Source organism: Streptomyces sp. NPDC051684, assembly GCF_044453445.1.
Classification (GTDB): domain Bacteria; phylum Actinomycetota; class Actinomycetes; order Streptomycetales; family Streptomycetaceae; genus Streptomyces.
In genome coordinates, this window is the sequence record NZ_JBITCS010000020.1 from 1 (window position 1) to 47,084 (window position 47,084).

Annotated in this window: 35 protein-coding genes; 16 read left to right on the forward strand and 19 right to left on the reverse strand. The window is 72.1% G+C overall.

Annotation, left to right across the window (positions count from 1 at the left end; all coding sequences use genetic code 11):
* Window positions 1-526: 526 nt before the first annotated feature.
* Together ACIA8D_RS23780 and ptsP are read left to right on the forward strand one after the other, a co-directional pair.
* Window positions 527-976 carry a PTS glucose transporter subunit IIA gene (locus ACIA8D_RS23780; RefSeq protein WP_266722024.1) on the forward strand — a complete coding sequence of 150 codons (450 nt, stop codon included), beginning with the start codon at window positions 527-529 and terminating at the stop codon, window positions 974-976.
* A 74-nt stretch (window positions 977-1,050) separates the two neighbouring features.
* Window positions 1,051-2,721 carry a phosphoenolpyruvate--protein phosphotransferase gene (gene ptsP / locus ACIA8D_RS23785; RefSeq protein ID WP_399235199.1) on the forward strand — a complete coding sequence of 557 codons (1,671 nt, stop codon included), beginning with the start codon at window positions 1,051-1,053 and terminating at the stop codon, window positions 2,719-2,721.
* 90 nt (window positions 2,722-2,811) lie between these two features.
* On the opposite strand, the gene ACIA8D_RS23790 is transcribed toward ptsP, so the two are convergent.
* A complete protein-coding gene (locus tag ACIA8D_RS23790; protein WP_399235200.1) occupies window positions 2,812-3,714 on the reverse strand; it encodes a hypothetical protein in 903 nt (300 codons plus the stop codon).
* Between the two features lie 100 nt (window positions 3,715-3,814).
* Complete coding sequence (locus tag ACIA8D_RS23795; RefSeq protein WP_399235202.1) at window positions 3,815-5,788, reverse strand: acetoacetate--CoA ligase; 1,974 nt, start codon at window positions 5,786-5,788, stop codon at window positions 3,815-3,817.
* 214 nt (window positions 5,789-6,002) lie between these two features.
* Between ACIA8D_RS23795 and ACIA8D_RS23800 the strand changes: the two genes are divergently transcribed.
* A complete protein-coding gene (locus ACIA8D_RS23800) occupies window positions 6,003-8,360 on the forward strand; it encodes a glycoside hydrolase family 31 protein (protein WP_399235204.1) in 2,358 nt (785 codons plus the stop codon).
* A gap of 46 nt (window positions 8,361-8,406) precedes the next feature.
* Here ACIA8D_RS23800 and ACIA8D_RS23805 read toward each other — a convergent pair whose 3' ends face one another.
* Window positions 8,407-8,943 (reverse strand): NUDIX domain-containing protein, encoded by a 537-nt coding sequence (locus tag ACIA8D_RS23805; protein WP_399235206.1) that lies wholly within the window; start codon window positions 8,941-8,943, stop codon window positions 8,407-8,409.
* 71 nt (window positions 8,944-9,014) lie between these two features.
* Between ACIA8D_RS23805 and ACIA8D_RS23810 the strand changes: the two genes are divergently transcribed.
* The 6 genes from ACIA8D_RS23810 to glpK all read left to right on the forward strand — a co-directional run bounded on the left by ACIA8D_RS23810 (window position 9,015) and on the right by glpK (window position 16,001).
* Window positions 9,015-9,824: a M15 family metallopeptidase gene (locus ACIA8D_RS23810; RefSeq protein ID WP_399235207.1), complete on the forward strand. Its 810-nt coding sequence runs from the start codon at window positions 9,015-9,017 to the stop codon at window positions 9,822-9,824.
* Window positions 9,825-9,985: 161 nt separating this feature from the next.
* The gene (locus tag ACIA8D_RS23815; protein ID WP_399235208.1) at window positions 9,986-10,444 is read left to right on the forward strand and encodes a Zn-ribbon domain-containing OB-fold protein; all 459 of its coding nucleotides are present in this window, start codon (window positions 9,986-9,988) and stop codon (window positions 10,442-10,444) included.
* Complete coding sequence (locus tag ACIA8D_RS23820) at window positions 10,441-11,631, forward strand: lipid-transfer protein (RefSeq protein ID WP_399235437.1); 1,191 nt, start codon at window positions 10,441-10,443, stop codon at window positions 11,629-11,631. The genes ACIA8D_RS23815 and ACIA8D_RS23820 overlap by 4 nt, the downstream gene beginning before the upstream one ends.
* A gap of 96 nt (window positions 11,632-11,727) precedes the next feature.
* On the forward strand, window positions 11,728-13,377 hold the full coding sequence (locus tag ACIA8D_RS23825) for an EAL domain-containing protein (RefSeq protein ID WP_399235211.1): 1,650 nt from the start codon (window positions 11,728-11,730) through the stop codon (window positions 13,375-13,377).
* Between the two features lie 313 nt (window positions 13,378-13,690).
* Entirely contained in the window at window positions 13,691-14,434 is a 744-nt protein-coding gene (locus tag ACIA8D_RS23830; protein WP_399235213.1) for an MIP/aquaporin family protein, read from the forward strand.
* A 43-nt stretch (window positions 14,435-14,477) separates the two neighbouring features.
* The gene (gene glpK, locus ACIA8D_RS23835) at window positions 14,478-16,001 is read left to right on the forward strand and encodes a glycerol kinase GlpK (protein WP_399235216.1); all 1,524 of its coding nucleotides are present in this window, start codon (window positions 14,478-14,480) and stop codon (window positions 15,999-16,001) included.
* A 119-nt stretch (window positions 16,002-16,120) separates the two neighbouring features.
* Here the strand turns inward: glpK and ACIA8D_RS23840 are convergent, their stop codons facing one another.
* Genes ACIA8D_RS23840 through ACIA8D_RS23860 form a run of 5 tightly spaced genes read right to left on the reverse strand, consistent with a single transcriptional unit; the run spans window position 16,121 to window position 24,215 of the window.
* Window positions 16,121-16,723 (reverse strand): GTP-binding protein, encoded by a 603-nt coding sequence (locus ACIA8D_RS23840; RefSeq protein ID WP_399235218.1) that lies wholly within the window; start codon window positions 16,721-16,723, stop codon window positions 16,121-16,123.
* The gene (locus ACIA8D_RS23845) at window positions 16,720-20,451 is read right to left on the reverse strand and encodes a hydantoinase B/oxoprolinase family protein (protein ID WP_399235220.1); all 3,732 of its coding nucleotides are present in this window, start codon (window positions 20,449-20,451) and stop codon (window positions 16,720-16,722) included. The genes ACIA8D_RS23840 and ACIA8D_RS23845 overlap by 4 nt, the downstream gene beginning before the upstream one ends.
* A gap of 54 nt (window positions 20,452-20,505) precedes the next feature.
* The gene (locus ACIA8D_RS23850; protein WP_399235222.1) at window positions 20,506-20,901 is read right to left on the reverse strand and encodes a DUF742 domain-containing protein; all 396 of its coding nucleotides are present in this window, start codon (window positions 20,899-20,901) and stop codon (window positions 20,506-20,508) included.
* A gap of 9 nt (window positions 20,902-20,910) precedes the next feature.
* Complete coding sequence (locus ACIA8D_RS23855; protein WP_399235223.1) at window positions 20,911-21,348, reverse strand: roadblock/LC7 domain-containing protein; 438 nt, start codon at window positions 21,346-21,348, stop codon at window positions 20,911-20,913.
* The gene (locus ACIA8D_RS23860) at window positions 21,345-24,215 is read right to left on the reverse strand and encodes a nitrate- and nitrite sensing domain-containing protein (RefSeq protein WP_399235225.1); all 2,871 of its coding nucleotides are present in this window, start codon (window positions 24,213-24,215) and stop codon (window positions 21,345-21,347) included. The genes ACIA8D_RS23855 and ACIA8D_RS23860 overlap by 4 nt, the downstream gene beginning before the upstream one ends.
* A gap of 388 nt (window positions 24,216-24,603) precedes the next feature.
* Here ACIA8D_RS23860 and ACIA8D_RS23865 point away from each other — a divergent pair, with 388 nt between their 5' ends.
* The gene (locus ACIA8D_RS23865; RefSeq protein WP_399235438.1) at window positions 24,604-25,056 is read left to right on the forward strand and encodes a hypothetical protein; all 453 of its coding nucleotides are present in this window, start codon (window positions 24,604-24,606) and stop codon (window positions 25,054-25,056) included.
* Between the two features lie 39 nt (window positions 25,057-25,095).
* On the opposite strand, the gene ACIA8D_RS23870 is transcribed toward ACIA8D_RS23865, so the two are convergent.
* From ACIA8D_RS23870 to ACIA8D_RS23915, 10 genes are all read right to left on the reverse strand, one after another.
* Window positions 25,096-29,706 (reverse strand): hypothetical protein, encoded by a 4,611-nt coding sequence (locus ACIA8D_RS23870; RefSeq protein ID WP_399235227.1) that lies wholly within the window; start codon window positions 29,704-29,706, stop codon window positions 25,096-25,098.
* A gap of 36 nt (window positions 29,707-29,742) precedes the next feature.
* Window positions 29,743-30,636, reverse strand: coding sequence for a hypothetical protein (locus ACIA8D_RS23875; RefSeq protein WP_399235228.1), 894 nt, complete (start codon window positions 30,634-30,636; stop codon window positions 29,743-29,745).
* Between the two features lie 61 nt (window positions 30,637-30,697).
* A complete protein-coding gene (locus tag ACIA8D_RS23880) occupies window positions 30,698-32,224 on the reverse strand; it encodes a hypothetical protein (protein ID WP_399235230.1) in 1,527 nt (508 codons plus the stop codon).
* Window positions 32,225-32,316: 92 nt separating this feature from the next.
* Window positions 32,317-33,009: a GntR family transcriptional regulator gene (locus ACIA8D_RS23885; protein WP_399235439.1), complete on the reverse strand. Its 693-nt coding sequence runs from the start codon at window positions 33,007-33,009 to the stop codon at window positions 32,317-32,319.
* An 81-nt stretch (window positions 33,010-33,090) separates the two neighbouring features.
* Entirely contained in the window at window positions 33,091-34,293 is a 1,203-nt protein-coding gene (locus ACIA8D_RS23890; protein ID WP_399235232.1) for a cysteine desulfurase-like protein, read from the reverse strand.
* Window positions 34,294-34,338: 45 nt separating this feature from the next.
* Window positions 34,339-35,259 carry an SGNH/GDSL hydrolase family protein gene (locus tag ACIA8D_RS23895; protein WP_399235234.1) on the reverse strand — a complete coding sequence of 307 codons (921 nt, stop codon included), beginning with the start codon at window positions 35,257-35,259 and terminating at the stop codon, window positions 34,339-34,341.
* A complete protein-coding gene (locus ACIA8D_RS23900) occupies window positions 35,256-36,407 on the reverse strand; it encodes a glycosyltransferase (protein ID WP_399235236.1) in 1,152 nt (383 codons plus the stop codon). The genes ACIA8D_RS23895 and ACIA8D_RS23900 overlap by 4 nt, the downstream gene beginning before the upstream one ends.
* The gene (locus ACIA8D_RS23905; protein WP_399235239.1) at window positions 36,404-37,540 is read right to left on the reverse strand and encodes a glycosyltransferase family 4 protein; all 1,137 of its coding nucleotides are present in this window, start codon (window positions 37,538-37,540) and stop codon (window positions 36,404-36,406) included. Before ACIA8D_RS23905 ends, ACIA8D_RS23900 begins: the two co-directional genes overlap by 4 nt.
* Window positions 37,541-37,692: 152 nt before the next feature.
* The gene (locus ACIA8D_RS23910; protein WP_399235240.1) at window positions 37,693-39,105 is read right to left on the reverse strand and encodes a HEAT repeat domain-containing protein; all 1,413 of its coding nucleotides are present in this window, start codon (window positions 39,103-39,105) and stop codon (window positions 37,693-37,695) included.
* 279 nt (window positions 39,106-39,384) lie between these two features.
* Window positions 39,385-39,777 (reverse strand): ankyrin repeat domain-containing protein, encoded by a 393-nt coding sequence (locus ACIA8D_RS23915; protein WP_399235241.1) that lies wholly within the window; start codon window positions 39,775-39,777, stop codon window positions 39,385-39,387.
* 280 nt (window positions 39,778-40,057) lie between these two features.
* Here ACIA8D_RS23915 and ACIA8D_RS23920 point away from each other — a divergent pair, with 280 nt between their 5' ends.
* A complete protein-coding gene (locus ACIA8D_RS23920) occupies window positions 40,058-40,252 on the forward strand; it encodes a hypothetical protein (RefSeq protein ID WP_266598445.1) in 195 nt (64 codons plus the stop codon).
* Between the two features lie 37 nt (window positions 40,253-40,289).
* On the forward strand, window positions 40,290-41,873 hold the full coding sequence (locus ACIA8D_RS23925) for a hypothetical protein (protein WP_399235243.1): 1,584 nt from the start codon (window positions 40,290-40,292) through the stop codon (window positions 41,871-41,873).
* A 31-nt stretch (window positions 41,874-41,904) separates the two neighbouring features.
* Here ACIA8D_RS23925 and ACIA8D_RS23930 read toward each other — a convergent pair whose 3' ends face one another.
* Window positions 41,905-43,404, reverse strand: coding sequence for a PLP-dependent aminotransferase family protein (locus ACIA8D_RS23930; RefSeq protein WP_399235245.1), 1,500 nt, complete (start codon window positions 43,402-43,404; stop codon window positions 41,905-41,907).
* Window positions 43,405-43,468: 64 nt separating this feature from the next.
* On the opposite strand from ACIA8D_RS23930, the gene ACIA8D_RS23935 reads away from it, so the two are divergent.
* The 4 genes from ACIA8D_RS23935 (at window position 43,469) to ACIA8D_RS23950 (ending at window position 46,982) form a co-directional block, all read left to right on the forward strand.
* The gene (locus tag ACIA8D_RS23935) at window positions 43,469-44,179 is read left to right on the forward strand and encodes a YitT family protein (protein WP_399235246.1); all 711 of its coding nucleotides are present in this window, start codon (window positions 43,469-43,471) and stop codon (window positions 44,177-44,179) included.
* Window positions 44,176-44,943, forward strand: a complete 768-nt coding sequence (locus ACIA8D_RS23940) for a glycerophosphodiester phosphodiesterase (RefSeq protein WP_399235248.1) — start codon at window positions 44,176-44,178, stop codon at window positions 44,941-44,943. The genes ACIA8D_RS23935 and ACIA8D_RS23940 overlap by 4 nt, the downstream gene beginning before the upstream one ends.
* A 46-nt stretch (window positions 44,944-44,989) precedes the next feature.
* Window positions 44,990-46,345: an MFS transporter gene (locus tag ACIA8D_RS23945; RefSeq protein ID WP_399235250.1), complete on the forward strand. Its 1,356-nt coding sequence runs from the start codon at window positions 44,990-44,992 to the stop codon at window positions 46,343-46,345.
* Window positions 46,346-46,601: 256 nt separating this feature from the next.
* Complete coding sequence (locus tag ACIA8D_RS23950; protein WP_266721963.1) at window positions 46,602-46,982, forward strand: RNA polymerase-binding protein RbpA; 381 nt, start codon at window positions 46,602-46,604, stop codon at window positions 46,980-46,982.
* The last annotated feature ends 102 nt before the right edge of the window (window positions 46,983-47,084 follow it).

The following is a 47,084-nucleotide window of genomic DNA, read 5'->3' on the forward strand; positions in this document are numbered from 1 at the left end:
TTTTGGCACGCTGTTGAGTTCTCAAGGAACGGACGCTTCCTTTGTACTCACCCGCAGAACATTCTCTGGGGCTTTCCTCCGGGCGCTTCCCTTCGATCTTGCTGTTTTGCGTTTCCGACTCTATCAGACCGTTTCACCGGCCGATTTCCCTCGGGTTTGACGCTTGCCTTCAGGATTTCCGCTTTTGCGGCCCTTTCGGCGAGGTCAAACACTATCAGTCTTTTTTCGGCCCGCTTGCCACACCCCTGCAGGCATGCAGAAATACGGTTCGCATCGCAACTTAGGACTTGATAGATACTGCCGGAGTGTTGGACGCTCAAAGGCGTCTGCTGTCCCCCTGGCAGGGGTACGACAGTACATCGGGCCCGAGCTTCGGCGCAAATCGATTGCCTGCGGCCCCTACGTCCGCCAACCGGGACCTCTCGTAGGGAACCGGGACTTTTTATGACTTACGCTTCTGAACAGTACGCCGTCCAGGACAGGCAGTGACGGCGACCCTGAATCTCCGCCCCCTGGGAGGCTTGCCATGACCAGTGTGACGTCCCCGCTCACCGGACGCGCCATCGGGCTCTCCGCCGTTCCTGACCCGGTGTTCTCCGGTGCGATGGTCGGCCCCGGCTCCGCCATTGACCCCGCGCGCGAGGCGTCCGACGCCGTGGCCCCGGTGGACGGCATTGTGGTGTCCCTTCATCCGCACGCGTTCGTCGTCGTGGATGAGGAAGGCCACGGTGTGCTGACGCACCTGGGCATCGACACTGTCCAGCTCAACGGCGAGGGCTTCGAGCTGCTCGTCAACAAGGGCGACACCGTGCAGCGCGGGCAGGCCGTGGTCCGTTGGGACCCGGCCGCCGTCGAGGCCGCCGGCAAGTCGCCGATCTGCCCGGTCGTCGCCCTCGAGGCCACGGCCGAGTCCCTTTCCGGTGTCGTCGAGGACGGCGACATCAAGGCCGGCGACGCGCTCTTCGGCTGGAAGTGACGCACTCCGTCACTGACGGTCAGCAGGAACTCAACGCGGCGGCAGCGCTCGCCGCACTATCGGAGACGGGTGAGATGGAGACAACGCTGCGAGGCGTCGGCGTGAGCCACGGTGTGGCTATCGGCGAGGTTCGGCACATGGGAACGGCGGTGCTGGAGCCGCCGGCCAAGCAGATTCCCGCCGAGGACGCGGAGCGCGAACAGGGGCGCGCCCGCCAGGCCGTCGAAGCTGTCGCGGCCGACCTGATGGCGCGCGGCAATCTGGCCGGTGGCGAGGCCCAGGCGGTGCTCGAGGCTCAGGCCATGATCGCCCAGGACCCCGAGCTGATGGCCGACGTCGACCGTCGAGTCGCGGTCGGGAGCACGGCCGAGCGCGGCATCTACGACGCGTTCTCGCACTACCGCGAGCTCCTCGCCGGCGCCGGTGAGTACATGGCGGGCCGTGTCGCCGACCTCGATGACGTACGCAACCGTATCGTTGCCCGGCTGCTCGGCGTGCCCATGCCCGGTGTTCCGGACAGCGACAAGCCCTACGTGCTCATCGCCCGTGACCTCGCGCCCGCGGACACCGCGCTTCTGGACCCCACGCTCGTGCTCGGTTTCATCACCGAAGAGGGCGGGCCGACCAGCCACAGCGCGATCCTGGCCCGGGCCCTTGGGGTACCGGCTGTGGTGGCGCTTCCCGGCGCGGGTGAACTCGCCGAGGGCACCGTGGTCGCCGTCGACGGCAGCACCGGTGAGATCTTCGTCGACCCCAGCGCGGACAAGCGTGCCGCGATGGAGGCCGCCGCCGCTGAGCGCAAGGCGGCGCTGGCCGCTTCGACCGGTCCCGGTGCCACCTCTGACGGCCACAAGGTTCCGCTGCTCGCCAACGTCGGCGGCCCGGCGGACGTGCCCGCTGCGGTGGAGGCGGGGGCCGAGGGTGTCGGTCTCTTCCGTACCGAGTTCCTCTTCCTGGACGACAGCAAGAACGCTCCTTCCGAGGAGAAGCAGGTCGAGGCGTACCGGCAGGTGCTCGAGGCGTTCCCCGAGGGCCGTGTCGTGGTGCGGGTGCTCGACGCCGGTGCCGACAAGCCGCTGGACTTCCTGACGCCCGGGGACGAGCCCAACCCGGCTCTGGGCGTGCGCGGTCTGCGGACGCTGCTCGACCACCCGGAGGTGCTGCGCTCGCAGCTGACCGCGCTGGCCAAGGCCTCCGAGGGGCTCCCGGTCTACCTCGAGGTCATGGCGCCGATGGTGGCCGATCGTGCCGACGCCAAGGCGTTCGCCGACGCCTGCCGTGAGGCCGGACTGCAGGCGAAGTTCGGTGCGATGGTGGAGATTCCGTCCGCCGCCCTGCGTGCCCGGTCGGTGTTGCAGGAGGTCGAGTTCCTGTCGCTCGGCACCAACGACCTGGCCCAGTACACGTTCGCCGCGGACCGCCAGGTCGGTGCCGTGTCGCGTCTGCAGGACCCGTGGCAGCCCGCGCTGCTCGACCTGGTCGCGCTGTCCGCGGACGCGGCGAAGGCCGAGGGCAAGAGCTGCGGTGTCTGCGGTGAGGCCGCGTCCGACCCGCTGCTGGCGTGTGTTCTGACCGGTCTGGGGGTCACCTCCCTTTCCATGGGCGCCGCTTCGATTCCGTACGTGCGAGCGACGCTCGGCAAGTACACGCTGGCCCAGTGCGAGCGCGCCGCCGCTGCCGCGCGTGCCGCGGAGTCGGCAGAGGAAGCGCGCAGCGCGGCTCAGGCCGTGCTGTCCGGCGAGTAACCGAGCACGATCGGTGCCTTTCGGAGGGCGCTCCGCCTTTGGGCGGGGCGCCCTCCGCGCTTGTTCGTGGGGTTCAGCCACGCGCAGGTGTCAGTGGAGATGCCTCCCTTCCGGCTTGGCGTCGTCGACTTCTGGTGCAGTGCAGTAGTTCACGCCGGGTTCGGGAGCGGAAAGGTCGCCGGAGTCCGCGTCGGTGCAGTAGGCGTCGAAGACCCGTCCCCCGGGGATCGGCCGGAGTCCCTCGTCCTTCAGGTGCCAGCCGTGGACGCGGGCTTCCTCGCCGGTGACCGAGCTGCGCACGATGACCGCGCTGGCGCGCCGGGTGACGATCGCCAGTGCCAGTACGGCCGTGACCTCCATGGCTGCGGACTCGTCGATCTTGACCGTGCCGGGTTCTGTGGCGTCCACGTGCAGAACGGCGTGTAGGGACTCCCCGTCAGTGAGCACGCTGCACACCCAGTGGTGGGCTCCTTCTCCGAGCGCTTCGATCACTCGCGAGACCAGGTAGGAGGCCCTGGCGAAGGCCATGCGTCCGACGTCCTGCCCGCACACGGCACAAGCGCCTGTCCGGGACAGGACGGATGTGGCGAACTCCCAGGTTGCCTGGCGGACAGCCTCTTCCACGAGTTCCGGGACGAGGTCGGCCATAGGCTGTCCCTGGTAGGAGACCAGGGGTCCTGAGGCCGCGAGTTCGGCGGTGAAGCGGGTACGGCTGGTCGCGTTGTCCGGGTCCAGGCCCTCGTCGCGGCAGAAGTCCGTGAATTCGGCAGGGTCGAAGAGCGTGACCGTCGTGTACCCGCCGGCCGCGGCCTGGGATTTGAGCAGGCCTTCCACCTGGCGCAGATAGACCGTGTGGTCGTCGAAGGCGAAGCTGCGGTAGAGCCGCATGGCCTCGAAGTCCTGCTCGTCGGCCAACAGGCCGATGGTTCCCGCCACTTCACGAAGCAGGACCCTGCGCATGCTGGTCGTCCGGCTGTGTTGCGTGTGCCCCATGATTCCCCCTGAGCGTGCTTGAACGATACTCACTCAGAGTAATCGGGGGCACTGACAACGCTACGTTCGGCGACGGCGCGCCATCGGTGTCGGGCTCCGGTCAGGCCCGCTTGCGGGCGATCTCCTCATAGAACTTGAGGAGATCGAGGTTGTCGATGGAGCCGGGGTTGACCGCCTTTTCCAGCGGGGTGCCCTGGAGCAGGCGCTTGACGGGGACCTCGATGCGCTTGCCGGTGAGGGTGTGCGGGACTCCGGGCGCTTCGATGATCTCGTCGGGCACGTGGCGCGGCGAGAGCTGTTCGCGGATGACCTGCTTGATGCGGCTGCGGAGCGTGTCGTCGAGGGTGGCGCCCTGCGCCAGGTGGACGAAGAGGGGCATCCAGTAACCGCCGTCGGGCTGTTCCAGGCCGATGACGAGTGATTCGCGGATCTCGGGGAGCCGCTCCACGGCCTCGTAGATGTCGGCCGATCCCATCCGGACGCCCTGGCGGTTGAGCGTGGAGTCGGAGCGGCCGTGGATGACCACGGAGCCGCGTTCGGTCAGCGTGATCCAGTCGCCGTGGCGCCAGACTCCGGGGTAGGTGTCGAAGTAGCTGTCGTGGTACCGGCTGCCGTCGGGATCGTTCCAGAAGCGGATCGGCATGGACGGCATCGGGTTGGTGACGACGAGTTCGCCGACCTCGTCGATCACGGGGGCGCCCGCGGGGTCCCAGGCCTGGAGGTCCGTACCGAGACCGGGGGCCTGGAGTTCGCCGATGTGGACGGGGAGCGTCGGTACGGCTCCGGCGAAGCAGGAGCAGACGTCGGTGCCGCCGCTGACGGAGGCGATCCACAGGTCTTCGCGCACCTCGTCGTGCAGCCAGCGGAAGCCGTCCGGCGGGAGCGGGGAGCCCGTGGTGGCGACGCACTTGACGCGGGAGAGGTCGTGGTCGCGCGCGGGGTGCACATCGGCCTTGCGGCAGGCCATGACGTATGCCGCGGAGGTGCCGAAGAGGGTCGCGCCCGTGCGTTCGGCGATCGCCCACTGGGCGCCGGTACCGGGGTATCCGGGGCTGCCGTCGTAGGTGACGATCGTGGTGCCGGTGAGCAGGCCGCCCACGAGGAAGTTCCACATCATCCAGCCGGTGGACGTGTACCAGAAGAAGCGGTCGTCGGGGCCGAGGTCGCAGTGCAGGCCGATCTGCTTGAGGTGCTCGACGAGAATGCCGCCCTGCGACTGCACGATGGCCTTGGGCAGGCCGGTAGTGCCGGAGGAGTAGAGCACCCATAGCGGGTGGTCGAACGGCACGTCTTCGTAGACGGGCGCGACGTCGGCCGAGGTGAGGGCCGACCACTCGAGGGCGCCTTCGGGTGCCTTGGTTCCCAGAAGCGGGATGTGCACCACCGCGCGCAGGGAGGGCAACTGGTCGCGGAGTTCCTGAACGGTCTCGCGGCGGTCGTGCTCCTTGCCGCCGTAGCGGTAGCCGTCGACCGTGAACAGGACGACGGGCTCCACCTGCTGGAAGCGGTCCAGGACGCTGCGTGCGCCGAAGTCGGGGGCGCAGGAGGTCCACACGGCTCCGACGGCCGCCGTGGCGAGCAGGGCGGTGGCGGCTTCGGGGATGTTGGGCAGGTAGCCACTGACCCGGTCACCGGGGCGCACTCCGAGGGCACGCAGTTCCGCGGCCAGCGAGCCGACCTGGCCGCGCAGCTCGGACCAGGTGACGGGGCGGGGTTCCTGGGTCTCGTCGACGTGCAGGATCGCGGGGGTGTCCGCGCGCGCGGGGTCGTCCGCCGTGCGCAGGGCGTGCGCCGCGTAGTTGAGCGTGGCCCCGGGGAACCACTCGGCGCCGGGCATGTCACGGTTGCCGAGCACGCGCGTGTACGGGTGCGTGAAGCGCACGTCGAACCACTCGGTGACGGCCTTCCAGAAGGTCTCGAGTTCGGTGACCGACCAGCGGTGCAGCGCCTCGTAGCCACTGTCGGCGGGCGCGCCGTGCTGCTCGGCCGCCCAGGCCTGGAACCGTGTGATCTGGGCATCGGCGATCTGCTGCTGATCGGGCTGCCAGAGCGGTGACGGGTTCACGGTGGACATGATGCGGCTCCAGGAAGTACGTGCTCGGCTGTGCGTCCTTGGCGCGCACCGCAGAGTGTGCGCCTGACGCGGCTCACAGGACGATGCCACGTGATCGACTTCGACACCAGGGCGTATCCCACATAGTCGGCCCCGTGAAGATGTGCTGGCACCACGGATGAACGGCAGTTGAACGCGGCACGCACGCGTGCGCGTCGGTGGCAGGGTGAGCAGCATGGATGGTCGTGACCTGGCGCGTTTGGCGAAGTCGGTCTCGTCCGTGGGACCGGCCCATGGGTTGCGCTCCCTTCGGGCGTCGTGGCGGCACCGTCGCGCGGACTCGGTGAGCCTCCCCCGGCGGGGCGTCGAGCGGGCCCGGGTGCCGGGTTCCGTGGTCGGTGCGACGCCGGAACCGGGCGGCGGCCTGGTGCGGTTCACGCGGTCCCGGCTGCGCATCGTCGTCACCGTGAGCGGCGCTCTCTTCTGGGGTTGGGACGGAGCCGAACCCGAGCCCTCGTACGCGCTGTCCGGGCTGTGTCCGGAGGCGGATTCGCGGGCGGTGCTCGAACCGGACAAGGACGGCGGCTGGCGGGTGGTCTCCGAGCGGGTGACCGTCGTGGTCTCGCGGCACGGCGCCCTGGAGGTGCGCACGCCGGGCGGGGTGTTGCTGCGCCGCGATCTGCCGCCCCGGTGGTGGGAGCCGGAGGGCGGCGGCGAGGCACGCTGGGCGCAGCGGAGCGAGGTCTCCGCCGACGCACGCTTCTTCGGTCTCGGGGGGCGCGCATCGGGCCCGCGGCTGCGGAACGCGACGTACCGGTTGTGGAACACGGATCCCGGGAGCTCGTTCGGGCGGCAGGACGATCCGTTGTCGCTCACGATGCCGGTGCAGGTGGTGGTCGCGGACGCGGGGACGCATCTGGTGTTCCACGACAACTCGTGGGACGGCGCCGTCAGCCTCCGTGAGGGCAGCGAGGGTGCCGGGTCCGGGCACGACTGTCCAGGGACATCCGAATTGCGCATGGAGGGCGGCCCGTTGCGCTGCTGGGTGGTGGTGGGCACCCCCGCGCGCGTGCTCCACGTCTGGTCGCGGCTGACCGGCGCTCCGGCGGTGCCGCCGGGCTGGGCGCTGGGACACCAGCACGCGCGTTGGGGGTTCGGGGGCGAGCACGAGGTGCGTCGCGTCGTCGCGGACTACCGGGAGCGCCGGCTGCCTCTGGAGGCCGTCCATCTGAACATCGGTCACTTCACGGCGCGTCAGGCATTCACCATCGATCGTGAGCGGTTTCCGTCGTTGCCCAGGCTGGCCGAAGAGTTGCGCGGTGAGGGCGTTCACCTGGTGTCGATCGTCGATCCGGCGGTGAAGGTGCAGCGCGGCAACGCGCTGTACGACGGCGGGCAGGCGATCGACGCCTTCGTGCGGGACGCGGCGGGCAGGCCCGTGCGTGGTGTCGTGTGGCCGGGTGAGTCGATGTATCCGGACTTCACGGCGGAGCGGGTGCGCAAGTGGTGGGGCGGTCTGTACGAGGAGCGGCTCGCGCAGGGCTTCTCGGGTTTCTGGCACGACATGAACGAGCCGGTGTCCTTCGCCGCCTTCGGTGAGCCCACGCTCCCCCGTTCGTCCCGGCACGCGGTCGAGGGGCGGGGCGGGGACCACCGGGAGGCGCACAACGTGTACGCCCTGTGCATGGCTCGGGCCGGCTACGAGGGGCTGCGCGAACTGCAGCCGCAGGAACGGCCCTTCCTGTTCTCCCGGTCCGGCTGGGTGGGGCTGCAGCGCTACGGAGGGACGTGGTCCGGTGACGTCGCCACCGGGTGGGAAGGGCTGCGTTCCTCCCTCTCGTTGGTGATGGGGCTCGGGTTGTGCGGGGTGCCGTATTCCGGGCCCGATGTGGGCGGATTCGACGGGAAGCCGTCACCGGAACTGTTCCTGCGCTGGTTCCAACTGGGTGCCCATATGCCGCTGTTCCGTACGCATTCGGCGCTGCGGGCGGGGCGGCGCGAGCCCTGGATGTTCGGCGAGGAGGTGCTCGACCACGCGCGCGTGGTGCTGGAGGAGCGGCGTCGCCTCTTTCCGTACCTGATGACCCTCGCGCATCTCGCCGGGCGCACCGGCGCCCCGTATGTGCGGCCGCTGTGGTGGGGCGCTCCGGAGGACCGGGCCCTGCGCGACTGTGAGGACGCCTTCTTGTTGGGTGACTCTCTGTTGGTCGCCCCTGTCCTGGAGCAGGGGGTCGAGCGCCGCACCGTGCAGCTGCCGCCCGGACGCTGGTACGACACGGTGACCGGCGCTGCCTTCGAGGGCCCCGGGCAGGTCACGGTGGACGCCCCCCTGTCGCGCATTCCGGTGCTCGCGCGCGGCGGGGCGGTGCTTCCTGTGCGCGATCCCGGCGGAGGCGTCGCCCTGGAGGCGTGGGCGCCGGCCCCGGGGCGTACGGGCGGCGGCCATGCGGCGCGGGACGTCGGGGACGGCTGGGAGGAGCCGGAGATCGAACGGTTCCGGGTGCGCTGGAGCAAGGGGCGTGTCGTCGTCGAGGCCGACCGGGAGAACAGGGAGGTCGAACCGCGGTACCCGGTGCGTGTGCGCGGCCTGTGAGTGGCTCTCGGCGCACGGCAGCGCCGACTGCCACGGGGATTCGTTCCTACAGGTAGCGGCCCTCGAACCAGGCCTTCACCGCAACCGTATGGAGCGGAAACGCCAGTTCGGTCGGTCGGCGCAGCAGGTGCCAGCCGTCCGTCTCGTCCGTGGGCGCGCTGGTGGGCAGGAAGCCCGCCGGGCGCTCGGGCAGGAGGCCGAAGAGCAGTAGGTGGCCGTCCGGGGCGCTCATGGCGTCCACGAGGCGTACGTCGCGCGCCGCGGCGACGATGCCCGTCTCCTCCTGGAGTTCGCGGACGACGGCTCGGCGCCAGTCCTCCCGGTCGTCGATGAAGCCGCCCGGCAGGGCGGGCTCCCCGCGCGCGGGGGCGATGGTTCGGGTGATCGCCACGAGCGCGGTGCCCACCGTGTCGTACACCGGTTGCAGGGCGATGGCCACGGGGAGCGGGTTGCGGTAGGCGACGGAGTCACAGGCCCGGCAGGTGCGGGGCCAGCCGTGCACCTCGGCCCCGTAGGCGGCCCCACAGCTCGAACAGTGGGAATCCGGAACGGGGTTGACCGTGGGGTGGGTTGATGCGGACACGGCGCGGACTGTATCCGATCACTCGGCCGCGGTCTTCCCCGGTGGGCCGGGCTCCTGATAGGAGCTGATCCATGACTCGAGCCTCCAACGCCCTGCGGAAACTCGCCGCCCTGGCCGCCGCCGCACTGCTCGGCGTGGCCGCCGCACCCGCGGCCGCCCATGCGACGCCCGCCCCCAAGGCGCCCAAGGACTTCGTGGCGCTCCATGACGTGGACCCCACGATCATCCAGGAAATGCGCTACTACACGCAGCACGACTTCATGGGTGAGCCGGTCGACGGCTACAAGAAGCCGATGTGCCTCCTCACGAGACCGGCCGCCCAGGCGCTGCACAAAGCGCAGCTCGGTCTCCTGAAGGGGGGCTACTCGCTGAAGGTGTACGACTGTTACCGCCCGCAGCGCGCGGTCGACCACTTCGTCCGCTGGGCGAAGGATCTGGACGACCAGAGGATGAAGGCGGAGTTCTATCCGCGGGTGGACAAGACTCGCCTGTTCGCGGACGGCTACATCGCGGAGAAGTCGGGCCACAGCCGTGGCTCCACCCTGGATCTGACCGTCGTGAAGCTGCCCGCCCTGCCCACGCGTCCCTACGTACCCGGGGAGAAGCTCACGCCCTGCTACGGGCCGAAGGCGGAGCGCTTCCCCGACAACTCGCTGGACATGGGCACCGGGTTCGACTGCTTCGACACGCTCGCCCACACGGACGATCCGCGCGTGCAGGGCGTGCAGCGGGCCAACCGGGACCTGCTGCGCAACGCCCTCGGCGCGCAGGGGTTCGTCAACCTGCCCGAGGAGTGGTGGCACTACACGTACAAGCCCGAGCGCTACCCGGACACGTACTTCGACTTCCCGGTCTCCAGGCGTTCGCTGACGGGGCGGTGACGCGGCGGGCGCGACCGGAAGCACCCCCGTGGATCCCGGTCGCGCCCTCACCGATCACGGACGCCGGTCGGGCGCGGGCGGTTCTGCGGGACCCCTGACGTCATCCGGTTCCCCGTGGCACACTTCTGACGTTCCGTCAGATTCATTGCCGGGGAGGAACTGTGGCGCGTACGCGAACGCCTGTCGTGGCCGACTGGTTCAGCGGAGAGGGGGACGACTTCCGCCTGCTGGGCACGCGCTGCTCCGCGTGCGCGTCGGTGTTCTTCCCGCGCGAGGACGGGGCGTGCCGCAATCCCGCTTGTGCGGGTGGCGAGCTGGTGGAACTGCCGTTGTCGCGCCGCGGACGCGTCTGGTCGTACACGGACGCCAGGTACCGACCACCGGAGCCGTATGTGTCGGATCGGGAACTTCCCTGGCAGCCCTACGCGTTGATCGCTGTGGAGCTTGCCGCAGAGCGACTGGTCGTGCTCGGTCAGGGGGCTCCGGGCGTCTCCGTGGCCGACCTCGCGGTCGGCATGGAGGTGGAGGTCGTACCGGGCGTGCTCAACGAGGAGGGGGACGACGAGACCGGGACGACGTGGACGATGTGGCACTGGCGGCCGACGGGGGTGACGGCATGACGGGGGACGTGGCGGTTCTCGGTGCGGGCATGCATCCCTGGGGCAAGTGGGGGCGCAGCTTCGTCGAGTACGGGGCTGCGGCGGCGCGGGCCGCGCTCGCCGACGCCGGGGTCGACTGGCGCGACGTGGGCTCGATCGTCGGCGCGGACACGGTGCGCGGCGGCTATCCCGGTTACGTGGCGGGAGCGACGTTCGCGAAGGCACTCGGGTGGCAGGGTGCCCGCGTGGCCAGCGTCTACGCGGCCTGCGCTTCGGGGGCCCAGGCGGTCAACACGGCGCGGGCGCAGATCCTTGCGGGGCTCGCGGACGTCGTGCTCGTGGTGGGGGCCGACGCCGCACCCAAGGGGTTCTTCAAGCCCGCAGGGGGCGACCGTCCGGACGATCCCGACTGGTTGCGCTTCCGTGCGCTCGGGGCGACCAACCCGACGTACTTCGGTCTGTACGCGCGCCGACGCATGGCCGTGCACGGGGACACACTCGAGGACTTCGCCCAGGTCAAGGTGAAGAACGCCGCCTCCGGCGCGCTGAACCCGAACGCGCGCTACCGCAAGACCGTGACGGCAGAGGACGTCGCCGCCTCCGCCGTGGTCGCCGACCCGCTGCGGCTGCTCGACATCTGTGCGACGTCGGACGGCGGTGCGGCGCTGGTGTTGTCCAGCATGGAGTTCGCGCGGCGGCACGGAGCGGCGGATCCGGTCCGCATCCGAGCCGTGTCGACAGTGACGCCGACGTATCCGAACACCGTGCTCGACCTCCCGGACATCGCCACGGACTCGGCCGCGGGAGTCGCCCCCGAAGGCCCGACGTTCCGCGCCTCGATCGCCCGCGCCGCCTACGAAGAGGCGGGGATCGGTCCCGAGGACCTGTCCCTGGCGGAGGTCTACGACCTGTCCACGGCCTTGGAACTGCAGTGGTACGAGGATCTCGGGCTGTGCGGCGAGGGTGAGGGCGCGAAGCTGCTGCGGGAGGGCGCGACCGCCCCCGGGGGCCGAATACCCGTGAACAGCAGCGGTGGACTCGCCTCCTTCGGGGAAGCGGTGCCGGCGCAGGCGATCGCCCAGGTCTGCGAGCTGACATGGCAGTTGCGGGGCGTGGCGGGCGACCGGCAGGTGGCCGGGGCCAGGGCCGGGATCACGGCCAACCAGGGCCTGTTCGGTCACGGTTCGTCGGTCGTGGCGGTGCGCTGACCACCATGTGCGTACGCTGCGTGGCCGTACGGGAATGGTGCGTGAACAGCGCGTGAACCGGCCCTGCCGGCGCCCGTGTGACGCCATCATGCTGCCGTGCACACCTGGCCGGACAGCCTCCGCTTCGCCTTCCAGCCCGTGGTCAATCTGGCCACGGGGTCGGCCGCGGCTCTGGAGATACTCGCCCGCCCCGAGTCGGGTGACGTGCTCGCGCGGGCGCATCGCGAGCCCGAACTGGACGGCGACCTCGCCGCGTTGGCGATCCGCGACGCCGCACGCAGGGAGACGCTGCTGCCGTTGCACGTGAACGTGTTCGCCGGCACGCTCGCCGACCTGGGCGGTCTTGATGCGCTGCGGCGCGCGGTGCAGGACTCGGGCCGGCTGCCGTGGGAGGTGACCGTCGATGTGGGGCCGCCATTCACGCACGTGCCGCACCGCGCCCTCCTGGAGGGCGTCGCGATGCTGCGCAAAGAGGGTTTCCGGGTCTGCGCCGACGGCGTGGGCGACGGCGACGTACCCCTGCGGCTGCTAGACGATCTCGCGCCCGACCTGATCAAACTCGACGCCTCGCTGCTGTCGCGTGGGGCGACGGTGCGGGCCATGCGGACGCTGTGCGAGGAGATCGGCGCGCTGCTCGCGGTCGAGGGGGTGGAGACCGAGACCCAGTGCATGGCGGCCCGCGACGCCGGGGCGCAGCTCGCGCAGGGCAATCTGTTCGCCCCTGCGGCCCGATTGCCGATCTCCGAGGTGTTCGTGCCCCAACTGTCCCCGGCCGTCGGCTCGGCGCGGCCGGCCGCGCCGCGGGTGCGGGACTTCGTGCGGCCCGCGGCGCTGCTGCCCGATTCGGCGTCCGCGGAACAGGTGCGGCGCCGGCTCACCGGGGCGGTCGAGGTGACCGGGGTGCTGCTGGTCGACGCCGCCGGGGTGCCGGTGCGATCGGTGCAGCGGGACCGCTTCCTGCTGTCGCTGTCCACGCGCTACGGGCACGCCCTGTACGCCGACCGGCCCGCCGCGCGGCTCGGCGACCGACCGCGGACGGTGGGCAGCACGGCGACCGCCTGGGAGGTGCTCGACGTGGTCGCGGACGGCGAGCACGCCCGCACCGCCGACGACGTCGCCGTGGTGGACGACGACGGGCGCTGTGTCGGCGTCGTACGCCTCACCGACCTCGTACGGGCGCTCGCCGAGAGCCGGGTCGAGGAGGCCGCCGGGCTCAATCCGCTGACGCGGTTGCCGGGTTCGGACGCCGTGACGGGCGAGCTGGACCACTGGGTGGCGCAGGGCCGCGGCTTCGCCCTGAGCTGGCTGGACATCGACGGGTTCAAGCAGGTCAACGACGGCGCCGGGTTCGCGGCGGGCGACGAGCTGATCCGTGCAGTGGGGCAGGCCCTCACGCGTACTCAGTCGGAGTCCGTGCGGGTGGGGCACATCGGGGGTGACGACTTCCTGGTCCTGGCCGATCCGGAGCGACTCGGTCCGCTGGCGGCCGCGGTTCTCGACGCCCCCTGGTCGGCGGGTGGCAGGGCGGTGACGCTGTCGCTGGCCACGGTGGTCTGCCCGCCCGGCGGCGTGGCCGACCATCGGCAGGCGGCCGCGCTCCTCGCCCCGCTCAAGAAGGCCGCGAAGGCGCTCACCGGGGCGAGTTGGGTATGCGGTCAGGCGGGGCGCGAAGGCTTCGACGTGCGCCGCGGCGCACGCTCCACGGCCGCAGCGTGCGATCCGAGGGGAGCGCCGACCGCCGGTTAACCGTTGCCGTCCACGACCTTGACGCTCCAGTACGGCCGGTGAACACTTCCGGGTGTCAGTCGGCATCGCCGCAAATCGGCCCACCGCTGCTCGGGGCCCCGCCTGCCCCAGGTGCGCTTTTCTGCCGGGATGTGGCAGGTCAGGGCCGCTCCCCCACGTGTGGTTCCGACTGTGCGGGCACGCTCGTCACGGACGCCGGGCGGGGCGCGGGGCATCCCTGCCCACGGCAGCCGTGGTTCAGAACCAGCCATGGAAACGCACCCTGCACGGAGGACCGGGGAGCACTGCCCCGGGCGAGGGCCTAGGAGCCGCCATGAGCAACGGAGACATCTTCGTCGGTGAGGTCATCGGCACCGGCATTCTGATCCTGTTCGGCGCGGGCGTCTGCGCCGCCGTCACCCTGAAACACTCCAAGGCGAAGGCCTCCGGGTGGGTCGTCATCGCGTTCGGCTGGGGCTTCGGCGTGCTGGCCGGCGCCTACACGGCCGCGCCCCTGTCGGGCGGTCACCTCAACCCCGCGGTCACCATCGGCATCGCGGTCGACACCGGCAAGTGGGACAAGGTCTGGGTCTATCTGCTCGGCCAGATGGTCGGCGCGATGCTCGGCGCGGTCCTCGCCTACCTGGTGTACCTCGCGCAGTTCAACGCGAACGTCGGTTCGGGCGAGGAGTCCGCGGAGGACGGCCCGACGCCGACGCTCGGCATCTTCTCGACGATCCCCGAGATCCGGAACCTGGCCGCGAACCTGATCACCGAGATCATCGCGACGATCGGTCTCGTCCTGCCCATCCTCGCGTTCGGACTCACCAAGGGACTCGGCGAGTCCGGCACGCAGGTACTGATCGTGGCGCTCCTGGTCGTCGGCATCGGTCTGTCGCTCGGCGGGCCGACGGGCTACGCGATCAACCCCGCGCGCGACCTGGGCCCGCGCATCGTGCACCAGTTCCTTCCCATCCCCAACAAGGGGACGTCCGACTGGGGTTACGCTCTCGTCCCCGTCGTCGGGCCGCTCATCGGCGGCGCGCTGGCCGGGGTCATCTACAACGCAGCGTTCTGAAGCTCGGACACACACTCGAACGTCTTCTTACGAAGGGGTAGCCATGCCCGACACTTCCGTGAAGTACGTCGCCGCCATCGACCAGGGCACCACCTCGAGCCGCTGCATCATCTTCAACCAGGACGGTAAGATCGTCGCCGTCGACCAGCGCGAACATCGCCAGATCTTCCCGAAGCCGGGCTGGGTGGAGCACGACGCCACCGAGATCTGGTCCAAGGTCCAGGCCGTGGTCGCGGGCGCGATCGCCAAGGCGGGGCTGCGCGCGGACCAGCTCAGCGCCCTCGGCATCACCAACCAGCGGGAGACGACGGTCCTTTGGGACCGGGCCACCGGCAAGCCCGTGCACAACGCGATCGTGTGGCAGGACACGCGGACCTCCGCGCTCTGCAATGAGCTGGGCGGCTCCGACGGGCAGGACCGCTTCCGCGAGACGACGGGACTGCCCCTGGCGAGCTACTTCTCCGGGCCCAAGGCGGCCTGGCTGCTCGACAACGTGCCGGGCCTGCGGGCCAGGGCCGAGCGCGGCGAGCTGGCCTTCGGCACGATCGACTCATGGCTGATCTGGAACCTCACCGGCGGCACCGACGGCGGCGTGCACGTCACCGACGTCACGAACGCCGGGCGCACCATGCTGATGAGCCTGGAGACCCTCCAGTGGGACCAGTCGATCCTGTCGGCGATGAACGTGCCGGAGTCGCTGCTTCCGGAGATCCGTTCGTCCGCCGAGGTGTACGGCACGGCCGTCGGCCAGCTGGCCGGCGTCCCGGTCGCCTCCGCGCTGGGCGACCAGCAGGCGGCGGTGTTCGGGCAGGCCTGCTACGACACCGGCACCGCGAAGAACACGTACGGGACGGGCAGCTTCCTGCTGCTCAACACCGGTAACAGGCCGGTGCCCTCGAAGAACGGCCTGCTCACCACCATGGGGTACAAGATCGGCTCCGAGGCGCCCGTGTACTGCCTCGAAGGGTCGATCGCGATCACGGGTGCCCTGGTGCAGTGGTTCCGCGACCAGCTCGGCATCATCAAGACCGCCGACGAAATCGAGACGCTCGCGGCCAGCGTGGACGACAACGGCGGCGCGTACATCGTGCCCGCGTTCTCCGGTCTGTTCGCGCCCTACTGGCGCTCCGACGCGCGCGGCGTCGTCACCGGCCTCACCAGGTACGTCACGAAGGCCCACCTCGCGCGCGCCGTCCTGGAGGCGACGAGCTGGCAGACCCGTGAGGTCGTCGACGCGATGTACCAGGACTCCGGGGTGCAGATCACGACCCTGAAGGTCGACGGCGGAATGACCAAGAACAATCTGCTGATGCAGCATCAGGCGGACGTCCTGGGCGTGCCCGTGATCCGCCCCAGGGTCTCCGAGACGACGTGCCTGGGCGCCGCGTACGCTGCTGGGCTCGCGACAGGCGTGTGGAACGACCTGGACGAGCTCAAGGCGCACTGGCAACGCGACGCCGAGTGGTCTCCCTCGATGGACGCGGGCGTCCGGGACCGCGAGTACGACAACTGGCGCAAGGCCGTGGAGAAGAGCTTCGGCTGGCACGAGGACGGGGAAGGCGCGTAGGGCACGTCCACGCGCGTATGTACGCGCGCGTGGTGACGTACAGCCATGCACGCGCGTAGGCGGCGGTTCACACCCCGGTCGGCGGGGGTGTGAGCCGCCGCCGCGCGTGCCGGGGGGGCTCAGGTCGCGGCGGGCTGTCTGCGATCGGCGGCTTCCGCGGCATGGCCGACGACGCCGATCAGGACCTCCTTGACCGACTCCTTGTCGCGCGCGTCGCACAGGATCACCGGGACGTCGGGGTCGAGGTCGAGCGCCTGGCGGACAGCGTCGGCCGGGTGGCGTGCGGCGCCGTCGAAGCAGTTGACGCCGACGATGAACGGTATGGACCGCCGCTCGAAGTAGTCGACCGCGGCGAAGCAGTCCTCCAGGCGGCGGGTGTCCGCGAGGACGACCGCGCCCAGCGCGCCGGTCGCCAACTCGTCCCACAGGAACCAGAAGCGGTCCTGGCCCGGTGTGCCGAAGACGTAGAGCACCAGGTCGTCGCGGAGCGTGATCCGGCCGAAGTCCATCGCCACCGTGGTGGTGCTCTTGCGCTCGACGCCCGCGGTGTCGTCCACGGGACGGCCGGCCTCCGTCAGGACTTCCTCCGTGCGCAGCGGCCGTATCTCGCTGACCGCGCCGACCAGCGTCGTCTTGCCCACGCCGAAGCCGCCCGCCACCAGGATCTTGAGCGTCACGGGCTCGACCGGGGCCTTGCGGCGCTCAGAACGCCCGAAGATCATGACTGTGTCTCTCCTGCCTCGCTGGTGTCGCTGTCTCGGGTACTGCTGCTCGCCTCCGGCGGCCCGTAGCCGCCGCCTCCGGGCGTTTCGACGACGAGTACGTCGCCGGGGGCCACCTCGGCCGTGTCGCTGCCGTCGAGGCGGGTGACGGTGCCGTCCACGCGCTCCACGGAGTTGGCGCCGAGGGCTCCGGGGGCGCCGCCCGCCATCCCGTAGGGCGGCACCCTGCGGTGCTGGGTCAGCGTGGAGACGGTCATCGGTTCACGGAAGCGGATGCGCCGCACCGCACCGTCGCCGCCCGGCCAGCGGCCCGCTCCCCCGCTGCCGCGCCGCACCGAGAACTCCTCCAGGAGGACGGGCAGTCGCCATTCGAGGACCTCGGGGTCGGTGAGCCGCGAGTTGGTCATGTGGGTCTGCACGACGGGAGCGCCGGGGAAGCCGTCACCCGCGCCGGAACCGGAGGCCACGGTCTCGTAGTACTGGTGGCGCGCGTTCCCGAAGGTGATGTTGTTCATCGTGCCGGAGCCCTCGGCCTGCACGCCCAGGGCCCCGTAGAGCGCTCCGGTGATGGCTTGCGACGTCTCCACGTTGCCCGCGACGACCGCGGCGGGCGGCTCGGGCAAGAGGAAGGAGCCGGGCGGTACGACGATGTCGAGGGGGCGCAGGCAGCCGTCGTTGAGCGGGATGTCGTCGCCCACGAGCGTCCGGAAGACGTACAGGACGGCGGCGTTGACGACGGCGAACGGGGCGTTGAAGTTCGTGGCGAGCTGGTCGGAGGTTCCGGTGAAGTCGACGGTGGCGCGGCGCTGTGCGCGGTCCACGCTCACGCGCACACGGATGACCGCGCCGGAGTCGGTCTTGTAGTCGTACTCGCCCTCCTCCAGGGTGTCGATGACACGCCGCACGGATTCCTCGGCGTTGTCCTGTACGTGCTTCATGTAGGCGAGCACGACGTCCAGGCCGAAGTTGTCGATCATGCGGGCGACTTCGTCGACGCCCTTCTGGTTGGCCGCGATCTGCGCGCGCAGGTCGGCGAGGTTCGTCCGCGGGTTGCGGGAGGGGTGGGGCGCCTCCGTCAGCAGGCGCAGCGTCTCCTCCTCGCGGAACCGGCCGGCCTCGACGAGCAGCCAGTTGTCGAAGAGCACGCCCTCTTCGTCGATGGTGCGGCTGTTCGCGGGCATGGAGCCGGGGGCGATGCCGCCGATCTCGGCGTGGTGGCCGCGCGACGCGACGTAGAACAGGATCCGGTCGCCGTCCGTGTCGAAGACCGGGGTGATCACGGTGACGTCGGGCAGGTGCGTACCGCCGTGGTACGGGTCGTTGACGGCGTAGGTATCGCCGGGGCGCATGGTCGAGCAGCGGCGGATGACCTCCTTGACGCTGGTGCCCATCGAGCCCAAGTGCACAGGAATGTGCGGGGCGTTGGCGACCAGACTGCCGTCGGGGTCGAAGAGCGCGCAAGAGAAGTCCAGGCGTTCCTTGATGTTGACGGACTGCGAGGTCGACTCGAGGCGGGCGCCCATCTGCTCGGCGATCGACATGAAGAGGTTGTTGAAGACCTCGAGCCTGACCGGATCGACCTCCGTGCCGGCTTCCGTTCCGTACTCCGCGTAATTTTCCGTGCCGGGCTCGGAACTCTCCGTAATCGCCGACCCTTCCATGACCAGGTGGCCGTCGTCCGCGAGGGCCACCTGCCAGCCCTCGTCGACGACGGTCGTCGAGCCGTCCTCGGCGAGGATCGCCGGTCCCTGGACGGACTCGCCGGGCGTGAGTCGGTCCCGGTGGTGGAGGGGTACGTCCCGCCAGGCTCCGCCGGTGTGCAGGCGGACGGTCGCGGGGGCGTCCGGGGTGCTGGTGCGGGGTGCGAGGTGGGAGAGATCGGGGGGATCGGTCAGACCAGTGGCTTCCACGGAGAGTGATTCGACGACGAGCGGTCGGTCCAGGGAGAAGGAGTAGTGAGCGCGATGACGTTCTTCGAAGGCGCGGGTCATGGCGTCGGGTTCGGCAAGTTGCACGGTGAGCGCGGTGTCCGTGCCGTCATAGCGGAGCTGGGCCCTGCGCACGATCCGGATGCGCTGCTCCGGGACGTCCTCGGCGCGCAGTTCCTCGCGTGCGGCGCTCTCCAGGTCGTCGGCCGTCTTGAGGATGTGCGGCATCGAGGCGGCGTCGACGGCGGCCTCGACGGACTGTTCCCGCATGGCCGTGGTGTCGGCGAGCCCGATGCCGAGCGCCGAGAGGACGCCTGCCATGGGCGGTACGAGGACCGTCCGGATGCCAAGTTCGTCGGCGACCTTGCACGCGTGCTGGCCACCGGCACCACCGAAGGTGGTGAGGGCGTAGCGGGTGACGTCGTGGCCCTTCTGCACGGAGATGCGCTTCACCGCGTTGGCGATGTTCGCCACGGCGACCTGGAGGTAGCCCTCGGCCACCTGCTCAGGGGTGCGCGCGTCACCGGTCCGCTCGCGGATCTCGGCCGCGAGGTCGGCCAAGCGCTCGCGTACGAGACCGTCGTCGAGCGGCTGGTCCCCTTCGGGGCCGAACACCTGGGGAAAGTGGGCAGCTTGGACGCGTCCGAGGGCGACGTTGGCGTCGGTGACCGTGAGCGGTCCGCCGCCCCGGTAGCAGGCCGGCCCCGGCACCGCGCCCGCCGAGTCGGGGCCGACCCGGTAGCGGCTGCCGTCGAAGTGCAGCACGGAGCCGCCGCCTGCCGCGACGGTATGGATGTCCAGCATGGGCGCGCGCAGCCGTACTCCGGCGATCTGCGTGGTCAGGACCCGCTCGTACTCGCCCGCGAAGTGCGAGACGTCGGTGGAGGTCCCGCCCATGTCGAAGCCGATGACGCGGTCGAAGCCCGCGCGCCCCGACATCCGGGCCATACCCACGATGCCGCCCGCGGGTCCGGACAGGATGGCGTCCTTGCCGCGAAACTGACCGGCCTCCGCGAGCCCGCCGTTGGACTGCATGAACATCAGCCGCACATCGGGGAGTTGCTCGGCGACCTGGCGCACGTAGCGGCGCAGGACGGGCGAGAGGTAGGCGTCGACGACGGCCGTGTCGCCCCGTGGCACGACCTTCATGAGCGGGCTGACCTCGCTGGACAGCGAGATCTGGGGGAAGCCGATGCGCTCGGCGAGGGCGCCGATCGCGCGCTCGTGATCCGCGTGCAGATGACTGTGCAGGCAGACGACGGCCACCGCCCGGATGCCGTCTTCGTAGAGTCCGCGCAGCGAGGCTTCGAGGGGGTCGAGGTCGAGCGGCGTGATCACCTCGCCCTGGGCGTCGACACGTTCGTCCACTTCGATGACACGCTCGTGGAGCAGTTCGGGCAGTTCGATGCGGCGGGCGAAGATGTGGGGCCGGTTCTGGTAGGCGATCCGCAGCGCGTCCCGGAAGCCGCGCGTGACGATGAGGGCGGTGGGCTCTCCGCGGCGCTCCAGGAGCGCGTTGGTGGCGACGGTGGTGCCCATGCGCACGGAGTCAACGAGGTCGGCGGGGTCGCCACCGGGCGCCTGGTCCGCGGCCTCGCCCGCCCCTTCGTCCTCACCCTCACCCGCGCCCCCGCCCCCGCCCTCGCCGAGGAGCTCGCGGATCGCGAACACGGCCGGGTCGGCGTAGCGCGACGGATGGTCGGAGAGCAGTTTGTGCGTGACCAGGCGGCCGTCGGGCCGCCGGGCCACGACATCCGTGAAGGTGCCGCCACGGTCGATCCAGAACTGCCAGCCTGCCACGTGTGTCTCCCGCCGTCCGCCCCGTTCCTGTGCCTCGCAGGCTCCGCTGTCGGATCAGAGCGCTCTGAGGCCGTCGATCACGTCGCGGAGAATACTCGTGTCGGGCAGCTGAGCCGGTGGGACCGGCCGCGTCACATGGACGAGTTCGTCGTCGACGAGATCCCCGATGAGGACCCGCACGACTCCGATCGGAAGATCGAGCTCCGCGGCCAGTTCGGCCACGGACTGCGGGGCGTCCTGGCAGAGTTCGACGATGTCGACGTGTTCCGGCGACAGCGTCTGGTCCTTCCCGGGGTCGCCTTCGTGCTGTTCGGCGACGACGACCGCGATCAGATCGAGCCGGTGCTGGGCCGCGCTGGTGGTGCGGCCGCGCGTCATGGCGTACGGGCGTACGACGGGACCCGCGTCGTCGTCGAACCAGTGATGCGTCTCGTGACCGTCTGGTCTCATGTCAACCCACTACCCTCCGGCGGGCAGATCCGTGCGCCGGGCCGTCCCCAGATGCGCTCCGACCCTCTTGACCAGCAGGGTCATCTCGTAGGCGACGAGGCCGACGTCGGAGTCGGCGTCGGACAGGACCGCGAGGCAGCTGCCGTCCCCCGCCGCGGTGACGAACAGGAAGGCCTCGTCGAGTTCGACGACCGTCTGCCGGACGCCGCCCGCCTCGAAGTGCCGGCCCACGCCCTTGGCGAGGCTGTGGAATCCGGAGGCCACGGCGGCGAGGTGTTCGCTGTCCTCGCGGCTGAGCCCTTCGGAAACGCCCGTCGGCAGCCCGTCGCCGGAAAGCACCATCGCCTTGCGGATGCCGGCGACACGCTCGACCAGGTCGTCAAGGAGCCAGTTCAGCTCACCGACGCCTCCGTTGGTGGTCTGCGCATTGGCCTTCGGCGCGGTCATCGACCGTCCCCCTCAGAATTCGTTCCTCGTGCTGTACCGTCGGCGCGCTCATCGCCCGCGGCGTTCTCCGCTCGTCCACGCCGCCAACCGCGCTGGAGCGAGGCCATACGGCTGCGCACCTCGTCGGCGTCCCGGTCGGGCAGTCGTGCGGAGGGAGTCCTGTCTTCGGCCGGTGCCGCGCTGTCGCCGCGCAGGTCCGGTCCGTCCTTCAACTGCGGCGCCAGATTGGCCTGTCGGACGCGGCGGGGCAGACCGCCGGCAGTGGTGCCGGGCGTGCCGCCGGGCTGCGGGGCGTCGGCCACGGGCTCGGGGGCCTCGCGCGGTGCCGGAACCTCCTCCACCGCACGGGCACGGCGCCTGGGGAGATCTGTCGGGGCGTCACGCGGTCCGTCGCCGCTGGCGTCGCTGCCGCTGGCGCCGTTGCCGTTGCCGTTGCCGTTGCCGCGGTCGTGCCGTTCACCAGGTTCGGGCCCGGTGCGGTCGGCCTCGCCGGGCCGGCTGTGGGTCACGGGTCTGCCGTGCGAGCTGACAAGCTTGGGCACGCGGCGGCGCGGGAGCGGCAGTGGCCCGTCCGCACCGGCCGCCGGGTCCTGCCCGTCGCGGTCCCCGGAGCGGCTCGGGCCGCCGGTGCGGCGGGAGATGTCCGTGCGACGGGAGGCGTCCGTGCCATCGGTCCCCGCGCCGTCGTCCTCAGCCTGCTGGTGCTGTTCTCCAGGAGGGCCGACCACGGTGCGGCGGGGGCGGAACAGGCTGCCGCGCTCGCTGTCGTCGTCGCCCAGGGCCCCGGGGAACCGGGTCATGTCGGAGGTCGTCAGCGGGGCCTCGAGCTCGACCGGCCCGTCGACCACGGAGGCCGGCAGACCGGGCAGACCGGGCAGACCGGGCACGGCGCCAGGCTTCGCGCGCGTCACCGACGGGGCCGTGCGGCGGGGCGCGTTGGGCCGGTCGAGACGGAAGCCGGCGCCCTCGGTGTCCGGGGCGTCCGTGAGCAGGGCGTCCGGGATGAAGACGACCGCGGTGGTGCCGCCGTAGGGCGAGGGCTGGAGGGAGACGCGGATGTTCTGCCGCTGGGCGAGGCGGCTGACCACGAACAGGCCGAGTCGGTCGGTGTCGGAGAGCTCGAACTCCGGTGTCTCGGCGAGCCGCAGGTTGGCGTCGAGCAGTGCGTCGGGGGCCATGCCGAGCCCGCGGTCATGGATCTCCAGGGTGAAGCCGTTGGCGACGCGCTCGCCGACCACCTGCACGGCGGTGTGCGGGGGCGAGAACACCGTGGCGTTCTCCAGGAGTTCGGCCACGAGGTGGGTGAGGTCGGCGACGGCGGGCCCGGTCACGGCGATCCGCGGCAGCCGCCGCACCTCGATGCGCTCGTAGTCCTCCACCTCGGCGACGGCCGCGCGCACGATGTCCATGAGCTGGACGGGGCGGCGCCACTGCCGGGACGGAGCGGCGCCGGAAAGGATCACAAGACCCTCCGCGTGGCGGCGCATCCGGGTGGTGAGGTGGTCGAGGCGGAACAGGTCGGCGAGCTCGTCGGTGTCCTCGGTCCTGCGCTCCATGGTGTCGAGCAGGGTCAGCTGCTTGTGCAGCAGGACCTGGCTGCGCCGGGCGAGGTTGACGAAGACCTCGGATACGCCGCGGCGCAGCTCGGACTGCTTGACGGCGGCTTCGACGGCGGACCGCTGCAGGGTGTTGAGCGCCTGGCCGACCTGGCCGATCTCGTCCTTGTCGTATTCGAGGCGCGGCGCCTCGGTCTCCACGTCGACCTCGTCGCCCGCGGCGAGGCGGCGCATCACCCCGGGGAGTCGCACGCCGGAGGCCTCGTGCGCCTCCAGGCGGAGCCGGCGCAGGTCGCGGACGAGTCCGCGGCCGATGCGTACGGACAGATACAGCGAGAAGAGCAGGGCGAGCAGGCCGAGCACTCCGGCGACCCCGGCCCTGACCAGGACGTCGATGGCCTCGGGGCGGGCGCGGTCCTGGTAGCGCTCGGTCGCGGCGGTGTCCCGGTCGACGAGGTCGGAGAGCACCGACTGGGACGCCTTGTCCCAGCTCCGCGCGGTGACGCCCCGGGGTGTGCCGGGCGAACCGTTGACGACCGCTTCCTCCGTGGTGCGCAGCGGGTTGGTGTCCGGGCTCTTCCAGTACCGCTGGTAGCGGGCGCGTTCGGAGTCGGGTAGGAGCGCGAGATTGCTCTCGTAGAGGAGGGAACGCTGGGCGACGAGGTCGGAGACCTGCCGCAGTTCCTGCTGGTTGAACCGGCCGGCGACGAGTCCCGAGCCGACCAGGGCGTCCTCCTGGGACAGGAGTTCGCGTGCCTTGAGCACGCCGACGAGGGCGCGCGCCTGGCGTTCCACCTTCGCGTCGTCGAGGGCCGTGAGGTCGAGCAGGAAGTCGTACGTCGGCGCGATGAGGCGGTTGTAGAACTCGAGGGCCTGGGCGCGGGTCACGGTGCCTTCGTCGACGTTCCGGCGAAGCGACGCGATGCCTTCGAGTCCCTCGACGGCGGCGTCGAGGGAGACCCGGGCGTCGCCGTCCAGGCCCTCGCGGGCGTCGCCGTCGCGCACCTTCTCCTTGATCCGGGTGATCGACTCGTCGGCCGCGGTCCGCTTGGCCCGCAGCGCCGACTGGGCGTCGGAGGCACGGGGATCGGCGAGGTACACGAGCGTCTGGCGGCGTTCCTCCTGCAGGGTGCGGCCCGTGGCGACCAGCGGGTAGGCGACCGAGTCGATCGCCTGGCCCGCGGAGATCAGCTGGACGGCGGCGCGCCCCGTGATCACCGTGGCGAAGGCCCAGATGGCTGTCAGGGACAGCAACGGCACCAGCAACAACGCCACGATCTTCCGGCGGATGGACTTCCCGCGAAAGCGCATGGCCTCCCCCAGATCGACCCCTCTGCCTTCAGGGGCACACATGTGCGTCAACAAACGGCGAGAGCCTACTACTGAGACGGGAGCAACTCGAAGACCTGTCCGGATGACGTCCAGGTGAACTGCGGTGCCGACATCACGAGTTGTCCGGCATTGCAGGAGATTCCCTCCGCCCAGGACAGGTCGTGGCGACAATCACAACCGTCCCCGGCGGCAGAAGAGTTGGCCGGAATCCTGCGCACCGCTCCCCCGGAACAGGCACGTTCGCCGAATCGGGAATCCTCCCGCCCCGTCGTTCGTCTTCATCAGGGACAGACCACTCGACGGCGTAAAGTACGGCAATTCGGGCAGTCACTGTGCAGTGCCGGTGCGGGGGCGTCGGCTGAGGGTCATTGAGGACCCACGAGCGGTGGGGAGTGACGTGGCGATGGGCACGGCGGATCGAAATGGGCTGTGGGTCGAGGAGCCGGCGCGACGGCGCCGCATGCCCGATCCCGTACGGACGTCCGCGGTGCGGGCCGTCCTCATAGTCGCGCTCACGCTGATCCAGGCCATGATCGCCGTGTTCTGCACGCTGACCGACTCCTGGCTGGCCTTCCCGATGGTGCTCAGCAGCGTGGGGAGCACGGTGGTGGCGACGTGGGGCGTCCTGGACGTCTGGATCACACGCCAGGTGTGGAACCAGCGGCACGGCGTGGTCTCGGTCCCGGCCAGCACGGCCCGGCAGTTGCGCAAGGAGCGCCGCCGGGCCCGCCGCGCCGCGCGGTCGCGGCGCGGCGTCGCCCGGCCCGACTCGGTCAACATACGCAGGCGCGGCCGGTCCCGGCAGCTGACCCACACCTGAGCCACCCCGCCCTGAGCCGCCCCGCCGCGCGGCCGGGCGTCAGCTCTCGACAGGCCGCTTGTACATCCGTGTGGCCGTGATCTCGCCGTGCACCGTCTCGCCCTCGGGGTCCTGCTGGGGCAGGCCCGGGCGCAGATGTTCCTCCACGCTGATGTACTTCAGGCCGGCCCGGAGGTCCGCGTCGTTGCGCATCCGGATCACGAGGGGGAACTCGGCGAGCGCCGTCGTGTCGAACAGGCCGGTGGTGTAGAGGAGTTGCACGCCGAGCGCGTCGGACACCGCGCGCTGCAGCTCCAGCAGGTACGTGGCGTTGGCGCGGCCGATCGGGTTGTCGAGGAACAGCGTGCCCGCGTGGCGGTGCTTGTCGCGGCCCCGGTCGTTGGAGCGCAGCGCGGCCATCGTGCAGTACAGGGCGATGGCGGCGGTGAGCAGCTGACCGCCGGAGAACACGTCGCCCATCTGTCCGACGGGGACGCGCTCGGCGCGCAGCACCGCGTCCGGCTTGAGGATCTCGACGGCGACGCCCTTGGGCTGGAGTGCCGCGCTGACGCCGCGCAGCAGCAGGGACATCCCGTCGCGGCGCAGGTCGGAGTTCTTCTTCACGGCCGCGCTGGTCGCTTCGTCGATGACCTCGCCGAGCCGCTCGGTCAGCGTGGCCTGGTCGGGCTCCTCGAAGCGGATCCGCAGGAACTCCTGACCCGACCACTCGCCGAGCCCCTCGGGCAGCCGGGACAGGCGCTGCGCGGAGCGGAGGGTGGCGAGCGAGGACTCCACGAGGCCGCGCAGCCGGTCCACGATCGAGTCGCGGTTGCGCTCCAGCTGGGCCAATTCGTCGGTCAGAACGCGCAGTCGGGGCGCGAACGCGTCGGCCCACTTCTGCGCGTGCTCGGGCAGGGCGGAGGCGGGCAGCTCACGGATCTGCTGACGGGCGGGCGTGCGCACCTGCTCGTAGCGCGTCGAGTTCGCGTGCCGTACGAGGATGTCGCTCGCCTCGCGGACCGCCGCCTCGGCGCCGGACAGGTCGGCGGCGCAGCCCCGCAGCGAGCGCCGGGTCTCGGCCGCGGCCTGGCGGGCCTCCTCCAGAGCGCCGGGGTAGGGCTCCTGCTCGTCCTGCTCGTCGGACGAGTCGGCGTGATCGCGCAGCAGGTCGCGCAGGAGCGCGGCCGTCTCGTCGAAGCCGCCGGCCCCGTCCTCGGCGGCGCGGTGCGCATCAAGGAGTTCGGCGTGGGCCGCGCGGGCGGTGCTCAACGCGTCGGTGCGGGTGGCGAGTTCGGTGGTGGCCGTGCGCAGCAGCGTCTGCGCGTGCTCGGTGTCGGACGGGACGAGGTCCTCGGGCAGTTCCGTGTGCGCTTCGCCGTCCTCGGGCGCGTGCCGCTCGGCCTCGCCGCGCAGTCGGCCGAGCTGCTCGCTGGCGGTGGAGGCGCGGGTCTCCAGGAGCTGGACGAGTTCCTCGGCGCGGGCGGCGGCGGCCTGCCGGGAGGGGCCGTCGGCGCCTTCGGAGGTCTCCAGGAGGGCGGCGGCGCGGGTGCGCACCTTGTTGCTGAGCCGATCCAGCTCGGCGAGCGCGGCGGACTCGTCGGACTCGGCGCGCGCCTGTTCGGCCCGCAGGTCGGCGCCGACGCCCACCTTCTCGTAGACCTGGGACGCGGCCCGGTAGGCCTCGCGCAGCGCGGGCAGCGACGCCTGCGGGGCCGCTCCCTCCGGCACCTCGTCGGGGGCGCCGGCGATCTCGGCTCGCTCGGCGCGCAGGGTGCGGGCGGTGCGGCGGGCGTCGTCGGCGGAGCGCTGGGCGGCGCGGCGGTCCTCGTCGGCCGAACGCGCCTGCTCCAGGCAGGACTGGGCGCGGGCCTCCGACTCGACGGCCTCGTCGGCGAGTTCGCGGACCTTCGCCTGCCAGCCGGCGCGCTCGCGCAGGCGGAACGCGAGCCCGGCGAGCGCGTCGGCGGCGCGGCGGGCCTTCTGCGCCGCCTCCTGCCGCTCGTCGCGCACCCGGGTCGCCTCCGCGGCGGACTCGTCGGCCTCGGCGCGCACGGTACGGGCCTCGGCGAGCTCGGCCTCGGACTCCTCGGCGAACGCCCGGGCCTCATGGGCCGCGGCGGCGAGTTCGGCGAGGCGGCCCGTGGGGCAGCCGGAGCGCCAGGAGGTGAGGCGCGCCGCCAGTTCGCGGTCCTTGGCCAGGCGCCCGGCGAGCGCCCGGATCTCCTCGTCGCGCCGGGCCGCGCGCTCACGCAGCGCCTGCCGCTCCTCGTCCGCGGCGTGCTCGTCGTGCATGGCCGGGTTCGGCGGTACGAGGAAGACGTTCTCGTCCGACGCGTTCTCGGCCGGGGTCGGGGCGAGCAGCGCGGCGGCGGTGCCGACGGCGACGGCGGAGCGGGGCAGCAGGGCCGCCCCGGCGAGCGCCTCGCGGGCCCGCTCGTGGGCCGCCGAGTCGGTGATCACGACGCCGTCGACCAGCTCGGGCCGGGCGGCGAGCACGCGCGCGTGGTCGGCCGGGTCGACGGACTGGGCGAGGTAGCGCCAGCCGGGCAGGGCCGGGATGCCGTGCTCGCCGAGGAACTCGACGGTGGCCAGCACGTCGGGCCCAGGTGGGAGCAGGCCGCCGTCACCGAGGGCGCCCAGGATCCGCGAGTCGTCGGCGGCGGCCGTACGGAGCTCGAACAGCTGCCGCTCGGCGGCCGACACGGTGTCGTCGAGCAGCGTCTTCAGGTCGTCGGCGGCGCGGTCGAGATCCTCGGCGGTGAGCGAGCCACCGGAGCCCTCCTGCGCGTCTCCGTCGGGCTCCCCGGCCTCGGAGGCGGCGAACGGCCCGCCCGCCCCGAGCAGTTCGGCGAGCCGCTCCTCCCCCGCGAGGGAGGCGGCCGCCCGCTCCTCCGCCTGGTGGGCCTGTTCGGCGGCGCTCGCGGCGTCGGCGGCGCGGGCCGCGGTCAGCTCGGCGCGCGACTCGACGGCGGCGGCCTCGCGCGCGTGCTCGGAGGCCCGGCGGGCGGCCTCGCGCGCGGTGTCCCAGGCGGCGACGGTGGTCTTCTCCGCGTCGGCCGCGGCGAGCGCGGCGCGGGCCGGGTCGGCGTCGGGTGCGCTGTCGTCGATCCACCCGGCGCGGACGGCCTCGGCGGTCTCCTGCTCGACCTCGGTCAACCGCTGGCGCAGGTGCCCGAGTTCACTGCGGGCGCGCTGCGCCTCGGTGGCGGCGGCCGTGGCGTCGCGGTGCGCGGTCTCGCCGGCCTCCTGGAGGACGGCGGAGCGCTCCTCCCCCTCGTTCGCGTGCGTCTCGGCCTGCTCGGCGGCGCTGTGCAACGCCCGCACGAGCTCGGACGCGGCCTTGGCGCGGGCCGCGAGCGCGGGGGCGGCGTCGCGCTCGGCCTCGCGGATGGCGACGGCCACGCGCGCGGAGCGGTCCGCGGCGGCGCGGTGGCGCAGGACGGCCTCGGCGGCCTGCCAGGCGGAGTGCAGGTTGCGCGCGTCGGCCAGCTCGCGCTTCTGCGCGGCGGCGGACTTCTCGGCTCCGGCGAGCGCCAAGGAGGCGTGCCGGTACGCGAGTTCGGCGGCGATCAGGGAGCTGCGCTCGCGCGCCGACTCCGCCTCGGTGACGGTGTGCGCGGCGCCGGTGACCTGCTGGGCCAGCTCACCGGCGCGGCCGCGCTCGACGGCGGCGCGGGCCGACAGACGGCGGGCGAGCGTGCGCGTGCGGCGTTCGGCGGCGGTGTGGATGTCCCGCGCGCGTGCCCGCGTGTCGGCGGCCTCCACGATGCGGGTGAGCAGGTCGACGGAGCCCGCGGTGAAGTCGCGCTCGGCGATCAGTTCGGCGCGGCGTCCCAGCTTGTTCCCGAAACCGCTCACCAGGTCGGCGAGCCCGTCCGTGTCCCGCGTGTCGGTCACGGCGCGCAGCAGCAGATCGGTGAAGTCGGAGTCCTTCTTGACGGCGAACAGGCCCGCGGCCTCGCCCTCGTCCGCGTTCATCTCCCGCTGGTAGCGGAAGAGTTCGGGGTCGAGGCCCAGGTCACCGAGGTGCTCGTTCCACCGGTCGTGGATCTCCTCCCAGTGCACCTCGAGGTGCGGGTAGACCTTGACCGCCTCCGTCAGCGCGTCACGGAAGCCCTTCATGGTGCGGCGCCGTCCCTGCGCGCCCGAGGCGCCCTCGGCGGCGGGACGTACGGCGCTGGACTCGGCGACCGGCAGCGAGTCGAGGCTCAGCCCCGGGCCCGGCCGGAAGGAGTACCAGGCTTCGGCGAACTTCCGCGGGTCGTTGGAGACCTGCCGCCCCCGCCACTCGCTCACCTTGCCGACGACGATGCACTCGCCGGTGAGCGTGTGCTGCCACTCCAGGGCGACGTGTCCGCAGTCGTCGGCGAGGAGGAACTTGCGCAGCACACCGGAGCTGGCGCCGCCCAGCGTGTTCCGGTGGCCGGGCAGCATGACCGAGAAGATCAGCTTGAGCAGGACCGACTTGCCGCCGCCGTTCTCCAGGAAGAGCACACCGGCCGGCGCGGGGCGGCGCGGCGGGCCGACGGGCTCGTCCTCGAAGAACTCCGCCTGGGTGGGCGCGGGGTCGGGCACGGACTCGCCGACTCCGCGCAGGTCAAGCACGGTGTCGGCGTAGCGTGCACCGGCGGGCCCGATGGAGTAGAGGCGAACCCGGGACAGCTCGTACATGGCGGACTCTCGTGGTAGGTACGGAAGTTCAGAAGGTCAGGAGTGGAACGGCAGGCCCGCGTCGGCGGCGAGCTCCGTCGCGTCCTCGTCCATGGGCGGCACCAGGCTCGCGGACCCGTCGGTGACGGGAACGACGCCCAGTTCGAGGAGTTCCGCCATCGCGGCCGTGCCGGCCATGTCGCGGACCTGGAGCTGGTAGCGCGCGGTGGTGCGGTACGTGCCGCCCGAGTCGTCGCCGGTTCTCTGCAGGAAGCCGGAGTCGGTGAGGAACGCGACGGCCTTGCCGACGATGCCGGTCGTCGAACTGGCGAGGCGGCGCGTGTCCTTGGTGGCCCCGGTGGAGCTGCGCCGCGCCCAGATCCGCCAGGCGGCCTCGAGCCCGGGGGCCTCGGTGGCCGGGTCGGTGTTCTCGCCGGTCTCCTCGGCGCGCTCCTCCAGCTTGCGGCAGGCCTGCCGGACGAAGGCGTCCACGCCGTTGACACTCACGCGGCCGATGTAGCCGTCGTCGGCGAGGTCCTCGGGGCGCGGGAAGGCGAGCGCGGCGACCGCGAGATGGGCGAGGCCGTGCAGGAAGCGGTCGGTGGAGTCGGCGGCCGCCTTGCGCGCGTAGTCGCCCATGCGGACCGCGAACACTGAGTCCTCGGCGGCGGTCACGGCCATCCCCGCGCGCGGGGACACCTCCAGGACGACGAGACCGAGCCCGGTGGCGACGGCGTCGGCGAGCCGCGCGAAGGGCGGGTCCTCGCGATAGCGGCGCAGCAGCTCGCCGTACTCCTGGTCGCGGGAGGGCTGCAGCTTCGGCTGGAGGCCGAAGGAGACGAGCCGGGCCGCGTCCGCGGCGTCGGCCGGGGTGACGGGCGCCTGGGCCCTGGCCGAGCCCGAAGCGTCGGGCTCGCCCCATTCGGCGTGCTCTTCGGCGTACTCGGTCACGGGTGGTGCTCCTTCAGGGGTTCTGCGTGTTGTACGTGTTCTACGGGGACGTGGGCCGGCATCACGCGGCCTCCGTCCGGTCCGCTGCCATCCCGACCGCGTCGAGCAGGGCCGTGCCGACGATGAGGTCGGCGCCGCCGAACTCCGGGTCGTCGAGCTGCGTTCCGTCGTCCACGGCGAACAGCAGCTTCTCCTCGCCCTGCCGGTAGGCGGTGCCGACCGGCGGGCTCGCGGCGTGCACCGCCAACAGGGCCACCAGATACGGCAGTTCGGCATCGCGCTTGCGGGCGTCGGCAAGCAGCCCGGACAGCCGGCGCGGCGCGTCGGAGGGCAGGTCGAGCAGCTCCATGGCGCCCGCGAGCTGTTCCTCGCTGAACCGGCTGTCGTCCGGCGTGGCGATGAGGTCCGGCTCGGGCATCTCCGCACCGAGGTGCTCGCGCTCCTGGGGAGGCGTGAGCAGTATGTCGACCAGGTCGCCGACGCGAACGGACACGGGCGTACGGAGCCCGGTGCCCCGCGCGAAGAACGCGTCGGTCGCCCTGCTCGCGCGCTCCACCGAAAGCGGCAGCAGCGGCGCGAGGAGCTGCCCGTACAGGTCGAGACCCGCGCGCGCGGAGGGCGCCGTGAAGGCCTGCCGGTCCTGCTCGGCGCGGAACAGCGGGCCCGCCTCCAGGAGGCGCGACTGCAACTGGGTGTGGCGGCGGATGCAGTCCTTGACGATGTCGACGAGCTCGGCGGCGCGGCGTTTTTGCTCCGGGTCCTCCGACTCGTCGCGCGCCTTGCGGATGTTGGTCAGGATCGCGTTCTCGTGCCGGTAGCGGTCCGCCACGTGGTCGAGCGCCTCGGCGATCATGTCGGGCACGGCCCGCAGCCAGTCGACGGCGCGCACATTGCGCCGCGTCGCGTCCAGCGCCTTGCGGAGCGTCTCCGAGTACTGCACGGTCCGGTACCTGGCCTGCTCGGCGGCGAGCTGCGCGTCGGCGAGCCGGCCGCGGCTGATCAGCACCTCCAGCTTGACCTCGGCGGCGATCTGCGCGCTGGTGACGTCGGTGTCGAGCGCACCGACCAGCACGTTCACCGCCTCGTCCGTCGTGCGGAGGTAGACGCTGCCGCCGTAGCCGGGGACTTCCTCGATCAGCTTGAAGTCGTAGTCACGCCGTACGTAGGAGCCGTCCGGCGCGAACGTGCCGTACACGGCGCGGAAGCCGCGGTCCACGCTGCCGACGTTGATCAGGTTCTCCAGGACCCAGCGGGCCACCCGCTCGTGCTCGGCGGCGGGCCGCTGCGGGGCCTGCGCCGCGATGCGGGGGACGAGCCTGGCCACTATCTGCTCGTGGTCGGCGCCCGTGTCGAAGTCCATGTTCAGCGTGACGAGGTCGATGGCGGACAGCGCCACCTCCGCCATCCCGTACGTCGAGTACTCGCCCGCGAGGTTGGCCTTGCGCACGTCCAGGTCGTGCAGCGGCGCGGTGCACGCGAGCGCGCGAAGCCTCCGCGCGAGCCCTTCGTCGGCGGCCGGGCCCAGTGCGGGGCGCGGCCCCGCGCTGAGCTGGGGCGGAACGGATTCCGTGCTGGCAGGCGAAGTCACGGAGCACAGGGTATGCGCTGGGTCTGACAACGGTCGAAACGGCGCAGATGCGACGGCTTTCGGGCCCGCTCGTCACGGGCCCGGACGGGCCGCTATCCGTCCTTCGGCAGCCGCTGTCGGTAGGCCTCGACGAGCCCCTCGCGCGAGTCGTCGAGGTACTCGCCGAGGAGGGTCTCGGCCGTGTCCCTGCGGCCCTCCCGCAGCATCTCCACGAGTTCCAGATTGCGCGCCAGGTACGGCTCGTGGAGCCGCTGCGGGTCGTCCACGACGTGGAAGGCGAGCCGCAGCTCGGCCAGGACACTGCGCATCAGTTCGTCGGTGCGCTCGCTGCGCGCCAGGGCGACGAGTTCGCGGTGGAAGTGGATATTGGCGGTCGAGACGCTCTTCCACTCGCGCCGCTCGGCCGCCCGGTGCCCGTCGGCGACGGCTCCCGCGACGCCGTCGAGCGCGTACGGCGGGTCCCCCAGGGATCGCACGACGGCGCACTCGACCATGCGTCGGGTCAGGTAGATGTCCTCGACGTCGTCGACGCTCAGGACGCGCACGAAGACCCCGCGGTTCAGCCGGTGTTCGAGCAGCCGCTCGTGGGTGAGCAGCCGGAACGACTCACGGAGCGTGTTCCGCGACACCCCGAGGGCGCCGCCGATGCTGTCCTCCGACAGCCGCGTGCCGGGCGGGAAGTAGCCTTCCGCGATCCGGTTGCGCAGGATGTCCGCGACGCGCTCCGCGGTGCTGGTGCGCCCCAGCAGCGCGCGGTCGTCCGCGAGAGCGTTGAGTTCGTCCATGGCCACGGCCGAATTCAAGCGCAGTTCCGGGGACGAGACAACGTGGGGATCGACGGATCGTTCAACGAGACCCTGAAGGGTTCAGGACACGACCGCCTCCAACGCCGTGAGCAGCCGCTCCACGTCCTCCGCGCTGCTGTAGGGGGCGAGGCCCACCCGGACGCCGCCCGTGTCCCCGAGGCCGAGCCGCCTGGAGGCCTCCAGCGCGTAGAAGGAACCGGCCGGGGCGTCGATGCCGTGGTCGGCGAGCCGCCGGGAGATCTCGGCCGGGCTGTGGCCCTCCACGGTGAACAGGAGGGTCGGGGTGCGCCGCCGCGCACGCGAGTACAGGGTGACGCCGGCGAGGTCCGCGAGCCCCTGCTCCATGCGCCGACGCAGCGCGTCCTCGTGCTCCTCCAGGGCCGCGAAGGAGGCGACGAGGCGTTCCCTGCGGCTGCCGCCCGGCGCTCCGCCCAGGTCGGCGAGGAAGTCCACGGCGGCCCGCGCGCCGGCCAACAACTCATAGGGAAGCGTGCCGAGTTCGAAGCGCTCCGGAACGGCGTCGCTGGACGGCAGCAGCTTGTCGGGCCGCAAGGAGTCGAGCAGTTCGGCGCGGCCGGTCAGGACGCCCAGGTGCGGGCCGAGGAACTTGTACGGCGAGCAGACCAGCGTGTCCGCGCCGAGCGCCGCCAGCTCGACCGCGGCATGCGAGGCATAGTGCACCGCGTCCACGTGGAACAGGCCGCCCGCCGCGTGGGTGAGGGCGGCCAGAGCCGGCAGGTCGGGACGCGTGCCTATCAGGTTGGAGGCGGCTGTCACGGCCACCAGGCGGGTACGTTCCGAAAGCACCGCCTCGAGGTGCTCGGGCCGCAGCTCCCCGGTCTCCGGGTCGAAGTCGGCCCACCGTACGGTGGCGCCCGCCGCCTCGGCCGCCTGGATCCACGGGCGGATGTTGGAGTCGTGGTCGAGCCGGGTGACGACCACCTCGTCGCCTGGCCGCCAGGTCTTGGCGAGCGTCCGGGACAGGTCGTAGACGAGCTGTGTGGCGCTGCGCCCGAACACGACGGTCCCGGGCGTGGTGCCGAGCAGGTCGGCCAGCGCCGCGCGGGCCCCGGCGACGATGTCGTCCGCGTTGCGCTCACCCTCCGTGGTGCGCCCCCGGTTCGCCAGAGGGCCGGAGAGCGCGGCGGCCACGGCGTCGATGACCGGCGCGGGGGTCTGGGTGCCGCCCGGGGCGTCGAATCGGGCCGTGCCCGACTTCAGGGCGGGGATCTGGGCGCGGACGGCCGCGATGTCGAGGGCCATGACTCAACTCCTATGGTGCGTAGGCGATGCGGGGCCCGCGCCCGGTCAGGGGCAGACCTCGCACGGCTGGCTCGTACCCGGAGCCGCTCCCGCGACTCCCGTCCCATGATCGCAAGCCGGGAGCGGCACCTCCAGACCCGAGACCGAGGCGAGCGCCGCCGCGACCCCGGCCGAGGCCCGCAGGTCGAGCCGGGCACCGGTGCCCCGCATGTCGTGCCGCACCTCGTCCGCGGCGAGCGCGAGGAGCCCGGGCAGCAGGTCGGCGCAGCGGCGCGCGACCCAGCCGGTGCCCGCCGTGGCGAGCCACCACAGGCCCGCGGCGCGGGTCGGTCCCGGCCGCTCCGGTTCGACGTCGGGCGCCGGGCCGAGCGCCTTCCCGGTGGCGGCGAGCACAGCGTGGAAGCGGGCCGCGAACTGGCGGTGCCCGCGCTCACCGGGGTGCAGCCGGTCCGCGCTCCACAGGGCGCGGTCGGCCGCCCAGTGGGCGCCTGCGGCGTGCAGATGGACGGCTCCGTGGCGTTCGGACAGGGCGTGGACCACGGAGTTGACCCCACGCTGTCGACGCGCGAGCGGGCGTGCCAGGGCGCCGGGCAGCCCCAACAGGGTGCCGGGGTCCGGCAGGCAGGCGGTGAGCAGGAGGGCGCCGCGCCCGGCGAGCGCCCCGTACACGGCGTCCAGATGGGCGGCGACGGCCTCGATGTCGAAGGCGGCGCGCAGCGTGTCGTTGACGCCGACCACCACGGACGCGACATCGGGAGCGAACTCCAGCGCACGGGGCGACTGCCGTGTGAGTACGTCGGAGGTCTGCGCCCCGCTGGTCGCGAAGTTGCGGAACTCCACGGGTACTTCGGCGGGTGTCAGGCCGTCGGCGAGCAGCGCGGCCCAGCCCCGCCAGCCGCTGCCGACCGGATCGCCGACGCCCTCGGTGAGCGAGTCGCCGAGCGCGGCGAACCTGAGCGCCTTCATGCCGTGCCTCCGAGCGGCACCCGGGCGGGAGCGTCGTGCGCCGCCAGGAAGGCGGCCACGGCGGCGTCCCAGCCGAAGCACTCGGCACGCGCGCGTGCCCGCGCCCTGCGCTGCCACAGGGGCCGCTCGAGCACCTCCCGGACGGCGTCCGCGAAGGCCGCGCCGCTGTCCTCGGCCACCGCCCCGGCCCCGCCGACCACTTCGGGCAACGCCGAGGACGCGCTGACGACGACGGGTGTTCCGCAGGCCAGCGCTTCGAGAGCGGCGAGCCCGAACGTCTCGGCGGGCCCCGGCGCCAGGCACACCTCGGCCGTGGCCTGAAGAGCAGCGAGCGTGGCCGGGTCGGCGACGTGCCCGAGGAAGTCGACCGGCAACCGCCGCGCCCGCGCGCGTTGTTCGAGCCGCGTACGCAACGGCCCCTCCCCCGCCACGACGAGCCGGGCGGGCACTCCGGACCGGCGCAGCCGCTCCACCGTGTCGAGACCGATGCCCGGCCTCTTCTCCACGGACAGCCGTGTGCACATGAAGAGCAGCACCTCGTCCACGCGCGCGTGGGCCGCGCGTATCCGCTTGCTGTGCTCCCCCGGCCGGCACCGCACGAGATCGACGCCGAGCGGGGCCCGCGCCACGTTGCGCGCTCCGATCCGCACGAATTCGCGCTCGGCCCACTCCGTGGTGCACACCACGCGCGTGTAGGCGTGCGCCGTACGGACGTTGAGCACGTCGGCGGCCCGCCGCGCGGCGCGCTCGGGCAGGCCCCACGTGCGCAGCACGCCATGGGCGGTCTCGTGGGACACCATCACGGCGGGCACCCGCGCGCGGCGTGCCCACTCACCGGTCCAGCGCAGGGTCGTCCGGTCCGACACCTCAAGGCGGTCCGGGCACGACCGCTCCAACGTCCGTGCCACGCGCTGCCGGTCGGTCAGGACGCGATAGCCGCCGCTCGCGGGGAGCGGCGCCCCCGGCAACGTGATGACGCGCCCCTGCGGCGTCTCCGTGTCCGACGGGCGCTCCCCCGGCACGATCAGCACCGGCTCGTGCCCGGCCGCCAGATACCCCGCGCCCAGCTCCCGCAGCGCGGTCCGCAGCCCGCCGGAAGCGGGTGCGACGAAGTTCGCGATCCGTACGATCCGCAGTCGCCCGCTCATGCCGCCACCGCCCCCGTCCCGGCCGACCGCGCGTGCAGCACGTCTGCGTAGTGCTCGACCAGGAGGTCGCCCACGGCCTCCCAACTGCGCCCGGCCACCGCGGCGCGGCCCGCGCTCCCGTATGCGGAGCGCAGCCCGGGATCGCCGGCGAGCGCCCACACGGCGTCGCGCAGCGCCTCCGCGTCGCCGGGCGGCACGAGGAGCCCGGTCCTGCCGTGCGCGACGAGGTCGAGCGGCCCGCCGGCTGCCGGGGCGATCACCGGCACGCCGCTCGCCATCGCCTCCTGCACGGTCTGGCAGAACGTTTCGTGGGGACCGGTGTGTGCGAACACATCCAAGGAGGCGAAGATCCGCGCGAGTTCGTCCCCGGTGCGCCGTCCCAGGAAGACCGCGTCGGGCAGGGCGCCGCGCAGGGAGGCCTCGCTCGGCCCGTCGCCCACCACGACGACCCGCACCCCCTCCAGGCCGGACACCCGCGCCAGCAGCTCGACGTGCTTCTCCGGCGCGAGCCGCCCCACGTATCCGACGAGCAGCTCCCCGCGCGGCGCCAGGTCGGCGCGGAGCAGCTCACAGCGCCGCTCCGGCCGGAACCGCACGGCGTCGACCCCACGCGGCCACAGCCGCACCCGCGGCACCCCGTGCGCCTCCAGGTCGCGCTGTGCGGCGGTGGAGGGCGCCAGCGTCCGGTCGGCCGCGGCGTGCACGGAGCGGATGCGTCGCCAGGCCGCGCCCTCACCGGCCCCTACGTAAGTGCGCGCGTAGCCCGCCAGGTCGGTCTGGTAGACGGCCACGGCGGGCACACGCTGCCGGGTCGCGGCCGCCATGCCGCGCATGCCGAGCACGAACGGGCTGGCCAGGTGGACGAGTTCGGCCCGGTGCGCGGCCACGGTCTGGGCGAGGCGGCGCCCCGGCAGTGCGACGCGGACCTGCGGATAGCCGGGCAGCGGGAGGGACGGCACCCGGACGACGGGGCAGGGCGCCGCCGCGTCCGCCTCCGGTCCGGCGGGGGTGGCGGGGGCGACGACGAGCGGGTCGTGGCCGCGGGCGGCGAGGTATCGAGCGGTCTGCAGGGCGCAGTGCGCCACACCGTTGATGTCGGGAGGGAAGGACTCGGAAACGATGACGACACGCATACGGGCTTTGTCGCCCCGTCGGGCGTGCTCACGTCAAAGTGGATCTTTCCTGGCGAGGAACGATCCGTGAGCGTTGGCCGCCACCGAAAACCACAGGTGAACAGCCAGGAGGTGGCCCTTCGGTGAGGGGCCACCTCCCGGAAATCAGTGCGTCACAACGCCGTGGCGTCGGGCCCGATCCTGCTGCGGACCGCGGTCTGCACCTCGTCCTCCTCGGCCGGGTCGGCGGCGAGGCGGCGCAGTTGGTCGACGACGCGGGCGTCACCCGTCTCGGCGTGCCGCGCGGCGACCTCGCGCGTGCTCTCCTCGCAGTCCCACAGGCACTCGACGGCGAATCCGGCGGCGAAGGAGGGATCGGTGGCGGCGAGCGCGCGGGCGGCGCGGCCGCGCAGGTGGGAGGAGGCCGTCTCGCGGTAGATGTGCCGGAGCACGGGGGCGGCGCAGCCGATGCCGAGCCGTCCGGCGCCGTCGACGAGCGGCCAGAGGGTGGGGGCGTCGGGGCCGTCGCCGCGTACCGCCTCCCGCAGGGAGGCGAGGACGAGTTCGTTGTCCTGTGCGCCGCCCCTGCAGGCGAGCATGCGGCCCGCGGCGGCGCCGAGCGCGTCGGGCCGGGGGGCCCACTGGCGGGCCCGCTGCACGACGGCGGCGCTGCGCATCCGCTCGAAGGCGTCGAGGGCGGCGTCCACGACGGCGCGGGACGGCGCCTCCACGGCCGCCTCGATGAGATCGAGCACAGCCGGGTCGTGCATGTCGGCGAGGTAGCGAAGGGCGGTGCAGCGGGCCCCGTCGGTCCCGTCCTGCGCGGCCCGCACGATCTCGGCGTGGTCCTCGGGGCCCGCCACGGCGGTCAGACAGCGGGCGGCGGGCACGTACAGGACGGCGCCCCGCTCGAAGCCCTCCTGCGCCCAGTCGAAGACGGCCTGCACGCTCCACTCGGGGCGCGGGCCCGCCGGCCGCATCTGGCGCTGCCAGCGGTCGAAGGATCCGGCTTCCTGCGCGGCACGCACACGTGCCCCCACATGAGGGCGCGGATCCTCGGCCCACAGCCGCCAGGGCCGCGGTTCGAAGGCGTCGCGCACGACGGCGGCGAGCTCGGCCTCGGCGTCCGCGGGGAAGCGGGCGAGGACCGGCTCGGCCAGGGCACGCAGGCCCGCGTCGTCGTCGCGCAGGGCCAGCTCGTCGAGCGCCCAGGCCCAATTGCCGCCGACGGCGGCGTACCTGCGCAGCAGCTCCAGGGCGTCCTGCCTGCCGTAGGAGGCGAGGTGGCCGAGGACCGCGAGCGCCAGACCCGTACGTGACTCCTCGGGGTCGAGGAGGTCGTCGGGGTCGAAGAGATGACCCTCGATCTCGTCGAGCTCGCCGTGCAGGTCGACGTAGAGCCGGGCGTAGTACAGCGAGCGGTTCTCCACCTGCCAGTCGTGGCGGGGGTCGCTCAGCACACAGTGATTGATGGCCGCGAGCGCTTCGGCGCGCGGCGCCGTCAGCGCGTGCAGCGTGCCGTCGCCGCGGCCCCGCTGCAGCAGGCCGAGCAGCGTACCGCTGGGCGCTATGACCGGTTCGAACATGGGAAACAGCCTCACATCAAGCGTCGACGCAACCGGGATGCTCACCTACCTGGCCACGCGACAACACGTCGGAGCGCCCGCCGTCTCATGCTTGCTGCTACCCATTTCTCTGCCTCTCGTCCAAGGCCCGGAACCGGGCCGTTCACGGCCCGCTCTGCACGTGGGCACCACCTGCCCCGGCCTCGCGTCCGTAAATCACGCCGTCATCATGACCCAGCGGCGGAGCGCACCGCGACCACATTTCCCGTACCCCCGTTTTGCCTGGTCAGAGCCAGTGTGTCAGGAGGTGCCGAAGAGGTCGACGAGCTCCGTCTTGCCGAACATCCGAGCCGTGTCGACCGCCGAAGGGGTCCCCGCGGCCGGGTCTGCGCCACCGGCGAGCAGCGCGCCGATCACATCGTCGGCGCCCTTGAAGACGGCGCCCGCGAGCGGCGTCTGGCCCTTGTCGTTGGCGCGGTTGGCGTCGGCGCCGCGCTCCAGGAGGGCGGCCACCGCCTCGGCGTGCCCGTGGTAGGCGGCGAGCATGACGAGCGTGTCGCCCCGGTCGTTCGTGAGGTTCGCCGGCACCCCGGCGTCCACGTAGCCCACAAGGGCCTCCGTCTCGCCGCGTCGCGCGAGGTCGAAGATCTTGGTGGCCAGCTCCACGACCTCCGGGTCGGGGGCTTCGCTCATCGGGCGGACCGCCTTTCTCATACGTGCCGGTACGGCCGTGCAGCCGTACGAGTGAATCGACAGGGTACTGCCCGGTCGGGCACATGGCCCGACCTCACCGAGGCAAAGATCACGGAGAGTGCGGACGACCGTCCGGCAGCACGCTCGAGCGGCTCAGCAACGACTCGCGAACGGGTGAAAGCTACGAATTTCCACCCATTTGCACCTTTTGTCGTATAGATACATGCTGTGAGCCTGGAAGAACTCATGGTGACTGTCCCCATCAACCAGGAGAACCCTCATGATCCTGTCCATCTCGGGCGTCGTGCTGCTCGGCATCATCGTCTTCTTGTTCTTCCGCAAGGACGGCCTGAAGGCATCGCACGCACTGGTCTGCGCCCTCTTCGGCTTCTACTTGGCGGGCACGGCCATCGCCCCGAGCATCAAGGCGGGCGGCCAGAGCCTCGCCAGCCTGCTCGGCGGGATCAAGTTCTGACGGACCACTCACCCGCACACACCATCAGGAGAACGACGTGGCCAGGCGCCCACTCCCCCGCATTCTGAGCAACGGCAGCGCCACGATCGCCCGGAGCCGGGACATGGCTCGGACGGCCGCCGACGGTGCCACCGACGTACTCCACCCCCTCATCACGGTCAGCCGTGGACTGCGCCGCCTGGCCGCTGCCGGGCGGCACAAGTGGGCGGACACCCCCAAGGAGCGGCGCGGACCGCTGCTGTTCCTGGTGGCCGCCGTCGTCCTGGTCGTGGTGTTCATTCCGTACGGTCCGCTGCTGGCGCTCATCACCCTGATGGCGGCGGCCGGATGGAAGGGGCGCGATCCGAAGCCGCCGGAGCAGACCGGCCCCGACGATTCGCAGGTACAGCGCCTCTCGTCCCTCTACGAGGCGCTCGTACCGTACTTCTCCGTCGCCGACGACCCGAGCCCGCTGTACGCGCACGGGGGCGACTGGGAGAAGGCCTTCGAGACGTTCGACTTCGACGGCGACAGCCGGGTCGACCGGATCGACATCCGCTACCCCGCCTACTTCACGGACGGGGAGGCGGCGTCGCGGGCCCGTATCGAGCAGCTGCTGCACGCCAAGCTCGGCCGGGGCCGCGAGTACCACTTCGCGTGGGACGAGGAGGGCAACCACCTGACGGTGAACGTGCTCGACCCGCTGCCCACGGACATCGCCGCCCAGCCCTTCGTGACCTCGCCCGGTGAGACCGTGCTCGGCTTCACCGACGGGACCGGCGTCCAGCGCACGCTGCCCGTGCTGGCGGGCGAGGAGGAGCGGGACGTGCCGCCCGTCGTGTGGCGCACCGGCGTCCGCTCCACCGAGCCGCACCTGCTGGTCGCGGGGCAGCCGGGCAGCGGCACGACGTCCTTCCTGCGCTCCGTCGCGCTGCAGGCCCTGCGGCACGGCGACGTGCTGATCATCGAGGGCGGCGGGACGGGCGACTACGCGTGCCTGGTCGGCCGCTCCGGTGTGCTCGCCGTGGAATGCGGGCTCGCCGGCGCGCTGACCAGCCTCGAATGGGCCGCGCACGAGACGGAGCGACGGCTGATCGCCGCGAACCGGGCGCGTCAGGCCGGGCACCCCACCCCGGACGACATCAAGCGCCCGCTGTGGATCCTTCTCGACCGTCCCAGCGCCCTCGGCCACCTCGCCGCGGCGGACGGCCGCAAGGACCCGCAGACGCTGCTCCAGGTGCCGCTGCGGCACGGTCGCGCGGCCGGCGTGACCGTCGTCGTGGCCGAGCAGTTCGACAGCCTGGACGCCCTGATCGACCCGGTCCGGCAGCACACCCGCGCGCGCGTGGTGCTCGGCCCCGCCTCTCCGGAGGAGTTGCGGGACGTGCTCGGCACCGTGCCGCAGACGACGCCCACCGCCGACACCCCGGCGGGGCGCGGCTACGCGCGTCTGGGCAACGGGCCGGTGCACCGCCTCCAGGTCCCGGCCACCCCGGACCCGTACGACGACGCGACGAGCGAGGCCCACCGGCAGGCGGTAACGGCGCTCCTGCCGGAGCGCAGCACGCCGGCGGACGCGGCCGTGGAGCACGTCCCGGACGAGGCGTTCTCGGACGAGGCCGAGGCGCTGGCCGAGCGCTGAACACCGTCCGCCGCGCGTGGCGGACGGTCCGCTACGCGATCAGGGTGCGCGGCACGTCCCCGCCCGCGCCCTGACCGTCCCTGACCAGCTGGGCCGCCGCCGCGAGGCGCGTCGCCGCCTCGTCGGCGACGGCGCCGCCCACGGTGAACGGCAGCCGGACGTACCCCTCGAAGGCCCCGTCGACGCCGAAGCGGGGGCCGGAGGGGACGCGCACCCCGACCCGCTCCCCCAACTCGGCGAGGCGCGATCCGGACAGGCCACCGGCCTTCACCCACAGGGTGAGGCCACCGCTCGGCACGTCGAACTCCCAGTCGGGCAGCTCCCGTCGTACGGCGGCCACCAGCGCGTCGCGGTTCTCGCGCGCCTGCCCGCGCCGCAGCGCGACGGCCTCCTCCCAACCCCCGGTGTTCAGCAGCCAGTTCACGGCCAGCTGCTCCAGGACCGGGGTGCCGAGGTCCGCGTACGCGCGCGCGGCGACCAGGCTGCGGATGACGTCGGGCGCGGCCCGCACCCAGCCGATCCGCATGCCCGCCCAGAACGCCTTGCTGGCCGAGCCGACCGTGATGACCGTGGAGCCCGCGGGGTCGAAGGCGCAGACCCGGCGCGGCATCGGGGTGTCGGCGTCGAGGTGCAGCTCGGTCATCGTCTCGTCGACCACCAGGACGGTGCCCGCCGCGCGCGCGGAGTCGACCAGCGAGCGGCGCTGCTCCTCGTCGGCGAGCGCGCCCGTCGGATTGTGGAAATCGGCGACTACGTAGGCGAGCCGCGGCGCCGCCTCGCGCAGCACCTGCCGCCAGCGGTCGAGGTCCCACCCCTGAAGCCCGTCGGCCATGGCGACGGGTACGAGCCGCAGGCCCGCCTCGCGCATCAGTTGAAGGATGTTGGCGTACGAGGGCGATTCCACCGCCACGCGTTCGCCGCGGCCCGCGAAGAGGTGACAGATCGCGTCGATGGCGCCCATCGCGCCGGTCGTGACCATGATCTGTTCGGGCATGGTCGGGATGCCGTGCGCGGTGTACCGCTCGGCGATCATCGTGCGCAGCGCGGGCAGCCCCGCCGGGTAGTCGCCGTGCGTGTGGGCGTACGGCGGCAGCTCCTCCAAGGCGCCCTGGACGGCGCGGGTCAGCCACGGTTCGGGGGCGGGCAGGGCCGCCGTGCCGAGGTCGATCATGGAGCCGAGGGCCTCGGGCGGCAGCGGTTCCAGGCCGCGCGCGGGCAGCGGGTTCCCTGCGGGCACGGCGGTCCAGCTGCCCGCTCCCCTGCGGGACTCCAGGAAGCCCTCGCCGCGCAGCGCCTCATAGGCGGCCGCGACCGTGGTGCGGCTCACCGAGAGGGCCTGGGCCAGTTCGCGCTCGGCAGGAAGCCGCGTGGCCACCGGGACGCGGCCCTCCAGGACCAGGAGGCGGATGCCGTCGGCGAGCGCGCGGTAGGCGGGCGGGCGGCGGGTGCCGGGGCCCGCGGGGCGCGGCTGCTGCGAGGTGAGCAGCCGGGCGAGCTGGGTCGAGCCGATCGCCGAAGTCCACTGGGCCATGCGAGCCAGTCCACCTTCCTCGAATTGGCCATGGTTGACATCCGATTCCACGCCACAGAGTGTCATGCGTCAGGCCACTGCCACCACAGAGGGGCTCACCTTGTCCGCGTCACCGTCCGTTCCGTCGCCCGGCGGCCCGCTCGTCCGCCGCCTCGTACAGCTCTACGCAGGTCTCGCGCTGTACGGCGCCAGTTCGGCGCTCCTCGTGGAGGCGGGGCTCGGCCTGGAGCCGTGGGGCGTGCTGCACCAGGGGCTCGCCGAGCTGACGGGCATTTCCATAGGCGTCGTGTCGATCATCGTGGGCGCGATCGTGCTGCTCGTGTGGATCCCGCTGCGCCAGCGGCCGGGTCTCGGCACCGTCTCGAACGTCTTCGTGGTGGGCTTCGCCATCGACGGCACGCTCGCGGTCGTCCCGGATGCGCACTCCTTCGGAGTGCGCATTCCTCTGATGCTGGCCGGGATCGTCCTCAACGGCGTCGCGACCGGCCTCTACATCGCGGCGAAGTTCGGCCCGGGACCGCGCGACGGCCTGATGACCGGGCTGCACCAGCGCACCGGGCGTTCGATCCGCCTGATGCGCACGGTCATCGAGATCACCGTGGTGGCGAGCGGCTTCCTGCTGGGCGGCACGATCGGCGTCGGCACGGTCCTGTACGCCCTGGCGATCGGCCCGCTGGCGCAGTTCTTCCTGCGCTTCTTCGCCGTCCCCGCGTCGCCCACCGGTTCCACGGTGGTCGCCGCGGGCACATGGCGGCGGGCCATACTGCGACGGTGACCTCGCGCGTACGCCATCCCTACCTCGACCATCCGGGGCCGCTCGCCCTCGCCCACCGGGGCGGGGCGGCGGACGGCCTGGAGAACACCGTCGCCGCCTTCCGCCGCGCCGCGGACCTCGGCTACCGCTACATCGAGACCGATGTGCACGCGACGTCCGACGGACGCCTCGTCGCCTTCCACGACACCACGCTCGACCGGGTCACGGACGGCAGCGGCCGGATCGCCGACCTCCCGTGGTCGACGGTGCGCCACGCGCGCGTGGCGGGCACCGAACCGGTGCCGCTCTTCGAGGAGCTGCTGGCGGCATTCCCGGACGTGCGCTGGAACGTGGACGTCAAGGCGGAGCCCGCGCTCGTACCGCTCCTCGACCTGCTGCGCCGCACGCGCGCGTGGGACCGCGTCTGCGTCGGCTCCTTCTCCGAGCAGCGCGTCGCCCGCGCCCAGGCGCTCGCGGGGCCCCGCCTCGCCACGTCGTACGGCACCCGGGGCGTGCTGGGCCTGCGCCTGCGCTCGTACGGGGTTCCGGCCGCACTGCGCCGCTCCGCGCTCTGCGCCCAGGTGCCGGTGACGCACGGACGGGTCCGGGTGGTCGACCACCGCTTCGTGCAAGCCGCCCACGCGCGCGGGCTGCAGGTCCACGTGTGGACCGTGAACGACGAGAAGGAGATGCGGCGGCTTCTCGACCTCGGGGTCGATGGCATAGTTTCCGATCACATCGAGACGCTGCGGGACGTCCTCAAGGACCGGGGGACGTGGGTCTGACCGCCACCCCGCGGCGCCGTGGGGCGGGGACGGCAAGGGGACACGGGTGGGCACCGAGATCGCGCGGGAGACGGCGCCGGGGGCGTCGACCCCCGCCGAGCGCAAACGCGAGCAGCGCGGCTGGTACTTCTACGACTGGGCATGCTCGGTCTATTCGACCAGCGTCCTGACGGTGTTCCTGGGGCCGTATCTGACCTCGGTCGCGAAGACGGCCGCGGACCCGGGCGGCTTCGTGCACCCCTTGGGCATCCCGGTCCGCGCGGGCTCGTTCTTCGCGTACTCGGTCTCCCTCTCGGTGATCGTGTCGATCTTCGTGATGCCCCTCGCGGGCGCGGCGGCGGACCGGACGGGCCGCAAGAAGCCCTTGCTCGCCCTGTGCGCCTACACCGGCGCGGCGGCGACCGCCGGGATGTTCTTCCTGGACGGCGACCGCTATCTCCTGGGCGGCCTGCTCCTCGTCGTCGCGAACTCCTCGCTCGCCGTCTCGATGGTGCTCTACAACTCGTACCTGCCGCAGATCGCGCCCCCGGAGGAGCGCGACGCGGTCTCCTCGCGCGGCTGGGCCTTCGGCTACGCCTCGGGCGCCCTCGTCCTCCTGGCGAACCTGGTGCTGTACACGGCCCACGACACCTTTGGTGTCTCCGAGTCGACGGCGGTACGCATCTGCCTGGCGTCGGCGGGCCTGTGGTGGGGCGCGTTCACCGTGGTCCCGCTACGCCGCCTGCGCGACCGGCGCACAGAGCCCGCGCCGGGTGGTACGGCCTCCGGCCCGCGGCAGCTCCTTGCCACGGTCAAGGACATGCGCCGCCACCCGCTGACGCTCTCCTTCCTCCTGGCCTACCTCGTCTACAACGACGGAGTGCAGACGGTGATCTCGCAGGCCTCCATCTACGGTTCCGAGGAGCTCGGGCTCGGCCAGTCGACGCTCATCGTGGCGGTGCTGCTCGTACAGCTCCTGGCAGTGGCCGGGGCGCTCGCGATGGGCCGCCTCGCGCGCGCGTACGGCGCCAAGCGCACGATCCTCGGCTCTCTTGTGGCGTGGACGGTGACGATCGGGGCCGGCTACTTCCTGCCCGCCGGGGCGCCCGCGTGGTTCTTCGCGCTCGCCGCCGGCATCGGGCTCGTCCTGGGCGGCACACAGGCGCTGTCCCGCTCACTGTTCTCGCACCTGGTACCTACCGGCAAGGAGGCCGAGTACTTCTCCGCGTACGAGATGAGCGACCGCGGGATGAGCTGGGTGGGGCCTCTGGTGTTCGGGCTCGCGTACCAGCTGACCGGGAGTTATCGCGACGCGATCGTGTCTCTTGTGGCCTTCTTCGTGATCGGTTTTGTCCTGCTCGCGAGAGTTCCGGTCCACAGGGCGGTGCGCGACGCGGGCAATTCCGTACCGGCCCGGATTTAGCACCTGAAGGCAAATCCCGGTAGTGTACGCGGTTGGCCTGCCAGGCGTACCGTTACTGCACGTCTAGATCGCGAAACGCTGGGTGACATCCTGCGTGAGATGTGACAAACCGGTCACCGGTGGGTACAACAAGGGGCGGCTACGACGGCGACGCATGACCCGGGATCCGGGAATCTTTACCGCCGACCGGACGTTGACCGGATGACGACGACAGCGACACCTGTCCTGTGGGCGACAAGCCCGGGAGGCACGATTCATGAGTGAGCGAGCTCTTCGCGGCACACGCCTCGTAGTGACCAGCTACGAGACGGACCGCGGCATCGACCTGGCTCCGCGCCAGGCCGTGGAGTACGCATGCGAGAAGGGACATCGTTTTGAGATGCCCTTCTCGGTGGAGGCCGAAATTCCGCCGGAGTGGGAGTGCAAGGTCTGCGGGGCCCAGGCACTTCTCGTGGACGGTGACGGCCCTGAGGAGAAGAAGGGCAAGCCGGCTCGTACGCATTGGGACATGCTGATGGAGCGGCGCACCCGTGAGGAGCTCGAAGAGGTCCTCGAGGAGCGCCTGGCGGTTCTGCGTTCGGGCGCGATGAACATCGCGGTGCACCCGCGGGACAACAGCGGCCGCAAGTCGGCCTGAGTCCCAGAAACACACCGCACAAACGGCCGGGGGGGGGCCCCCCCCCGGGGGGCGGGCCCGGCGGGGGGGGGGGGGGGGGGCGGGGGCGGCGGGGGGGGGGGC

Excerpts from the sequence above, each read along its gene's own strand:
- ACIA8D_RS23840 (WP_399235218.1), bottom strand. The coding sequence starts at position 16,723 with ATGATCTTCGGGCGTTCTGAGCGCCGCAAGGCCCCGGTCGAGCCCGTG.
- ptsP (WP_399235199.1), top strand. The coding sequence starts at position 1,051 with ATGGAGACAACGCTGCGAGGCGTCGGCGTGAGCCACGGTGTGGCTATC.
- ACIA8D_RS23850 (WP_399235222.1), bottom strand. The coding sequence starts at position 20,901 with ATGAGACCAGACGGTCACGAGACGCATCACTGGTTCGACGACGACGCG.
- ACIA8D_RS23780 (WP_266722024.1), top strand. The coding sequence starts at position 527 with ATGACCAGTGTGACGTCCCCGCTCACCGGACGCGCCATCGGGCTCTCC.
- ACIA8D_RS23930 (WP_399235245.1), bottom strand. The coding sequence starts at position 43,404 with ATGGCCCAGTGGACTTCGGCGATCGGCTCGACCCAGCTCGCCCGGCTG.
- ACIA8D_RS23905 (WP_399235239.1), bottom strand. The coding sequence starts at position 37,540 with ATGCGTGTCGTCATCGTTTCCGAGTCCTTCCCTCCCGACATCAACGGT.
- ACIA8D_RS23910 (WP_399235240.1), bottom strand. The coding sequence starts at position 39,105 with ATGTTCGAACCGGTCATAGCGCCCAGCGGTACGCTGCTCGGCCTGCTG.
- ACIA8D_RS23935 (WP_399235246.1), top strand. The coding sequence starts at position 43,469 with ATGCGTCAGGCCACTGCCACCACAGAGGGGCTCACCTTGTCCGCGTCA.
- glpK (WP_399235216.1), top strand. The coding sequence starts at position 14,478 with ATGCCCGACACTTCCGTGAAGTACGTCGCCGCCATCGACCAGGGCACC.
- ACIA8D_RS23900 (WP_399235236.1), bottom strand. The coding sequence starts at position 36,407 with ATGAGCGGGCGACTGCGGATCGTACGGATCGCGAACTTCGTCGCACCC.
- ACIA8D_RS23915 (WP_399235241.1), bottom strand. The coding sequence starts at position 39,777 with ATGAGCGAAGCCCCCGACCCGGAGGTCGTGGAGCTGGCCACCAAGATC.
- ACIA8D_RS23830 (WP_399235213.1), top strand. The coding sequence starts at position 13,691 with ATGAGCAACGGAGACATCTTCGTCGGTGAGGTCATCGGCACCGGCATT.
- ACIA8D_RS23795 (WP_399235202.1), bottom strand. The coding sequence starts at position 5,788 with ATGTCCACCGTGAACCCGTCACCGCTCTGGCAGCCCGATCAGCAGCAG.
- ACIA8D_RS23820 (WP_399235437.1), top strand. The coding sequence starts at position 10,441 with ATGACGGGGGACGTGGCGGTTCTCGGTGCGGGCATGCATCCCTGGGGC.
- ACIA8D_RS23855 (WP_399235223.1), bottom strand. The coding sequence starts at position 21,348 with ATGACCGCGCCGAAGGCCAATGCGCAGACCACCAACGGAGGCGTCGGT.
- ACIA8D_RS23950 (WP_266721963.1), top strand. The coding sequence starts at position 46,602 with ATGAGTGAGCGAGCTCTTCGCGGCACACGCCTCGTAGTGACCAGCTAC.
- ACIA8D_RS23810 (WP_399235207.1), top strand. The coding sequence starts at position 9,015 with ATGACTCGAGCCTCCAACGCCCTGCGGAAACTCGCCGCCCTGGCCGCC.
- ACIA8D_RS23860 (WP_399235225.1), bottom strand. The coding sequence starts at position 24,215 with ATGCGCTTTCGCGGGAAGTCCATCCGCCGGAAGATCGTGGCGTTGTTG.
- ACIA8D_RS23790 (WP_399235200.1), bottom strand. The coding sequence starts at position 3,714 with ATGGGGCACACGCAACACAGCCGGACGACCAGCATGCGCAGGGTCCTG.
- ACIA8D_RS23885 (WP_399235439.1), bottom strand. The coding sequence starts at position 33,009 with ATGGACGAACTCAACGCTCTCGCGGACGACCGCGCGCTGCTGGGGCGC.
- ACIA8D_RS23920 (WP_266598445.1), top strand. The coding sequence starts at position 40,058 with ATGATCCTGTCCATCTCGGGCGTCGTGCTGCTCGGCATCATCGTCTTC.
- ACIA8D_RS23870 (WP_399235227.1), bottom strand. The coding sequence starts at position 29,706 with ATGTACGAGCTGTCCCGGGTTCGCCTCTACTCCATCGGGCCCGCCGGT.
- ACIA8D_RS23800 (WP_399235204.1), top strand. The coding sequence starts at position 6,003 with ATGGATGGTCGTGACCTGGCGCGTTTGGCGAAGTCGGTCTCGTCCGTG.
- ACIA8D_RS23890 (WP_399235232.1), bottom strand. The coding sequence starts at position 34,293 with ATGGCCCTCGACATCGCGGCCGTCCGCGCCCAGATCCCCGCCCTGAAG.
- ACIA8D_RS23895 (WP_399235234.1), bottom strand. The coding sequence starts at position 35,259 with ATGAAGGCGCTCAGGTTCGCCGCGCTCGGCGACTCGCTCACCGAGGGC.